36 protein-coding genes (1 of these 36 running past the window's edge) are annotated in these 57671 nt (G+C 53.8%); 7 read left to right on the forward strand and 29 right to left on the reverse strand.

Features of this window, described 5'->3' with window-relative positions; translation table 11 throughout:
- Positions 1–493: 493 nt before the first annotated feature.
- On the forward strand, positions 494–1825 hold the full coding sequence (locus ACFPQ4_RS18440) for an ABC transporter substrate-binding protein (protein WP_378113364.1): 1332 nt from the start codon (positions 494–496) through the stop codon (positions 1823–1825).
- 157 nt (positions 1826–1982) lie between these two features.
- Here the strand turns inward: ACFPQ4_RS18440 and ACFPQ4_RS18445 are convergent, their stop codons facing one another.
- From ACFPQ4_RS18445 to ACFPQ4_RS18495, 11 genes are all read right to left on the reverse strand, one after another.
- Positions 1983–3596 (reverse strand): response regulator transcription factor, encoded by a 1614-nt coding sequence (locus tag ACFPQ4_RS18445; protein WP_378113365.1) that lies wholly within the window; start codon positions 3594–3596, stop codon positions 1983–1985.
- Positions 3597–3609: 13 nt separating this feature from the next.
- On the reverse strand, positions 3610–5361 hold the full coding sequence (locus ACFPQ4_RS18450; RefSeq protein ID WP_378113366.1) for a sensor histidine kinase: 1752 nt from the start codon (positions 5359–5361) through the stop codon (positions 3610–3612).
- A gap of 27 nt (positions 5362–5388) precedes the next feature.
- Positions 5389–6969: an ABC transporter substrate-binding protein gene (locus ACFPQ4_RS18455; RefSeq protein ID WP_378113367.1), complete on the reverse strand. Its 1581-nt coding sequence runs from the start codon at positions 6967–6969 to the stop codon at positions 5389–5391.
- 186 nt (positions 6970–7155) lie between these two features.
- A complete protein-coding gene (locus ACFPQ4_RS18460; protein ID WP_378113368.1) occupies positions 7156–7863 on the reverse strand; it encodes a YceI family protein in 708 nt (235 codons plus the stop codon).
- Positions 7864–8017: 154 nt separating this feature from the next.
- Positions 8018–10135, reverse strand: coding sequence for a glycosyl hydrolase family 28-related protein (locus ACFPQ4_RS18465; RefSeq protein WP_378113369.1), 2118 nt, complete (start codon positions 10133–10135; stop codon positions 8018–8020).
- 56 nt (positions 10136–10191) lie between these two features.
- Positions 10192–13374, reverse strand: a complete 3183-nt coding sequence (locus tag ACFPQ4_RS18470; RefSeq protein ID WP_378113370.1) for a CARDB domain-containing protein — start codon at positions 13372–13374, stop codon at positions 10192–10194.
- Positions 13375–13753: 379 nt separating this feature from the next.
- Complete coding sequence (locus ACFPQ4_RS18475) at positions 13754–20059, reverse strand: S-layer homology domain-containing protein (RefSeq protein ID WP_378113371.1); 6306 nt, start codon at positions 20057–20059, stop codon at positions 13754–13756.
- Between the two features lie 44 nt (positions 20060–20103).
- Entirely contained in the window at positions 20104–22398 is a 2295-nt protein-coding gene (locus ACFPQ4_RS18480; RefSeq protein WP_417288282.1) for a glycoside hydrolase family 31 protein, read from the reverse strand.
- A gap of 86 nt (positions 22399–22484) precedes the next feature.
- Positions 22485–23327 carry a sugar ABC transporter permease gene (locus tag ACFPQ4_RS18485; RefSeq protein ID WP_378113373.1) on the reverse strand — a complete coding sequence of 281 codons (843 nt, stop codon included), beginning with the start codon at positions 23325–23327 and terminating at the stop codon, positions 22485–22487.
- 1 nt (position 23328) lies between these two features.
- Entirely contained in the window at positions 23329–24636 is a 1308-nt protein-coding gene (locus tag ACFPQ4_RS18490; protein WP_378113374.1) for a carbohydrate ABC transporter permease, read from the reverse strand.
- Between the two features lie 88 nt (positions 24637–24724).
- Entirely contained in the window at positions 24725–26038 is a 1314-nt protein-coding gene (locus tag ACFPQ4_RS18495; protein WP_378113375.1) for an extracellular solute-binding protein, read from the reverse strand.
- Positions 26039–26432: 394 nt separating this feature from the next.
- On the opposite strand from ACFPQ4_RS18495, the gene ACFPQ4_RS18500 reads away from it, so the two are divergent.
- Positions 26433–26711 (forward strand): hypothetical protein, encoded by a 279-nt coding sequence (locus tag ACFPQ4_RS18500; RefSeq protein WP_378113376.1) that lies wholly within the window; start codon positions 26433–26435, stop codon positions 26709–26711.
- Between the two features lie 347 nt (positions 26712–27058).
- Here ACFPQ4_RS18500 and ACFPQ4_RS18505 read toward each other — a convergent pair whose 3' ends face one another.
- From ACFPQ4_RS18505 to ACFPQ4_RS18515, 3 genes are all read right to left on the reverse strand, one after another.
- The gene (locus ACFPQ4_RS18505) at positions 27059–27682 is read right to left on the reverse strand and encodes a hypothetical protein (protein ID WP_378113377.1); all 624 of its coding nucleotides are present in this window, start codon (positions 27680–27682) and stop codon (positions 27059–27061) included.
- Positions 27683–27982: 300 nt separating this feature from the next.
- Complete coding sequence (locus ACFPQ4_RS18510; protein ID WP_378113378.1) at positions 27983–28195, reverse strand: MBL fold metallo-hydrolase; 213 nt, start codon at positions 28193–28195, stop codon at positions 27983–27985.
- A gap of 90 nt (positions 28196–28285) precedes the next feature.
- Complete coding sequence (locus tag ACFPQ4_RS18515; RefSeq protein WP_378113379.1) at positions 28286–29116, reverse strand: AraC family transcriptional regulator; 831 nt, start codon at positions 29114–29116, stop codon at positions 28286–28288.
- A 127-nt stretch (positions 29117–29243) separates the two neighbouring features.
- Between ACFPQ4_RS18515 and ACFPQ4_RS18520 the strand changes: the two genes are divergently transcribed.
- The gene (locus tag ACFPQ4_RS18520) at positions 29244–30008 is read left to right on the forward strand and encodes a hydroxypyruvate isomerase family protein (protein ID WP_378113380.1); all 765 of its coding nucleotides are present in this window, start codon (positions 29244–29246) and stop codon (positions 30006–30008) included.
- A 60-nt stretch (positions 30009–30068) separates the two neighbouring features.
- On the opposite strand, the gene ACFPQ4_RS18525 is transcribed toward ACFPQ4_RS18520, so the two are convergent.
- The 8 genes from ACFPQ4_RS18525 to ACFPQ4_RS18560 form a co-directional block, all read right to left on the reverse strand.
- Positions 30069–30977 carry an Rpn family recombination-promoting nuclease/putative transposase gene (locus ACFPQ4_RS18525; RefSeq protein ID WP_378113381.1) on the reverse strand — a complete coding sequence of 303 codons (909 nt, stop codon included), beginning with the start codon at positions 30975–30977 and terminating at the stop codon, positions 30069–30071.
- A gap of 158 nt (positions 30978–31135) precedes the next feature.
- Positions 31136–32770, reverse strand: a complete 1635-nt coding sequence (locus ACFPQ4_RS18530) for a sigma-70 family RNA polymerase sigma factor (protein ID WP_378113382.1) — start codon at positions 32768–32770, stop codon at positions 31136–31138.
- A gap of 84 nt (positions 32771–32854) precedes the next feature.
- Complete coding sequence (locus ACFPQ4_RS18535; protein WP_378113383.1) at positions 32855–33367, reverse strand: SRPBCC domain-containing protein; 513 nt, start codon at positions 33365–33367, stop codon at positions 32855–32857.
- A 155-nt stretch (positions 33368–33522) separates the two neighbouring features.
- The gene (locus ACFPQ4_RS18540; RefSeq protein ID WP_378113384.1) at positions 33523–34035 is read right to left on the reverse strand and encodes a gamma carbonic anhydrase family protein; all 513 of its coding nucleotides are present in this window, start codon (positions 34033–34035) and stop codon (positions 33523–33525) included.
- Between the two features lie 68 nt (positions 34036–34103).
- A complete protein-coding gene (locus ACFPQ4_RS18545) occupies positions 34104–34628 on the reverse strand; it encodes a DoxX family protein (RefSeq protein WP_378113385.1) in 525 nt (174 codons plus the stop codon).
- 169 nt (positions 34629–34797) lie between these two features.
- On the reverse strand, positions 34798–35919 hold the full coding sequence (locus tag ACFPQ4_RS18550) for a PAS domain-containing sensor histidine kinase (protein WP_378113387.1): 1122 nt from the start codon (positions 35917–35919) through the stop codon (positions 34798–34800).
- Positions 35912–36565, reverse strand: coding sequence for a response regulator transcription factor (locus ACFPQ4_RS18555; protein WP_378113388.1), 654 nt, complete (start codon positions 36563–36565; stop codon positions 35912–35914). Before ACFPQ4_RS18555 ends, ACFPQ4_RS18550 begins: the two co-directional genes overlap by 8 nt.
- Before the next feature lie 78 nt (positions 36566–36643).
- Positions 36644–37093 (reverse strand): GAF domain-containing protein, encoded by a 450-nt coding sequence (locus ACFPQ4_RS18560; protein ID WP_378113389.1) that lies wholly within the window; start codon positions 37091–37093, stop codon positions 36644–36646.
- A gap of 244 nt (positions 37094–37337) precedes the next feature.
- On the opposite strand from ACFPQ4_RS18560, the gene ACFPQ4_RS18565 reads away from it, so the two are divergent.
- The 4 genes from ACFPQ4_RS18565 to ACFPQ4_RS18580 all read left to right on the forward strand — a co-directional run bounded on the left by ACFPQ4_RS18565 (position 37338) and on the right by ACFPQ4_RS18580 (position 42194).
- On the forward strand, positions 37338–38090 hold the full coding sequence (locus ACFPQ4_RS18565) for a Crp/Fnr family transcriptional regulator (RefSeq protein WP_378113391.1): 753 nt from the start codon (positions 37338–37340) through the stop codon (positions 38088–38090).
- Positions 38091–38222: 132 nt separating this feature from the next.
- Complete coding sequence (locus ACFPQ4_RS18570) at positions 38223–39839, forward strand: spore germination protein (RefSeq protein WP_378113392.1); 1617 nt, start codon at positions 38223–38225, stop codon at positions 39837–39839.
- Positions 39836–41056 (forward strand): Ger(x)C family spore germination protein, encoded by a 1221-nt coding sequence (locus ACFPQ4_RS18575; RefSeq protein ID WP_378113393.1) that lies wholly within the window; start codon positions 39836–39838, stop codon positions 41054–41056. The genes ACFPQ4_RS18570 and ACFPQ4_RS18575 overlap by 4 nt, the downstream gene beginning before the upstream one ends.
- Positions 41057–41075: 19 nt before the next feature.
- Positions 41076–42194 (forward strand): GerAB/ArcD/ProY family transporter, encoded by a 1119-nt coding sequence (locus ACFPQ4_RS18580; RefSeq protein ID WP_378113394.1) that lies wholly within the window; start codon positions 41076–41078, stop codon positions 42192–42194.
- A gap of 3 nt (positions 42195–42197) precedes the next feature.
- Here ACFPQ4_RS18580 and ACFPQ4_RS18585 read toward each other — a convergent pair whose 3' ends face one another.
- From ACFPQ4_RS18585 to ACFPQ4_RS18615, 7 genes are all read right to left on the reverse strand, one after another.
- Positions 42198–42428 carry a YczF family membrane protein gene (locus ACFPQ4_RS18585; protein ID WP_378113395.1) on the reverse strand — a complete coding sequence of 77 codons (231 nt, stop codon included), beginning with the start codon at positions 42426–42428 and terminating at the stop codon, positions 42198–42200.
- A 130-nt stretch (positions 42429–42558) separates the two neighbouring features.
- Positions 42559–43623, reverse strand: a complete 1065-nt coding sequence (locus tag ACFPQ4_RS18590; protein ID WP_378113396.1) for a peptidylprolyl isomerase — start codon at positions 43621–43623, stop codon at positions 42559–42561.
- Between the two features lie 69 nt (positions 43624–43692).
- Positions 43693–48750, reverse strand: coding sequence for an S-layer homology domain-containing protein (locus tag ACFPQ4_RS18595; RefSeq protein ID WP_378113397.1), 5058 nt, complete (start codon positions 48748–48750; stop codon positions 43693–43695).
- Positions 48751–49107: 357 nt separating this feature from the next.
- A complete protein-coding gene (locus ACFPQ4_RS18600; protein ID WP_378113398.1) occupies positions 49108–51984 on the reverse strand; it encodes a family 78 glycoside hydrolase catalytic domain in 2877 nt (958 codons plus the stop codon).
- Between the two features lie 43 nt (positions 51985–52027).
- A complete protein-coding gene (locus tag ACFPQ4_RS18605) occupies positions 52028–55093 on the reverse strand; it encodes a glycoside hydrolase family 2 TIM barrel-domain containing protein (protein WP_378113399.1) in 3066 nt (1021 codons plus the stop codon).
- A gap of 50 nt (positions 55094–55143) precedes the next feature.
- Positions 55144–56052, reverse strand: coding sequence for a phytanoyl-CoA dioxygenase family protein (locus tag ACFPQ4_RS18610; RefSeq protein WP_378113400.1), 909 nt, complete (start codon positions 56050–56052; stop codon positions 55144–55146).
- Positions 56053–56153: 101 nt separating this feature from the next.
- Positions 56154–57671, reverse strand: partial view of an ABC transporter substrate-binding protein gene (locus ACFPQ4_RS18615; RefSeq protein WP_378113401.1) — the 3' portion only. 57 nt of this gene lie beyond the right edge of the window; only the last 1518 of its 1575 coding nucleotides appear in the window; its start codon lies off the right edge, out of view — the gene reads right to left on this strand; the stop codon is at positions 56154–56156.

The raw sequence follows: 57671 nt of genomic DNA on the forward strand, positions 1-57671 counted from the left end.
CTTCACTCTTTGAATAATATCGAAAACCTAAGAATAAGGGCGTAAAGAGGAGCAAAGTGTTTCTCCGTAGAGGGAGTTTAGGAAATTAAAAATAGTGGAAATTATTTTGCGGAATGCAATAATGCTTCGAGCATTTCCCTGACGCGGTCCAGCGGGACTGGGTTTGCACCTGATCGGACATGTCTAGTGCAGTGACGCTACTATGTATCCGATCGCCCTAAAATGTTTTATAATGCCATATTTAACTATGTGAAGCAAACATGATATCTTACCGTTAACACAGATGGGATACAACAACAAGGAGAATTAGGGTTCCTTGGGTTGCCTCCCATTTTTTTAATGTAATTTACCTAGCGACGATGAAAGGGTATGGATAAAGATCAGAAGAATTCACGATATAGTGCGAAGGGGGAACTTATGAGTTCGAATATGGCAGGGGTCTTCCTACTTATTAGTGCTTGGTGTATGACTTAATGAAAGCGAGGATAACCAAATGAAGAAGCCCCTCTTGGTGCTGATCACAGGCGCATTAATGCTCTTATTCTTAACCACATCCTGTACAATGAAGAAGAAGCCGCAAGAGAAAGCGGTTATTCATTTTCCCATTACAACTGAATATGAAGTGAAAGAGACGAATCTTCAATCCATTAAAGATAATCTGGATCCGCGAGAAAAGCTGCTGATGGATATCGTGGAACACTTTAACTCGATTCAGGATGAGGTTGAGGTAAAAACCGATTTTATTACGGTAACTTCCGGCGGTTGGCCGGGCTCAGAGTTAGACCTGGACAGTTACAAGAACAAAGAGGGAACTCCTTTTGATATTTATAGATTTAATAGTTACGCCGCTTTTGATTTTGATGATGTTCTAAACAAAAATCCAGGAATCCTCTTGGATATGTCTAGTATGTATAACAGCTCTGCACATGCAACAATTGCTCAAACGATCCTGCAAGGTGGCATGCATGACGATAAGTTGCTCATGATTCCCGCAACAATCAATTTCAATACGATGACGTACAACAAACAAATCTTCGATGAATTAAACATTCCTTATCCTGACTCAGATTGGACATGGGAACAATTCAGTGAAATTGCCAGTCATATTCGTGCATCAGGGAGCTACCGTGGTTCCTTTTTGCCGTTCGAACCTATTGATTTGATAAGGCTGATATTAAATATTTCAGGAAATGATATTTTTGCATCAGATGGATCAACAGCAATTGGTTATCTGGACAGCGAGGCGGCTATTAAAGCCATTCGGTGGTTTAGGTTCTATCTAGTGGCGAATCCGCAGAGTACTCGCTATGAGGATTGGACGGAGTCCGATTCAACGGCATTTGAAGAAGGAAAAATGGGTATAGCATCTCATTATTCGAGAAATGAATCTAATAAATTGAAGACAGGCACTGTTCCGATGCCGCGAGTAGCCGGCCAGCCTAATACGATCCCGGTTTACATGACTGGTATGGGCATATCTAGTCAAAGCCTTCAGCCACAAGCGGCTTGGAAATTTATAGAATACTTATTGTTATCCGTTAATAAGGACTCTCTTAATTATGCATACGGACTATTGCCTGCAAGTGAACCGCTTGCACAAGAGATGGGTAAGACTGAAGAGGACATGACGAATTTATATGGCTTCGTGGCAAATGGTGCATGTCGGGTAAAACCATATTGGCTCGAACGGGTTTGGAACAACCAGCTGAAAGCACAGTTAGATGAGATCATGAGCGCCGACGACAGTGAAGTCCCTGATCTGATGCATAAGCTTGCTGAAGCAGTAGATAAAGAGTTGAAACGCCAACAGTCGAGCCAGCAATAGCAGAATAAAACCGAGAAGCTTCCCGCGTATCAACCAGGGCAGCCACGCCTCTCGGTTTGCAGTTCCGCGATGTAATTACTATCAATCCAGCGCGCCGTACAGGACGGCCCGAACTAGTGAAGTCTCTATCTGCTAATCATCCGCTCTTCGCCACAATCTACGCCCGCTTCCGATACGACTTGCGGTAATCGTGCGGCGTAACCCCGTGCACCTTGCGGAACAAGCGCGCGAAGTACGAGAAGTTGCCGTAGTGAAGACCGTCGGCGATCTCGCTGATGCTCCGGTCGGTAGATGCGAGCAGGTCGGCGGCTTTGCGCATTTTTTCCTGCAAAATATAATCGGTCAGCACCATGCCCGTCTCTTTGCGGAACAGTCTCGACAAGTAGGCAGGATTCACGAAAGCGACGGAAGCGAGCTGCTCGCGGGTCAAGTCCTCGTTCAGATGCTCTCCGATGTAGCCCGTAACCTTCTGCACGACGGCGCTCGTCGTAACCGGCTTCGCGAACAACGCGCTCGCGGCGTCGGCGACGCAGCGTACCCACACTTTAAAATGCGAGATGGACCTCGTCGCCGTCTCGATGCTAGGGCAAGTCCGTCCCTCGTAGAGCAGATGAGCTTGAAGGCCCTTACGGTGCATGGCGTAATAGATAACTTGCAACAGCGCGTGGTAGGAAGCGGTTAACGTCTCTACCGTCGCCTGGCCATTGCCCAGCCGCACCATCAACGCCTCAAGCTCTTCATCGAGCTCCGCCGACTGACCTTGCTCTATTAATTCGGCAAGCTCCAACATCGAATCGGTCATCGGCATCGTAACCGGTAGGACATCGTCTTCCGATGCGCGGCACGCCACCACGACGTTGGACTGGCTCACGTTGCGATACTCGGCATCGAGCAGCGCGAGATAGCTGGCCAGAACGTCCGTAATCGCGGTCGGCTCGCCGACGTAGCAAGATAACTGGCAGAAGAAATACTGCCGGCACGCGTCAAGGTACTCCCTGCAACGAGCCAAGATTAGCGCTTGCTCGGTGTCCGTCTCTCCTCTATACATGACGACTAGCGTATTGCCGCGGTGGTCTTGAATGACTTCGCCTGGAACGCTGCTTGCGAGCAACACCTCGCTCGCCGCTTTGCGAAGGGCGAATTCCATGACCAGTTCGTCTCTCTCGTTCAGCGGCTTCTCCCATTTTTCCACGCTGATCAGAATGAGGCTTATGCGCGACACTTCCGACATCCGAATGTCGTAGGTAGCGAGCGCCTGCTCGATCGCTTTCGCGTTCGGGGGAATCCGGCATTCGAGGACGTCTTGCCAGAACCGCTCGACGAGCAGCGGCTTGCGGCTATTCCATAGCTCCACGAATTTGCCGTATTGCTCGTCGGTTTCGCTCACTCTCCGCTTCTCGTTCACTTTCTCGATCGCGGTCGACAGCACTTGCTCGAGCTCCGTGTACACGACCGGTTTCAGCAAATAATCGAAGCCGCCCAGATGCATCGCCCGCTGCGCGTAGGTGAACTCGGAATGGCAAGTCAGCACGATCATTTCCGGATCCATGTCCCGTTCCTTGATCCAGGCCATCAGATCGAGCCCGCTCGTCTCCGGCATCTCGATGTCGCAAATGATGATATCGATGTCCTGTTCGCCCAACACCTGTTGCGCCATCGGCGCATGGTACGCCTCGTACACCTCGTCGATGCCGACCACGTCCCAGCGGACGCCGGAACGAAGCCCTTTGACCGCGTATATTTCGTCGTCCACGATAAGCACCCGAATCATGAGAAGCCCTCCTTTAGCTCGCTTTGCTCCGCGGCAGCTGTAACGTAATGTGCGTTCCTTGCGGATCGGCGTCTTCGAACGTCATGCGCACCGTAGACTTAAAATACAGCCGGCATCGACGAACGACGTTCCATAACCCCAAGCTTCCGTTGCCCGGCTCCAGCTCATGGACTTTCAGCGCGAGAGCGTCCTTCTGTTCCGGATCGATTCCTTTGCCGTTATCGGACACCTCGATGAGCAATTCGCCCTCCGGATCGTTCGGCGCGGGCGCGATCTTTACCTTAATGCTGAACGGCGTGCCCGTACGGATCGAGAAGCCGTGTACCATCGCATTCTCCACGATCGGCTGGATAATGAGCGGCGGAACCTCGGTTAGTTCGACTAAAGGATCGACTTCGAACTCGAAAGCGAGCGTCTCCGGGAACCGGTATTTTTGAATCGACAAGTAATGGTAGATGTGCTCGACTTCTTCCTTGATCGTAATCGTGGACACCTGCGTGCGAGTCGTGTACCGGAAGTACCGGACGAGATGCAGCGACATGTTCTGGATCACTTCATAGTCTTTGATCTGCGCGAGCTGATAGACGATGTTAAGCGAGTTCATGAAAAAATGCGGGTGAATCTGAGCCTGCAAATGCTTCAGCTCCGCGCGCTGCGTCCGGATTTGCTCCTCGTAAATATCGATTTTCAAATGCTCGATCTGCTGCGCCATTCCGTTGAACGTTTCCTTGAGCGAGATGAACTCGACCAGCTTGTTGTCGGCCATCCGCACGCTGAGGTCGCCGGAACGGATTTTGCGCATCCCTTTGATGAGCTGATGAATCGGCTTTACGATCGAATTTTGCAGGAACAGCAAGTACAGGACGAGCATAATCGCCGCCAGCATCGGAATGAGATACGTCAAGTTACGGAAGAAAGGCAATCCCTCCAACAAAGTCCGCTCGGGCAAAAGGAGCAATAGATCCATATCCGCCATGCGCGAGCGCTTCGCTACGAGAAGATAAGGTTTATCTAGCTTTACGATGTTGTAAGCCGAATTTCCGTTGTCGAGGTACTGCGTAAAATCTACCTTTTCAAGCGCATTGCCGATCGAGTCGCCTACGCCGGATATCGGATTTCCGTCTCCGGACATGAGCAACGCTTCCCCTTTGCCGCCGTCATTGCCGAATTGCCCGAGCTTTCGCATCGGCTCCATGAGCCGGTTCAGATCGACCCATGCGCCGATATAAGAATCGTAATTCGTATCGACGATGCGCAGCAGCGCGTATTCGCCGTTGAGCTCTACCAGGCTCCACTTGGAGTTGCGGGCTTGAGCGGGGTCCTTCAGCATTTGCATCAGCTTATCCTGAATCAACTGCTTGCGATCGTACGACACGGATTGCTGCGGGGCAACGAATAGCTCCTCGTACTTCGAGCTATAAGCGAACAGCATATCGGCCGCGTCGTAGTAATTCGTATTGAGATCGAGCTCGTTCACCGTTTGCGTAGTGGACAAGTAATATTCCCAGCTATTCTTATCGTATTGGCTGAGCGAGATGAGGCTTTGGTCTTGCTCCGCCGTTTTGTACAAAAAATTCTCGATTTCGCCGAGCACCTGGTCCATGTCGTTCATATAGATCGTCAGCATGTTCCGGTTGGACTGCGCCACCTGCGAGTGCACGACCCGGGTCGCGTACAGGTTGTTCCAGAGCAGCACGATGACGAGGGGGACGGTCAACAGACCGAACCCGAGTATGAGTCTGGATCGCATGCTTGCTTGCCTCATCCGGTTCGCCTCCCTGTTATCGTACGATTAGGAACGGTTTGCTTGTTCCGCGAGCCATGCGTTCAGTTGCCGTTGTTTCTCCGCGATGACTTTGTCCGCTCCGGCCGCCTTCATTTTATCCAAGTACATCGGAACGATTTTCTCCGGATCCTGCGCCCCGGTGTTCAAGGCCGGCATGAATTGCTTCTCTACTAAGATCGAAGCCGCGATCTCCGTCTTCACCTTCTCCGGGTTGAACACGAAGCCGAGCGCCTTCGACTTGTCTGCCTGTTCGTTAAAAGCGCGGTATTGGTCCCATAGCTTCGGATTCTCGTTCGACCATAAGTAGGAATTAAGCTGATTGCCGAACATCCAAGGTTGGTTGAGATTGTAGCCGACCGTCTTCGCGTCGATGCCTTCTGGATAGTCGATGACGTTGTCGCCCGTCTTCCGGTAATGCACGCCTTCGATGCCCCAATCTAGCAGGTTGAGCAAATACGGGTCGGTGTATAGGAGATTAAGTAGCATCATCGCCTTCTCCGGATGCTTGGCGTTGCGGGTTATCGCGAACATCGCGCTCGTCGTATCGGCGGTCGTCGTATAAGGCTTCATAAGCTCCACGCTGACCATGGGGTACCCTGTGTCCCGCGAAGCCTGTATTTCGAAGCCCGGCTTGAGCGAATCGGCATAGGCGAACGCCTTGCCCGCCTTCACCGCGTCGTATTCGTTATCTTTCGTCGTTGTAGCGTCCGCGTTCAAATAGCCCGCTCGGTTCCACTCGTACAGCGTCTTGGCGTATTGCATGAATTCCGGCGTTTCCGCCATGTTCACGATCTGGGTCGACCCGCCGTTCCGATATAGGACGCCCGGCCCTTCGCCGAGCATATCGAACAAACCGTACTGCATCATGAACGTAAGCGGGCTTCTGTCTGCTCTAGCCTGCAGCGGCGTAATGCCCGGCTCCTGCTCCTTGATCTTCTGGAAAATAGGGCCGAAATCGCTCAGCGTCTTCACCTGCGACAGATCGATGTTCAGGCTGTCCACGAGATCTTTACGGACGACGAGCCCTTTGCTCGAAGCGAACTCCTTGTTCGTCACGATGCCGTAAATGTTGCCGTCCACCTTGCTCGCTTGCAGGATCGAAGGGTCGAGGATCTTGCGGATCCCTTTGCCGTATTGCTCCAGCAATTGATCCAGCGGCAAATAACGGCCTTTGGCCACTTCGTCGCCGAACCGCATCCATCCGGCGGTGAACATGATGTCGATCTGCTCGCCAGACGCGAACATAAGCCCCGTCTTATCCCACCAGGAGCTTAAATCTATCGTCTTGATATCTACCGTCGCGTTAATTTTCGTTAATAGGTAGCGATTGATTTCCTGCTCTACGAGGCCGAGGTCTCTCGGCACGTTGCCCGCCGGGAACACCATCACCAGCTGATCGGCATTGGCCGGTTGATCGGCTATCGGCATTGTTGGAGGCTGCGTTGCCGCTTCGGTCGTCTCGCTCGGTTGCTGCGCAGGCGTATTCGATTTAAACCAACCTGCGGATACGGAAATCCACGCCATTGCGGCGATAACGATGATAGCGAGAGTTATTGTAACCGCTTTCCAGTTTGACTTGATGAGCATGCGGATGCACCCTCCTGCGGGAAGTTCGATTCCTAATCATACAACGATTCTAGCAATCAGACTACTCCGATTGTAACCTCGAATGATAACATTGTGACATTACGCAAAGAAAACCCCGTCAGTCGATCTGACGGGGTTGGGTAAGCTATAGCCTGTTTAATCGCCGTTCCGGAATCGTCGTCAATTCTAGCTAAGAACAAGCTGAAAACTGATCTTCACGTTGTTCTCAGTATTCAATACTAACAAGTGGGGATTTCTCATGCCGAAATCGCCGAAGGTGACGACGGTTTGGCCGCTTAATTTAAGTTGGCCGTTCTCGTATTTCGTTTTGCAATCGAACTGGACGTTTTTCGTTATCCCTTTAACCGTTAACGCCCCATTCATTTTAAAAGTCAATGCTTCGCCTGCCGCCCGGTCGTCCGGCCATTGTTCGATCGAGCTCAACTCGAAAGTCGCATTCGGATAAGCCGAGACATTCAAGTAGGAGGAACCCCTAATATCGTTATCGCGTGACCCGTTGCCGGAATCGAGCGATGTCACGTCGATTGTCGCATGCGCCTTCATCCGACTCGGCTCTTGCAAATGAAAGTCCCATGACCCTTCGATTTTGCTTAAAGAAAAGGCAACCGCTTCTATAGAGGTTTTAACGCTAAAATAGACTTGTGACCCTTCAGCGATGTTCCATTGTTTGTCCAAGAGCGATGCATCCCACCCGGAGCCTCCGGCCGGGGACGCCGCGGCGGTATCGACGGCATCCTCTTGAATGACTTCTATGATTCGGATGTGATTGCCCGCGTAATAGTCGTACATCCAATAGCCGACTGCGGCAACGATCAATATTCCGAAGGATGAAAACAACAACCATAAGTTCCGTTTTCTCCATTTGATATTCATCGGTCAGTCCCCCCTCTATCGCAACTACAATTGCAATCATTTGTATTTTATACCTGATTTTGAGCATGAACAATGTGCGTAAATAAGATAGATGTAGTCAATAACACGTAAAAAGCCCGTCAGTCGAACTGACGGGCCCCGCTTGCTTATTCCGTTACCATCCGCTGTTGCCCTCGCCTTTGACGATCGTATACTGACCGCCCGAATTGTTAACTCCTCCCGACGCCGCGCCCGATATGGTGACACCTTCAAAGTTGCCAGTACCGCTCACATGGTCGAAGTTAAGGCCGTAAGCACCCGCACCGTTAATGACGACATTGTGGAACGCGACGCCCGTGATCGTTTTATCCAAACTAAGCTTAACCGCGTCGTAGGTGCTATCGAGAATCTGCATGTCCGAGACGATGATCGGCTCCGTGATCGGATGATTATCCGCGTAAATCCATAGTGCGCCGAAGGTCGTATTCCAATTACGCTCCAGCCCTCCCGTGCGGATCAACGTATTGCGCCGCACCTCGGTCGTTCCGCTGATCGGCAGCGTGCCTCCGAAGTCTCGGGTGCTAATCGTTATGCCTGCCGAGGCTGTAACCGTGTCGGCTGCGATGTTGTCCAGTACTTTGTTGTTTGTCCCGCCGTAAAGAGCAAACCCATTCGCCAGCACCGGGATTTGCGCCGTGTTGTAGCGGAACGTATTGTTCTCGTCCGCCATCCCGGCCGACCACATCGCGAAAGCATCGTCACCTGTATTTCGCACGTTGAAGTGGGAGATCGTCGTATTTTTTACACCGGCATGGAAGTTGACGCCGTCCGCCCATGTATCGTGTATGCGTCCGCCCACCATGTACAAGCCGTCGGTACCCGCGTTAAGCCAAATGCCGACCTTCATATGCTCTACCCATACGTTCTGGATGAGCGAGCCCGGTCCGAAGTTGCCCACGAAGGCGGGATCGTCGCCGCTATCGTAGCGGTAGACCGAATCGCCCGCGACTGTAAGATCCGTAACTCGCACGTTACTGTCCCTACCGAAAAAGCCCCCTTTGCCGTTCGTGCCCTGAAGCGTCGTCCGCCACATGCCCGCTCCGCGCACATGAACGTTGCCGACGATCAGGTGATCACTTAGCAGGAAAGTGCCCTCGGGAATCCAGACGCCGGCTTTGCCTTTTAATACAGCGCCCGAGATAGCGTCCTGGATAGCCCCTGTATCGTCCCCGTCGTCATTGGCCACTGCGCCGAAATCGGTGACGCTCACGAAATTGTCCGGCATCGCATACGCATCGTCTACCTGCTCCAGGTCGATGAGGTCGATCGTATAATTAGCCGCGTCGTCTCCGGCGTCTTTTTGCAGCTTCACGGTCGCTCCCGCGGGAATGTCGGAGACGAGGAACCGGCTCTCGTCGTAGAAGTGATGCCCCTCTCCGGTAGACGGATCATCGTTATACGGATACGTTCCGTATGTCCATGCATAGCGGGACGTTAGAGGGAGCTCCTGCGCCTTCGTCCCGTTTACGTACAAGCTCAGCGTCTTCTGGTCGCCCCCGCCTTCGGCTGCGTCCGGCATGCTGTAGCGAATGACGATCGAGTTAGCTGTCTGCGGCGCCGTCCATTCCACGTAGTGCCCGGTATTCGTCAGCTTGACCGCTTGGCGGCCGGACGATTCCGATTGCACAGTCAAATATTCGCGGCTCGGGGCAAGTACCTCGGCATTCGTCTTACCGTCCTCGGCTTCGAGTTCTTGGTAGGAAACCGTTGCGCCGCGGTCTGCCAGCGGCAGCCCTCCGACGATCGAGAGACTATCCAGATTCACGCCTCCGCTGTTGCCGCTATCGTACTGATAGCTGATCGTGTTCAACCCTTTGCGCAGCGTTAGCGATTCGGCCTTCTTCTTCCACTTCTCCGTGCCCCCCGTATCTGGGAGCGTAGCAGGGATAGCGAATACGCCGTTCACGTACACATTAAGCGTCTTATCGCTCCCCGTATCGTTCGCATAGTTCAACATGACATCAACGTTCCCGGTTGATGGCATATTGACGGTAAAAACGACTCTATCGCCTTCCGCTGCAAAATTGTTCAAATACGAAGATGCGCTCGCCACCCCGCCGGAATAAAATTGATCCTCGGCTTCGTAGACGGTACCCCCGTCGGGCGGCGCCGAGGCCGGTGAAGTTGGCTTGCCGATGAGCACTATCGCAACGATGATCGCGAGTAATGCCCCCCCGCCTATGGCGGCGTATTTGCGCGCGCTTCTTTTATTTCGGAGTATTTGCCAAATCATCAGCGATTGCCTCCCCAAGAATGTAGCAGTCCATTCACGCTAGTCCCATTCGGGGATTACCAATTGTTGCCCGAACCGGTTACCGTAAAGCTCGGCGAATCATTTTTGAAAGCTCCGGAAGGCGCAACATTGACCGTATTGTTGTTGAACGCGGCCGCGCCGTTGGCGGAGCCTCTAATATAGACGCCATAAGTTCCTGAATTGTTAATCGTATTCGAAGTGAAGTTCATGACTGCGCTGGAGCTAGGTTCTTCAATGAATACGCCTGAATACGTGCTGCTATCAACGATATTACTGCTCACGTTTACGGTGAGCCCCTGTGCCAAGCCATTATTGTTCACCCAATATCCCCAGATCGCTCCAATTTGGTAGCCATAGTCGTGATGGTAGGAGCCCGCTCGTACAAGCTTGTTATTCGTGATGGTCAGCGTGCCCGTAAATGCGGTAGGTCCATGGTTAGTTCCAAACTGAATACCAGAACCGTTATCGACAACGTCAAGGATGAGGTTATTGCTCACCGTATTGTTTTTGCCGCCGTATATTCCGATACCGTTGGCAAGGTTCGGGATTTGCACCGTATTATATCGGAACGTACTGCCTTCAACCGTTCCCGTACCGCCATTCAACGATTTGGACCACATGGCCATGCCGTCGTCGCCATTGTTACGGAAGTTGCTTTGCTCGACAATGGTATTCAGCGCGCCGCCGTTGATGTTGATTCCGTCCGCCCATGTATCCCTTACTCTCAACTTGGATACGAGCGCGTTGGCCGTTCCCTCGTTCAACCATAGACCTACTTTCGTGTGCTCGATCCATAGGTTCATGATAGTCGAATTGAGCGCATTTCCTTCAATGCCGGCAATACCCGATGCATTGGAGCGATAGGTTTCCTCGGCCTTGATCGTAAAGTCGGAAAGTGTAACGTTACCACCTTGCAAGAATATTCCGGCATACGCGCCATGAAGGGTAGAGCGCCACATTCCCGCGCCTTTGACAGAAACTCCGCTTGGCAGTCTGATTTTCGTTGTGCCTCTCGTTCCTGTTATAAAGTCGAAGGTTCCTTCAGGGATCCATACCCCCTTGATCGTAGTACCATTCACAGCAGCAATTGCCGAAGTCATGGCTGTTGTGTCGTCTACTCCATCATTTGCGACAGCTCCGTAATTCGCAATCGATACATAATCTGATGGCTTGGCAATGGCCGCAGGCACTGCTTCTGTTTCTATTAAGTCGATCAGTACATACGTTGACCCGGAAGGATTGTAATCGTTCGCATCCCATTGCAGCTTTATTTTCGTACCGGCTGCAACCTGCTGACCCAGAAGCACGCGAGTTTCATCAAAGTATCTGTGATGATTGCTGCCCGGCGTATTAGACCACTGCATTTCAGCGCCGTCTGAGCCATATTGCCCGTATTGGTGCTCATACCTGTTGGTCAATGAAATATCGGTATTATGGACATTGTCCACATACACGCTTACATTTTGATAGATATCCGACCCGGTTGCGCTATCCGGCATAGAGTATCTCACGACGATACCTTGTGCAGGGTTATTAAGCGTCAATTCAACGGATTGTCCTTGCGCTAATCGTACGGCCTTTCTTCCTGATGCTTCCGATTCGGCAGTCGTCCAGGTTGTACTTGGACCTGTGATCGATCCGCCTACGATCGTTAAGCTCTCCGCTTCGTAGCTGTCATAAGGTACTGTAGCGCCATAATTTTGGACTGCTCCGATCGTAAGACTCTCGCTGTAGGAGTTGTTCGTCTCATTTAATTCACTGATAATCGCCGTCTCGTCGACAACGGCGTTCACCGTGTGAATTCCGTTTACGGCTGTCCATGATCCGGAGTTTTGAGTAAGCGTAACGGAAGCGCCTGCCGCGATGGAAGTGGTGTAATTGATGACTGAGCTTACCTTAGTGCCGTTTACATAGAACGAAACGTTACATGCCGTTCCCGCTGCGGTAGCCGCAGTTCCCTGATTCTTAACGACTGCGCTGAAAGTTACGGCGTTACCTGCTGCAGGAGCGGCCGGTAACCATGCAATATCCGTCACGACCAGGTCAGGCTTGCTAGGCACGTTTACAATAATGCTTTCATCGAGCGTGTTATTGTTCTCGTTCGATTCCGTTACTCTGTTGATATCGTCAACAAATGCCCTTACGGTTTGCGTACCGGCTGCGGCAGTCCACGTAGCTTTGGCGTTTGGTCCGCCAGTTGCCGTAACCGTAACGGAGCTACCCGCTGCTATGGACGAGGTGTAATTGTCGCTCCAGTTGACCGTTGTACCGTTAATGGAGAAAAGCACGCCATGGACCGTACCTGCAGGACTCGCAGCGGTTCCCTGGTTCTTGATAACAGCGCTGAAAGTGACTTCATTGCCTGTCAGAGGAGCCGCGGGCGACCACGAAACATCCGTTACGATTAAGTCGGGCGTGCCGGCCCCGGCTCCGGGCGTTATCGTTTTGTCAAACGTGTTGTTTGACTCATTGGATTCCGCAATCCTGTTCACGTCATCCACATAAGCTCTCACCGTATGCGTACCGGATGCGGCAGTCCATGAAGCTTTGGAGCTTGGACCTCCGGTTGCCGTTACTGTTACGGATGAGCCTGCAGCTATGGAAGAGGTATAGTTGTCGCTCCAGCTCACGGACGTGCCGTCAATGGAAAATAAAACGCCTTTGATCGCACCGGCGGATACAGCTGCCGTTCCCTGGTTCTTTACGACCGCGCTGAATGTGACTTCATTTCCCGTCTGAGGGGACGCGGGCGACCACGTAACATCGGTTACGACTAAATCGGGAGTTCCCGAGCTGGCGGCAACGGTTATGCTCTGATCGAGCGTATTGTTGCTTTCATTGGATTCGGCAATCCGGTTCACGTCATCCACATACGCCCTAACGGTATGGGTACCGGATGCAGCAGTCCATGTAGCTTTGGAGTTCGGCCCTCCGGTAGCGGTTACCGTTACGGATGCACCCGCCGCTATGGCCGACGTATAATTATCGCTCCAACTTACGGAAGTGCCGTCAATGGAAAATAATACGCCTTTGACCGCACCAGCCGAGATTGGATCTGCACCCTGATTTTTTATCGTTGCGCTAAAAGTCACTTCATTGCCGGTAACAGGACTTGCGGGCGACCAAGAGATGTTCGTTACGATTAAATCAGGCCCCCCTGCCGCTTGTGCCGGATTCGGAGAGATTGCCAATTGCGAAATTAGGAGCGCAAAAATCATCAGAACTATAAAAACCTTATTTTTACCTGGATTTCTAAGCGCATGTAACATAAAATACCTCCATTTAAATTTATTTTCTCTTACCCTTCGGTTCCTCTTCGATGTAATAAGGAAGAGTAAATCGATTGAGTCACCTCCTATACCAAGTAAAAATGTTAGTCGTTCCGTAAATGCGAGCGCTTCCAATGGTTTAAGAGAAAACGCACATCTGATGCGGAATCGTCAAGTGCGGGGCATACTTCTCTGCTCGTCTCCTGGATCCGATCGAATGTGCGATTAAAGGCGTTCTTTAAATTCTGCCGCGGCCATCCGCTTACCGAATAGCTGCTCGGCAAGCGGACGCCTGGCACAAATGGCGTTAAACAATCACATAACGAGGCTAGTTCATGAGGCCCGTTGTTTGTAGAAGTCTCTTCAGCACGACAGCCGCTTCCGCGCGCGTCGTCGCCGCGTCAGGCGCGAACGTGTTCGCCGCGCGTCCTTGCATGATGCCGCTGCCCGCGACTTGCGCGACGGAGGCTTGCGCCCACTCGCCGATCTGCGCATAGTCTTGGCTGAACAACGTCTGTAAGTTTGCTGCACTTGGTGCGGCGGTGTCTTTGTCTACGAGCTTCTTTGCCCTGGACAGCATGACTGCCATCTCCGCTCTCGTAATGTTCCGATCCGGACGGAAGGTGCCGTCCGACAAGCCCGTTACGATGCCGAACCGAGCGGCCGTCGCGACCGAAGCCGCATACCAGGCGTCCGATTTGACGTCGGAGAACGTTGCCTTGCCGCCAAGCGACGTATCCAGCCCGAGCGCTCTGACAAGCATCGACGCGAATTCCGCTCGGCTAATGCTGCGATCAGGGGCATACTTATCCGGCGAATCTCCGTTCACCAGCTGCTTGTTCGCCATGAGCGCGATATCGCTTTGCGCCCAGTGCCCTGCGATATCCGCGAACGTGCGGTTCGTCTCGGCGACCGCGTACAAGCTGTTCGTCGTGCTGTTCACCGTAACGACCGTTTTGCCGTCCTTCGCTGCGAACAAGGCTGGAACCGTTCTAAACTGGCCAGTCTTCGGATCGTATACGACGACGGAAGCATGGTTTGCGACTAAGGCGCCATCCACCGCAAAAGTACGAGTAACGAACTGACCGCCGAAGGAATGAATCGTCGTCGATTGTCCGCCGATGGAGACGGTTAGCTCGAACGAGATCGGCGTTCCTTCGATAGAGAAGCCCGCGGCTTTCGCTTTATCGCGCAGCTCCTTCGTTACGTCGTCCGCAACCGGGGACAACGCAACGGTCAATGTACCTTCTCCCGCTAAACCGAGCGATTCGTTCGCCGCTGCCAGTACTTCAAGAATGTTCGCCGGCAACGAGTAGCTCAAATCTCCGGATTGCAGGACGATCGTAGCGCCAGGCACTTTGCCTCCCGCTTCGCGTAGCGCCGTGAACGAGAACGTCGCTTGGCTAACTCCCCCTTCGGCAGTTAGTTGAATGACGACATCCTTATCGCCTGCGGTCGACAACGCTCCGCGCAGCTGCGCATCGTCGTTAACGTTCGTAATTACTGGAACGCCGCTACCCTGAGAATTGCCGCGTCCCGCCTCGCTATCGATGTCGCTAACGAAATCCGCATCGTTCGATACCGGCTGCGGATCGACCGTCCGAAGCTCGAACGCCGAACCGACCGCATTGAATACGGGACCTACCTTCGTATGGCGTACGATGACGTTGTCCAGATCCACGGACCCCTTCACACTGGCGTTTACGTGAATGCCCCAGGTGCCGGTGCCGTCGATTACGTAATTTTGAACGAGAACTTTATGGCTCGTATTCGCGATCGCGTATGGACCGTTAATGTACAACCCTTGATACGTGCTGTCTAGCGCAGTGTTGTTCCGGATGACGATATCCGCGTCGATCGGCTTATCGCCCGTGAATACCCAGATCGCGCCGAAGTCCTGTCCCCAGTTCGGTTCTCTGCCTCCCGTGCGGATAAGCGTATTCCGCTCCACCGTCGTCGTGCCCGCGAACGCGACCGGATCGAATCGAGTCGACACCGCGATGCCCGCGCCGAAACCTACCGTATCGGACAATACGTTATCCTGTACTTTGTTGTCCCGTCCTCCGAAAATAGCAACGTTGTCCGCGAGCCAAGGCAGTTGAACGGTGTTGAAACGTACCGTGTTGCCCTTCGTGCCGCTATCCGCGTCCGTTACGCCGTTCATCTTCTGCGACCAAAGGGCGATACTGTCGTCCCCGGAGTTGCGGATGTGCGTCTGCTCGATCATCGAATTAGCCGTGCCGGTCGAGAAGTTGATGCCGTCCGCATACGTATCCCGGATGCGAACGCCGCCGACATAGAGGCCGTTCGTGCTTATGCCTGCGTCGCTGCGCATCGACCAAATGCCCGCCTTGGCGTGCTCGATCCATACGTTTTGGATGACGGAATCCATGCCGAACGTTCCGTCGAAGCCCGCTTCGCGCAGCTCGTCATGCCGAGCCGTAACGCCTACGTCGAGCAACAGATCGTACACCTTAATCTGGCTGCCGTCCGCGAGGAATCCCGCGCCGTTCAACGTCGTATGCCACATACCCGCGCCTCTAATCGTCACGTGATCCACATGAAGCGGAGCGGTCAGTTCGAATCGTCCCGCCGGTACCCATAGACCAGCGCCGGAAGCTTTGGCCGCCGCGATTGCCGCGACGAAGGCGGTCGTGTCATCACCCGCATCGTTCGCTACCGCGCCGTAATCCGTTACGGACAAGTAACCGCTAGGCTTGCCGTAGGCAGCGTCTGCTTGCTCAAGCTCTACGAAATCGACGACATAATAGGAAGCCGTGTCGTCGCTATCCTTCTGCAAGCGAATCGTCGCTCCGGCAGGCACGTCGCCGATCAGGAGGTGCGTCTCGTCGTAGAACCGGTGCGCATCTCCGTCCGCAGGGTCGTTTGACCAAGGATATTTGCCGTATACCCAGCTATACTTGCTCGTCAAATTCACTTTGCCGCGTTTAACGCCGTCGACGTACAAGCTCAGCGTCGCGTCCGTGCCTCCGCCAGATGCCGCGTCCGGAATGATATAGCGCAGATTCAGGGCATTCGAAGCTTTCGTCGTCGTGAACGATACGTATTGTCCCGTCGCGTCCAGCGTTACTGCCTTCCGACCGGAAGCTTCGGAAGCGAACGTCTTGAATTCGCGGTCCGGCCCGATCACGGTGCCGTTCGTAGCGCTTTGCTCCGCCTCGTAAGTCGTAAATGGAAGCGTCGCGCCGCGGTAATCTTTGTTAATCGATCCGCGTACCGTAATCGCATCGATATCGAGTCCGCTGCCTACATTACCCGTATCCGCCTGCAAGGCGATCGTGTTCATTCCGCTACGCAGCGGCAAGCTGATCGTAGCGTCCGCCCACGCCGTTCCGGTACCGGAGAACGTCGCAGCGCTCGGCTGCTTCAAGCCGTTAACGTAGATGCTAAGATTGCGAGCATCGCTCCCCGCAGTCCGATAGCGAACGACCACGTCGTAGCTGCTTGCTTGCTCCGCGTTAACCGCGAACTTTGCACCCGCTCCGACGGCGCCAAAGCCTGACGCAACACCTTGGCTAGTCAGCGAGGAGGCGCCGCCGTACACGAACGCTTTCTCGCCTTCGTAACGCGCATCGCACAGCACTTTCTCCAATTGCATCCGCGTTCCCGTCGCGCTCTCCAACAACCCGCCGCTCTCGGCGTTGCTAAGTGTTACGTAACCGGCATCCGACGTAACGCTCCATTGCGAGTCAAGCGCGCTACCGTCTTCGCTGATCGCGGCAGCGTCACCCGCGAGCGTCAAATAATGTCCCGTCGCGCGGTTCGCGAACCGTTTATGCCCGTTATAGTCTTGCGGTAGCCATTGGGCGCTTAGATCCCCCGCAGTTGCCGACTCAAAAGCAGCAACTCCGCCTTCGTGCTCAACCAATACGTTAGCCGTATCACCGTCGTGAATCCGAACGTAGTTCAGCTCTTCTTGAACCGGAGTCACTGCATTAGCCGGTCCGTCTACAGGCGGAACGACTTCCGCGTCCGCCGATGCCGCCTCGAACACCCATTGCACGCCGCGGCTCTCGATGGAACGGAGCTCGTATTGCGCGTAGCCTTGGCCGTCCTCGGTATGCACGTAGGCATCCTCGTAACCGTCCGCTTCGCTGCGGATAAGGTAGACGCCCTCGGCAGGTCCGTCCTCGATCGTCCACTGCGTACGCGTGTCGTCCGAGGTCGGCGAAGCCGTCGTCTCCAAGTAGCTCCGCAAATGCTCGATCGACATGACGTTGCCTGTCGCGCGATTTTCGAGCTGTTGAACGCCGTCTACGTTGCGAATGATCCATTGCGAAGCCGCGTCGTTTACGGCAGGCGTACCGTACAAGACGACGTTATTGCCGTTCTCGTACAAATATTTTCCGGTCGCACGGTTCGAAATCCGAATATAGCCCGAAGGCAACACCGGAGCAACTTCTGGCGCCGCTTCCACGATCCACTGGGCGCTGCCCCAATCCGCCGGAATACCGCTCGCTTGGGCGAAGCCCTTCTGATCTTCCGCGTGCAGCAGCCAATCCGACTTCCAGACGTTACGGAACACTTTCTTATCCGATCCCGCTACGTTCTCGACCTTCCATTGCACGCTTGCCCACGTCGGATCGATGTCCAAGCTTTCAACCGGATCTGCGAAGCTCGCGACATGCTCGACGGTCATCCGATGACCGGTCGCCCGGTTGACGATAAGCGTGCCCTGCGTTCCCGGCACGAGCGACCAATGAGAAGTCACGTCCTCCGGCGCCGGATTCCCGTACACCACTTTGCCCACGGATGGGCCCGACGTCGGTTCGTACAAGTAAGTGCCTAGGTAGCTGTTTTTCAAACGCACATACGTCGGAGCCGCGGCTTGCGCCGTTACGAACTCCCATTTCGGGCTTCCCCATTCCCGAGGAACGACACCGTATTGCGCGTGCTTCAGCTTGTTCTCAACGTTAATGTAGTTGCCTGCATCGTCGCCGGCGCTGCGAATTTCCTTGTAGCCTTGGAAATCCTCGATGACCCAGTCGCCCGTAGCCGATCCGTCCGCCAAAGCCGATGCTTTGAGCGCATCGCGCGCACCGCCTACGCCGTCCAAGTTGATGTAATGGCCGGTTGCGCGATTTTTGATACGCTTGACGGAACCGACCGTCTCGATCAGCCACTCCCCGCTCTGATCGCCCGCTGCTACATTACCGTATTTCACGACGCCATCCGACTCGTACAAATACAGCTGAAGCCAATTGTTCTTGATTTTGATGTATGGGTTGACCGGTTCCACCGGACCTGTCACCGGCGCGGCCGGAGCCGCCAGCTTCCACTGCGCGCTGCCCCACGTCTTCTGCGCCCAATTGTTACCCTGCGCGAATCCGTCTTGGTGTTGCACATTCAGGTAGCTGTCGTTATGTCCTGGGCTTGCGCTTTGCAGCGTGACAAAGCCGTCCACCGGATTACCGTCGCCATCCTTGGCCGATTCTACTTTCCACGTCGCATCCGCGCCCGGCGTAGCGACGGTTACTAGCGGCGAAGCGCCTACGTAATCGTTGCTAGATACGTATCTTCCGGTTGCTAGATTCCGCAGTCTAGTACCCGCGGCGGAATCCTCGACGATCCAGTGCGAGGCTTTGTCCTGCCAGTCCGACTGGCCGTAGCTCACCTGAGCGTTATTTTCGTACAAATAATTGCCTTTCCAGCTGTCCATAATCCGTTGCGGATTCGAATCCGCGGCCGTCTCCAGCTTCCATACCGCGCTGCCCCATGGCTTTTGCGCCCAGTCGTTGCTTTGCGCGAAGCCGTCTTGGATTTGCGCGTTCACGATCCAGTTCGGATGGTCGACGTTAATAATGTTGATCCCGTCGGCTCCGTCCGGCGCGGCCGCGATATCCCACAGATCGGATGTCCAGCCTGCCTCGATCGCGGAGCTGTCCAGAGGCTTCGTGATCTCCGCCGCCGTAATGCTTTGAGCATTGATATAGTGACCGGTAGCCCGGTTGCGGAACGTCTTGTGACCGTCCTTATCCTCGACGAACCATTGTGAAGACGTATCGTTCAGCGCCGGCGTACCGTACTTCACTTTTCCGCCGTCCTCGTACAAATACGTGCCTTTCCATGGGAGCACGATGCGCACCGGTTCGACCGTCTCGGCCGCTTCCAGCTTCCACGTTGCGCTGCCCCACGGCTTTTGCGCCCAATCGTTGCTTTGGACGAAGCCGTCCAGCAGCTGCACGTTCAGGATCCAGTTCGGATGATCGGCGCGAATGAAATTGATCTCGCCCGGCTTGCCGTCCACGTCCGCGATGTCCCACTGATCGGACGTCCAGCCGCTCTCGATATCGGAGCTCTCGAGCGGCTTCGTGATTTCCGCCGCCGTCACGTTCTGCCCGTTCAAGTAATGGCCGGTCGCGCGGTTTTTCAGCCGCTTATGACCGTCGCCCGTCGTCTCGATCGCCCATTGTGCCGACGCGTCGTTGATCGCGGTAAAGCCGTAACGCACTTTGCCGTCAGCGCCTTCGTACAAATAGAAGCCTTTCCACGTGTTTTGAATCCGGTAATACGCGTCTCCGGATGCAGGCACGCTATCCGCGCTAGCATATAACGGGGGAATCAGAAGCAACATCGTCAAGCATAATGCAAGTAATCTTTGCAGGACTTTCATTGACTCGACCTCCTTCAAAGTTTTGCATTGCCAAAAGCCTACTTTCAGCCGTGCACGACGACTCTGCGTTCGCCCCATCCCGGCTCGTATCCACCATGTACGACGTTTGATCGCACCTCGACTTCACCCGAACCCAAGCGCGTTGCGGTGAGCTTCTCCTCGTACCACGCGCCTTCGCCATGTGCGAAAGTAACGCCGTCGTCCTCGTACACAGTACCTTCCGCCGATCCGTCGGCAGACAAGTATACATGCAGCTCCAGCGCTTCCACCGGCTGCTCCGTATTCATCCGAGCCGTCGCGAGCGGCAACACCGTACCCGCGCGAACGAAGATAGGTAACGTATCCAGCGGAGCATCTACAATCACATGCGCGCCACCCGCAACCTTCTCGTCCGTCCAATAGTTAACCCAATCGCCCGCAGGCAAGTACACAAGTCTCTTCAACACGTTCGGCCGTACGACAGGTGCGACGAGCACCTGAGAACCGAGCATGTACTGATCGCTGACTCCATAACACGAAGCGTCTTCCGGGAATTCCATGAACAGCGGGCGCATGACGGGCACGCCCGTCCGGCTCGCTTCCGCGAACAGCGTGTACAAGTACAGCAGCCAACGGTAGCGAAGCTGAATGTACTTGCGCGCCACGTCCTCGACTTCACTGCCGAACACCCAGGGCTCCTGACGGATCGCTTTCATCTCGCTATGGTTGCGGAAGTACGGCATAAGCGCACCGACCTGCGTCCAACGCGCGAGCAGTTCGCCGTTCGAATCGTGCGCGAAGCCGCCCACGTCCGCGCCACACAGCGGCACGCCGGACAAGCCGAGATTCAGGCACATCGGCACGCTCATCTCGAGATGCTCCCAGAAGCTGCGGTTGTCGCCCGTCCAGACGGCCGCGTATCGCTGAATACCGGAGAAGCCGGCCCGCGTGAGCACGAACGGACGGCGTCCAGCCATCTGCCGCGCCATTCCTTCGTACGTCGCCTTCGACATGAAGAACCCGTACTGGTTGTGAAGCTCGCGGTGCGTCGCCGGTTGGCTGTCGTTCTTGTGCAGCACGTCGAGATCCATCGTCTTCGAATCGTTGAACACCGAAGGCTCGTTCATATCGTTCCAGATGCCCTCGATGCCTTTGTCCGCATAGAACGCATGCAAGTCGCCCCACCACTCGCGAACCGGGCCGTCAGTGAAGTCGGGGAACGCGCTTTTCTCCGGCCACACTTGACCATAGAACAAGCTGCCGTCCGCGAAGCCGCAAAAGCGGCTTCCCGCCGCTCCTTCTCGGAACACAGGATACTCCGGGTCGGCTTTCACGCCCGGATCGACGATCGGGATGATTCGGATTCCCGACTCTCGTAGCTCTTTAATCAAACCTGCCGGATCGGGGAACCGGCTCTTATCGAACGTGAACACGCGATAGCCGTTCATGTAGTGAATGTCCAGGTATACCGCGTCGAGCGGAATGCCTTTCTCCTTGAACGCGCGCACCAGCTCGCGCACTTCGCCGTCCGTCTCGTAGCTGTAGCGCGATTGATGATAGCCGAGCGCCCACTTCGGCGGAATCGGCGCGCGTCCCGTCAGCGCCGTATACTGGCTAACCACGTCCTTCGCAGACGGCCCCGCGAAAACGAAAGTATCCAATTGCCCGCCGTCCGCGTGCATCCGGTACTCGGAATCCCCGCTCAAATCGAACGACGTCTTGAACGTGTTGAACAGGAAAGTGCCGAACGCGCGGCCACCCCGCAGCGTTAGGAAGAAAGGAATCGAGACGTACAGCTCGCTCGTCTCCGGGTTATGCGGCGCGTACACGTCGGTGTTCCACATCGACAGCTTCTCGCCGCGCTTATCGAGGAAACCCGCCTTCTCGCCGAAGCCGTAGAAGCGGTCTTCCGGCAGCATCGTCCGATACGCGGCGACTTCGCCCTTCGAGCCGAACATCATGCCGCGCTCGCCTTCTCCAGCAAGCCATTCGCCGGTCACCGCATCATAGTAAGAGACGCGCAATGGCGCCTTCCTAACCACTACCCGCAAAGCAGCCGTCGTCAATTCCACCGCGTCATCCCGCTCTGCCACTTCAACCGCTACCGCCTCCGGCTTCCCGACAAGCACATGCTTGTCGCGGCTAAGCTCCGGCGCGCCGCCGCCAACGCCCATGGCGACTCGCACGACGCGATTGCCATAGAACAGAACCGATACGACGCCGCCCGTACAAGTAAAACGAAACTCGCCGCCCGCCAGCCGCGCAAAAGCCTTCACCGACCCGATGTCGGTGAAGCCTTCCGCGGCAATGCCCTTCGTATATTGATCCGGGTGTATTGCCAAGCTGTTATCCAAGTTCATTGCCTCCGTCTTTTCGCCTTTTATGTGCTGTCCGTAACCTTCCGTAGCTTGCTGTATCTTTCCGATGCTTGCCGTGTTTTCGTCGTTTACCCTTTGGTAGCTCCATCCGCCAAACCGGAGATGAGGAACCGTTGCAGAATGAGGAACACCGTCGCGATCGGAATCGCGATCATCATCGTGCCCGCCGCGAATAACGTGAAGTTATTCGCGAACTTGTCGTTAATGAGGTTGTACAGCCCGAGCGCCAGCGTGAAATTTTCCGGATCGCGGAAAATAATCCGAGGCGTCAAGAAGTCGAAGAACGGCGCCATGAACGTGAACAAGGCGACGACCGCGATGATCGGCCGGGCGAGCGGCAGCAGAATGCGGAAGAAAATCGTCATGTAACCGGCGCCGTCCATTTTCGCCGACTCGTCCAGGTCGCGCGGAATCGTGTCTAAGTACCCTTTGACCAGGAACACGTTCATCGGCAGCCCGCCGAACACGTAGAGCAGAATAAGTCCCGTGAACGTATCCAGCAAGTTGACGAGATTGAGAAGCAAGTAGATCGCCACCATCCCCATGAGCACCGGGAACATCTGAAGCAACAGGAACAGGTAGATCGTATTTTTGCGGCCGACGAACCGGAACCGCGAGAAAATGTAAGCGAGAATCGAGACGAGCGCGACCGAGAATACGCAGATGGCCGTTGCGACGATCAGCGTGTTTTTGTACCAAAGCACGTAATCGCTGTTCGGATCGGTGAACAGGGTCTTGTAATGCTCGAGGGACCAGTTGTCAGGAAACATTTTCAGGCTGAACATGCTCGTGCCCGGATTGAGCGAGATGCTGAACGCCCAGAGCAGCGGGTACAGGATAATGACGAACATGAACAGGATGACGATATAGATGCCCGATACTTCGAGAGCGGACTTCAACGAGTGCTTCATATCAGTACATGCCCTCCTCTCGGAACGAACGGGTTTTGCGGAATTGATAGAGTGCGAAGGCAGCGACGACGATGCCCATGATGATGGAGATCGCGGCGGCCATCTTGTAGTTGTTTTCCTTGAACGTCAGGCTGTACACCCACGAGATGAGAATGTCCGTGGCGCCTGAATTCTGTCCCGGCACCGGCGGACCGCCCTTGTTGAACAGATAGATTAGATTGAAGTTGTTGAAGTTACCCGAATATTGCATGATCAGCAGCGGTGCGGTCGCGTACATGACGTGCGGCAGCGTAATATAGCGGAATTTCGCCCACCGGCTGCCTCCGTCCACGTCTGCCGCCTCGTACCAGTCCTTCGAAGTGCTCTGCAGCACGCCGGTGAACAGCGTGTATACGTAAGGAAACCCGAGCCACACCTGGATGCCGATAATGGCGACTCGCGCCCAGAACGGGTCCGACAACCACGGAATCAAGACACCGAAGTGGGAAAAAATATCGCGGTTGATCGTCCCGAAGTTATCGTTGAACATCGCCGCGAACACGAGAATCGTCATGAACGACGGAACCGCCCACGGCAGGATGAACACGGTGCGGATCAGCTTCTTGCCCTTGACGCGCTTGTCGTTGACCATGACGGCGAGAAACAGGGCGACCACGATCTGCAGCGTCGTGGCGACGAGCGTCCAGACGATCGTCCAGCCGAGCACGGAGAGCAAGCTTTTCGTCCACACCGCCTCGGTGAACAGTTCTTTGAAGTTCGCGAAACCGACCCAGTCGAGCAAGTGCGCGGGCGGCGAATTGTACAGGTTGTAGTTCGTAAACGCCATCGAGATCATGAATAACAGCGGGAAAATGACGACAAGCGCCATCATGATGAAGCTAGGCACGACGACGAAATAAGGGAAGCCGTGCTCGTAGCTGTCATGGAACGCTTGCTTCATGGAAGGCTTGCGAAAGCCCTCTTGCCGTTTTTTCGCGTCTTTGTAGGCGTCCAGCAGGTTAAGCGTATATAGACCGAGAAGGATGATCGTCGTAATCAGGGAGAGAATACCCGCCACTAGCATCGTGCGGGAGTCGTCTTCGTCCGGCGTGTCGCCGAGCGTTAGGAGACCCGCGATGCCATGCGCCAGAGGAACGGTCAGGGAGAAGATGATGCTCAGGCCGAAGATCAACAGGATCGCGCCTTTGATCCAGCGGCGGTTGTACAGTTGTCCCAAGCCCGGGACGATCGATAGCAGTAAAGCCGTCTTCGGGTTGAATCGGTTATTAGCGGCGGCTGCCGGTTGTAAGGTCGCGTTGCTCGTCTGCATGTGTGTTTCACCTTCCGTCGCTGTGCAGGTAAGGAAAAAGGGACTGCCAAGAGCCCCTTTTTCGCTTCAACCCGCTGTAGCGGTATCGTTATTTGGCGCCAGCCATCTTCATCTTGTCGTTAACTGCCGTTACCGCGTCGTCCAAGGACTTCTGAACGTCTTTGCCTTCCGTGATGAACTTCAGCGCGTTCGCCATAGGATCCCATACGTGGTCGAGCTCAGGTACGGTAGGGAACGGGAAGCCGTATTGGATTTGTCCGGAGAAGCCAGCTACGATCGGGTCACCCGTCAAAATCGGGTTGTTCAGGACGTTTTTGACCGGCGGCACTTCGCCCGTCTTCTGGAAGTACTCGAGCGAGTTCTCTTCGTTCGTGAGGAACGCCGCGAAGTCGGACGCCCACTCGGGGCTCTTGGAGAACTTGGACAGCATCCAGCCTTTGACGCCGATGAAGGACGTCGGGTGCGAGCCGTCTTCGAGCGTCGGGATCGGAGCTACCGCAAGGTCGTCGCCGAGCGCTTTCTTGTAGTCCGTAACCGCCCACGGGCCGTTGATGACCGCGCCGACTTTGCCTTGCGTGAACAGGCCGCCGACGATATCGCCGTTGATTCCTTTCGGCAGGTAGCCTTTGTTGAACCAGCTCTGAATGAGAGTTGCGCCTTTAACGGTGCCTTCTTTGTTGAGGCCGATATCGTTGATGTCGTATTTGCCGCCGTTGTCTTTGAAAATGTAGCCGCCGCTGCCGCCGAGGAAGCCCCATGCGAAGTAGAAGTTGGCCGCTTCGAACAGGAAGCCGTACTGTTGCTTCTTCGCGTCCGTCTGTTCCGCCATGATTTTCTCGAGGTCGGCGATCGTCGCCGGAGCCGTAGGCACGAGCTTCTTGTTGTAGAATAGCGCGTACGTTTCGATTACGGCCGGGATGCCGTACAGGACGCCGTCTTGGCTAAGCGCTTGGAGCGCTTCTGGCGTGTAGGCCTCTTTAACCGTGTCCGTCGTCTTTATTTCCTGCACAATGCCTTTGACCACGAGGGCGCCGATACCCGGTTGGTAGAACAAATCCGGGCCTTTGCCGGCAGGACCGTCGAGCGCGAGCACGTCAGGCTGGTCGTTCATCGCGACCGGCTTGATGTTGATCTTGATGCCGGTTTGCTCGGTGTACTTCTTCGCCGCGGCTTCGATGATCGCAAGCTTGTCTGCGTTGTCGTCCGGCCAGATCGTCAGCTCGGCTGGTTTCGCTGGTCCTTCAGGGGTAGCGGATGCGGATTCGCTAGGCGTTTCGGATGCCGCTTGGGAGCTTGCCGGAGTCGTTGCCGACGGGCTGTTTGCCGCGTCTTTGTCGTTGTTGTTGCTACCGCATGCTGCGAGCGTCGATGCTAGGATCAGCAGGCTGCTGATTGTAGCCATAGTCTTCTTTCTCATGTACATGGATGATAGAACTCCCTTCTCTATTAACCCGTTAGTATTGTCGCCCCTCGGCTCTTTGCCGTGGTTCTTGAGTCTAATTGTAGGGCCGGGAGCGGCATGCCCTCCACCAACCTCGTGACCTGAAAGGCTAAGATTGTGACTTTGTGAGTTGGCGGGCGCGTGCGGTTGGGTGAGAGTGCTTCGGGGGAGTTAGGGCAAGGTGGGGGGAAAATGGGCGGGCGAAGGTGGGTGGGCGTTCGGTGGAATGGTGGTGCGGGGGGAGTGAGTATTGGAGTGGGAAAGGTTCAGCGGTCCGAGAGACCGTTGGTTCGGCGGATAGGCGGGATAGGGACGGTTCAACGGTCTGGGAGACCGTTGGTTCGGCGGATTTGCGGTGTGGCGGCGATTCAACGGTCCGAGAGACCGTTGGTTCGGCGGATTGGAGGCATTGCGACGGTTCAACGGTCTCGGAGACCGTTGGTTCGGCGGATTTGCGGCATTGCGACGGTTCAGCGGTCTGAGAGACCGTTGGTTCGGCGGATTGGTGGCATTGCGACGGTTCAGCGGTCTGAGAGACCGTTGGTTCGGCGGATTGGTGGCATTGCGACGGTTCAGCGGTCTGAGAGACCGTTGGTTCGGCGGATTGGCGGTATGCGACGGTTCAGCAGTCTGAGAAGCCGTTGGTTCGGCGATTTGATGGTGTTGACTCCTGCAACCTCGTCCCACGATGCTACACCGACGCAACAACACACTTTACTCCTGCAACCTCGTCTCACGATGCTACACCGACGCAACAACACACTTTACTCCTGCAACCTCGTCTCACGATGCTACAGCGGCGCAACAACACACTTTACTCCCGCAACCTTGTCCCACGATGCTACATCGACGCAACAACTCACTTTACTCCTGCACCCTCGCCCCACGATGCTACAGCGGCGCACAAAAAAACCGAGAGAGGCGCTTCAACGAAGCGCGCTGTTCTCGGTTTCTCTAATTCACACTATTATCACACAAATGTTAGTTCATTCCATGCTCTTCCCGAATGCGGTACAAGCCTTGAATCAGCAACTCGGATGGCTCGCGATTAAGCAAATAATGCGCCATCAGCACATGCAGCGGGAACGCGCATACGTTGTTGCCGTCCGAAATCGCGGGGAAGCCCGTTTCGAATACCGGTCCGTGCTCGTCGTGCCAATCGAGGCCCGCGTGCACTTCCTCCGGCGCGAATTCTTCTTTGACCGCCGCGATGCAAGCCGGAACGAGCGCTTTATCGATGATCGCCTTCGCCTCGTCTTCGGTTTGCGGAGGATGCGGAAGCAACCGTCCGCCTTTAACTTTCATCAATTCGTAGAAGAACGATGCCAACCATTCGGAAGGATCGCCTCCGCCCTGGAACTTAGCGATCAGCTCGCGGAGGAAAAATCCGCACGCGTAACTATCTCCCGATTCATCTTTCGTTCGAAATACGAAGATCGGTCCATACACTTCGTGCATCATCACTTGCCCATCGACTTCGTCGAAGCGCATTCTTAAGGCGACGAGGCCGTTATGTTGGACGGCGTTGACTAATTCTTTCATTTTCTCGTCTGGGATGGCCGTAGAATTGCCATTGTCGGGAACGTTCTTCGTATCGTTCGTCATTGTTAATCACCCGCCTAATTCTAACATTCCAGCCTTGTCGGAGTCTACTTCGCATATGTACAAGTTCCGATGCCAATATTTCCTTTGCGTTTATCGACGGGGCTACTTCGCCCGGAACTTGCGCGAACCTTCCTTCAGGATCGGCTTGCCGTGCCCGAAGCACGCGACTTCGAAATTGAGCTCTCCGAGCCGCTGCTACGACCGAGTCCCTTCGTCCAAATTTTCGTACCCGATGCTTACGTTCAGTCCCATCACGTTCGCGGTGGCGTCCGCGGCAATTAACACGCCTCCGTTCGCCTTCTAATACAGCGCCATTTGACCCAGACAATGACCAGGGATCGAGATCGCAGTCCAGCCTTCCGCGAACTCGAGCGGTTCATTATCCTTCAAATAACCGTCCACCGCGACTTGTTCGACCGCCCCTGCGCCGTTACCGATAAAAATACGGAATAAGAGCTTGTTCATGATGCCCGGGGAAGCCGTTAACCGTCGTTGCTTCTGGCCTTCGGACACGACTTCACTGTAACTCCCCCTCCTAAAATGGATAATTACAATGAGATCTATGCGATTCGCCGACAATTAACGCTAATTCGACTGATGCGCTTATTCCCCGTACTGCAACCGGAACTGCACCGGCGTCATCCCGGTCAGCTTGCGGAACGTATGAACGAAATGGCTATCGTCCTGGAATCCTACGTCGCCCGCGATCGCCTTCACCGTGCGATGTCGATCCGCGACGAGCAATTCCTTAGACTTCTGGATGCGGAACTGTACCAAATACTGATACGGGCTCATTCCCCAGCTCTGGCGAAAAAGAGTGTTCAAATACTGAGAACTGACGCCGAGCGCCTCCGCCATTTGCGCAAGCCCGAGCCCCGAATCGCCGTATGTCTCCTCTATTAGCATATAGATCGGCGTCAACCGTTCATGCCCTTTGGATAACGATTGTTGACCGCTTATTTGGCCGAACCGTTTGAGCTGCGCGAGGAATGCATACACTTCTTGCGACCCGTTAATACCGGCGAAATCGAAGCTGTAGCGGCATTTGTCGCTATAATGTTCATGAATCCGCGCGAGCTCGCAATCCGAAGCCCAACTGATGAGCTGCATGTGCTGAAGGTCCAACGATGCAGTAATCGGATTAGCGAGCGCACCGTCGAACGTCAAATACCATATCGACCAGATCGGCGATTCCGCGCGGTAACTATGCGGGACGCCCGGCTTGAGCAAAATGCCTTGATTCGGTTGCATCCTGACCGTCTGCCCGTTAGCGGTAAATTCGCCTACGCCTTTCACCGTATGAAGCCAATGAAAGGTCGGAAAGCCTTCCTCCCGGTTAATGACGACCTGATGCTCGTCGTACCCGACGCTGGTCAGATGAAGCGGTAACCGCTTGTCCCCTTCCGTCGTCACGAAGTGTCTGCCGTATTGCATGGACCGATGCGCCCCTTGTTTCATTTTGCGATATGCGAGATGGCTTTTATTATATACCAATCCCATTCCGTCTGGATTACAATCAATCCGAAAGTTGCGTAAAATCACACGGAGCGGGCGGTTGACGATGAAAATTTCCTTATGCATAGGCGCCTACGCGGGCAAAGACGAAATCTATCACCTTGAAAAGATTAAGGAGCACGGCTTCCACGGCCTCGAGTATTACGCTTGGTGGGATTTGCGGGATCTTAACCGCGTCGCGAAAGAACAAGAGCGAATCGGCGTTGGCTTTAGCGCGACTTGCACGAAATTTATCAGCTTGGTGGACGAGTCCCTCCGAGACGCTTATATGACGGGCATTCGGGAGACGATCGAGGCGTGTAAAAGGCTTGGCGTCCGCTCGGTCATCTCGCAAACCGGCAACGAGATCGACGGCGTATCGCGCGAAGTACAGCGGCAGACGATGGTCGAGACGCTGAAGCGTTGCGCCCCGCTGTTCGAGGAAGCCGGTATCGTCCTGGAAGTCGAGCCGCTCAACGGACTCGTCGATCATCGCGGACATTTCCTACAACGCTCGGACGAGTCGGTCTCCGTAATCGACCAGGTCGGCAGCCCGAATGTGAAGCTCGTCTTCGACGTCTACCATCAGCAGGTAACCGAAGGCAACGTCATCCGCAACGCGGTCGGTTACGCCGACCGGATCAACCATTACCATATCGCGGACAATCCCGGACGCAATCAGCCTGGGACGGGCGAGCTGAATTATCTTAACATCCTGCGCGCGATCAAAGGCACCGGCTACGACGGTTACGTCGGCCTCGAGTGCGGGTACACGATCGACACGGACACGGCGCTCGAGCAGTTCAAGGCGGATGTGCTGGCGAAAATATAACAATAAAAAAAGCGGAGTTCCGATTGGTTCTCCGCTTCGTTGTAAGATGGATTGGATTGTTTATGATTGACGCAGCTTCATGATCTCTTCGATCGACACGCCGAGGATGTCCGCCACTTCTTCAGGCTTTGCTCCCTTATCCAGCATGCGGAGCGCGATGACGCGTCTCTCTGCCTCGCGGCCCTTTTCCATGCCTTGTTCCATGCCCTCTTCAATTCCCCAACGCTTCCACGCAGGCATCAATTCCATTAAGATCTCCCCTTTATCGGATTCGTGGTTTAGCCACTCTCGCAGGATCGATTCGTCCTCTTCCTTGCTCGGTTCGAAATATAAGTCCGCGACGGACATGATGAGCGCCATTCGCGCATCGTCCAACCGTCCCCGCAAACGCAATAGCATCCGTAAGTATGCGATTCGCAACTCTCTTTTATCTTTCTTATTATATCCCATTTTGGCTAGCAACGCAGCGGCGATCGGATTGTCGGAAGCGACGAACTTACGCCAGTCCTGCTTACGGAGAGATACGCTCAAATACTGATAACGGACAATGTTGGTCCCGGCAATCGACATTTCAAAATGATCCGGCCCTGCCCATCCGTCGTCCGTCGTGAACACCGCGATCGGAATAATTAAACTATGCGCTTTGCGATGTCGTTCGAACAACCGACTAAAGTAGATGAACATGCGCTCCGCAAAATCTTCCTGCCGATACGATTGCGGTTCCAGATGAACGAGCACGAACGCGTCCGTCTCCCGATAACGCGTTTCGATTAACAGGTCCAGGGTGCGCGCTTCCTCCCCGACGATATCGACGAGCAGCTCTTGCATGAGCAACCGCGTCTGACTATGGTCGAGCAGCTTGTCCAATTCCGGAAAAAACAGAGCGATGAATTCGGCGAAAAACGTCTGAAGCAGTTTTTTGAACGCTTCGTCGTGGGGAATCGCTGTAGAAGAGTCTTCTCTATGCATAGGCATGCCTCCTCTCTTCTTTTTTGAACGCAAAAACGCCGCCCACCCCAGTTAGGGGTAAGCGGCGCGTGCTACGCGTCCGAATCTTGCTTATATCCTTACGATAGCGAAAGCGGTCCGACCTGTCAACGAGAACAACTCATGTTCAACTACGAATATTACCCCAATTGCCACATCAGCGTCGTCAGTCGGATCTTTTCCTGTTCCGCCGGAAGAGGCAGCAGTCCGCATCGCTCCAAATAATCGAGTACAGCGAAGATCAGCGTCAAGCCGTCGACCGAAGCTTTGTACATAATCTCCTTATCGGAGATGAACGACGGGGCATGCTTACGGGCAATAACCGCCGTATCCTCGTAAATCCGATCCAGCTCTTCCTTAAACCCGATCTTATCAAACGCACGATCCAATACCCGATGCAACTCGCCCAATTGATCCGCGCCGAAGAACGGCACGAGACATTCGAGCTTTCCGTCATTTACAGCGACGAATCCTTTTGCCGCCAATCGGCTGATCAGTAGCTTGTCGTGTTCGTTATGCGCTTCGCCGCTGTCGATCAGCTCGATGATTCTAGCCATGTCCGCAACGTCAGGCGCGTTGAAATCCCTCCACGTCATACCCGACCAATAAGACTCGATTTGCAGCGAACCGTACATCTCGCTATCACGTGTCTTAATACCGTTGGATCCGTATTTCCGAACAATCTCGCGATCAGGCAAGTCTCGAATGTACGCCTCGTCATCGTAGAGTATCGAAGCGTTCACGATATATTTACCGCCGTCCGGCTTCTCGTCCGGCGCATATCGCTCATAGTACGATTCATCCTTCACCTGATAGTATTGTTTCCAAATCGCATACGGCAGCAACGCCCAGAGCAAGAACGCTTCGTTTGATCGCGAACCATGAAAACCGATTCGGCGAATCTCTTCTAAGTTGTCCGCCACACAATCGAATATCGGCCTCGCTAGCGTCTCCGCCTTGAGTTTGAAATAGCCAGTCTCGTCCGCCAAGCTCCGCATCGTCTCAATAATAAAGTTCGTCTGGTATTTGCCCTTGCTTTTCTGCTTGACCAAGTCCGACCGTTCCAGCTTCCGCAGTTCGTCCTCGATAAACGCGCTCGCAGTACCCAACTGACGGGCGATCTCTTCGACCGTTAGCGGCTTCTCGTAAATGGCGATGCAAATGTTCGACGCTAGCAATGATGTAAAATAGCTATTCGGCTCATTGTTCGGACCCGGCGATCCGCTATGACCGACGTTCATCCGAATCGGCTTGAAGCTTAGGTGTTCGGCGGTTTCCATGCTTATGGCCTCCTTCAGCTTTTTACGAACTTCGAAGAGATGCCACTTCACCGTACCCGCGGCTATGTTCAACCTATCGGCGATCCGCTCCACACTATTCCGCTCATAGTAGTATTGAATCGTGATGTCCCGATGCAAGCGTGATAAATACGCGACCTCGCGGCGCAATCGGACGAGCAAATCGTCCGATTCGTCTTCGTACGCCCCAATGTCAAGTACCCGTTCTGACGGGATTTCGTCCAAGTCGGCAAGGCGCCAATGTCGCTTCTCTTTAGCTAAATAATTGCTCCACGTATAGCGGCAGATCGTGCGGACCCATGCGTCCATGTTGTCCACCTGCTTGCCACTCTGAAGCGACCGATGCAATGCCAGCATGATGTCTTGGGTTAAATCCTGCGCATTCTGATCGTGAGCGGTTCTAGATAACGCGAAGCCGAAAATTTGCCTTGAGTAGCGCCGCAGCAGTTCATCGTCCGACGGGGTACGGTGTGTCATGCTCTGGCTCCTTTGATGTTCGTATACCTTATAAGTAGCCGATAATGACGATCGGTTGGCTGAATTTGGTTTTTCGTATACGTTTTATTGCTGCGCTTCCGCCAACAAAAGGTCTAACTTCAAGAACGCGTTCGTCATGCCTTCGGCCATACCCGCCTCGACCGTGAACTTCAAATCTTCGGCTTTGTCGAAGTGCACTTGTACGATCATTTTCGTCTTGCCGTCTTCCTGCTCAAACAGCTTCATCGTATTCAATTGCTCCGGAATGACATCGTTCGGAACCGCGTCCGCATCCGAGAACAAGCTCGTGTAGACGAGCCTCTCCGGCTTCACGATTTCGCGGTAATCGCTTCTCACCCAATGCTCCTCGCCCTCGGCCGAACGCATGCAATAATGCCACAATCCCCCCGGACGCAGATCGATCTTGCACACCGGAATCGTGTATTCGTACGGCGCCCACCAGCGTGAGACATGCTCCGGTTCGGTCACGGCTTTCCATACCAACTCGCGCGGCGCATTGAAAATCCGGTCTATTATGAGATCCAATTCGCCTATTTCGGTATTTACGCTGTTATTACTGCTAGTTCCCATCGTCATGACGGACAACCTCCTCTAATCGATGATTTTAATATACTCATTCAGGTATATTCCTGTCAAGGAATATTTAAAGCACAAAAAACCTCGAACAGTTAAGCACTAACCATTCGAGGTTCCCTCTACTCGTCGCATCTTATTCATCGAAACGAATACGACTAGATCCCAGCTTCCCGGTAAAGCTCCGCCCTACGTTCGTATCCCTGCGCGGTGTTCGCCAACCTCTCGACTTCCGCGTCCGATAACATCCGCGCGACCTTTGCCGGCGAACCCAGCGCAAGCGCTCGAGGCGGAATGCTCGCGCCTTCCGGCACTAGTGCTCCCGCGGCGACCAAGGCATATTCGCCGATCTCGGCTCGGTTCATAACGATCGCGCCCATGCCGATCAACGCACCTTTGCCTATCGTGCATCCGTGAAGAATCGCCCGATGACCGACGGTTACATCGTCCGCTACGCGAAGCGGCACTCCTTCGTCTATATGGCAGATCGTCCCGTCCTGAATGTTTACGCCGGCGCCGATATCGATCGTATCCGAATCTCCTCGTAGCACGCAATTGAACCAGACGGAGGAACGTTTCCCGATCGTAACTTGTCCTATAATGTGCGCGCCTGGCGCAACATACGCCGAAGGATCTACCCTCGGCGTATGTCCGTTTAAAGGATATTGCATATTGGACCGACCTCCTGAACCTAACCGTTACTTTCCTCTATTTTATCATAAGTCGTCGGTTAAGCCGGTCATTGAGCGGTCAGCTTCCCCTTTCCATCTCGATGCCCAACCCTCGCCCAGCCTTTGCGAAGCAGCGGCTTCAAGTAATAGTCGATTCCGAAGCGTCCGGCATTGGCTCCAGCGACGAAGACGATCATGCCGAGCATCAGCAGCCAGGGGTTCGTGCTTACGGTGCCCGCGAACAGGAACAGGAAGTTGAGCATCATGCCGAAGAACGCGGCAGCGAGCGTAAGTCCGCCCAGGATGAGCCCGACGCCGATCAGAAATTCGCCGACCGGGATCAATACGTTGATAATCTTAACGTTCGGCAAGGCGACGTGATGAAGAAAGTAAGTGTAGTTAGGAAACTGCGCTTCGTTCGTCGCCCTGTCGATGACCGGCTTAGCGACCGCGCCATTGAGGAAACCTCCGGCATCGAACCCGCCCGTCAGCTTGTGCCATCCCGCGTCCAACCATTGCCAGCCGACGTATATCCTTATCAAAGTTATCGCTACGGCCGCCCATACGTTTGCTCTCCAAGCTTTCATGACCATAATGGCCATCTCCCTTCGGGAATCGGTTATCTTTTCCTTACGCCTTCAGTATGAAGCCAACCGAAGCTCCTGAATGTGAAGATGATCACACGTTAACGAAAAAGGCGCATCCTACGCAAAAGAGGACCCGTCGCAACTGCCCGACGGGTCCTCGTGATTACAAGCTATTCTATTCCGTTCTTCCCGAAGGCACTTTCAGCACGATTGTCGTGCCCTGACCCGGCGAGGAGACGATGCGCAGCTCGCCGCCGACCGCCCTCGCGCGCTCCTCCATGCTGAACAAGCCGACTCCCCGTCCCGCTTCCGCCTGGGCGAAGCCTTTGCCGCCGTCCGCTATCGTGACCTCGATCGTGTCGCCCAAACTGCGGAGCCTCACGGCGGCTTCCGATACGCCGGCGTATTTGCCCGCGTTCGTCAATGCCTCTTGAGCGATCCGGTAAATCGTCGTCTCGGCGAGCAGGCTCGGCCGCTTGCGCAGCTCGTTATCGAAGCGCACCTTAATGCCGTAATGCCGCTCGAAGTTGTCGATATACGTGCGAAGCGCCGGCACGATCCCGAGATCGTCCAGCACGGACGGCCGCAGCTCCCAGGCGAGTCCGCGCACTTCGGCCATTAATTGCGACACCTCGCGGCCGAGCTGCTCCAACCCCGCATCCTTGCCTTCGGAGAGCATGCGGTCCAGCGATATTTTCAGAGAAAACAAGCTTTGTCCGATCCCGTCGTGCAAGTCCCGCGAAAACCGCCTGCGCTCTTCCTCTTGGATGTGCATCATCTGCGTCATCATCGACTGAAGCTGCGCTTCCGTCTCCTTCAGCCGGGTAACCTCGTGGCGGATAGCCAAATATTGATACGGGCGCCCCTCGCCGTCCACGAACGGCACGATCGTCGTATCTACCCAATAATACCCGCCGTTCTTCGCTCGATTTCTAATCTCACCGCGCCACACGCGTCCCGAAGAGATCGTAGCCCATAGCTCGCTCATGAACGTTTTGTCGTGATGAGCCGAGTTGACGACGCGATGGTCGTGTCCGATCAGCTCTTCGCGCGAGTAGCCGGATATTTCGCAAAACTTATCGTTCACGTATTGGATCTTTCCCTTGCGATCCGTAACGGCGACGATCGATGCTTCGTCGAGCGCGAATTTGACGTCGGCGAGCTGCTTAAGCGAACGTTGCAACAGCTCCCTGAACGCCGGATCGGGAATTTGCAGCTCCAACTGCGAGACTAACGTTTCTACGTATTCCGCGATATTGTCGGAAGGGTACCGCCCGCTTAAGTCTCGCTCACTCAAAGTTCAACAGCCCCTTCTTCATCGCGAATTTGACGAGATCCGGTCTTGTCTTCAAGTCCAGCTTCTCCATCAGATTGCTCTTATGCGTCTCCACCGTCTTGACGCTGATGACGAGCTGCTCGGCGATTTCCTTGTTCGCGTAGCCTTGCGCGACCTTCGCCAAAATTTCCTTCTCGCGCTCCGACAACGACTCGTAAGTGCCGGTATGCTCCCCGCGCTTCATTCGCTCCATATAATCGCCCATCAGCCGTTTCGTCGCGGTCGGGTACAAGTAAGCATCGCCGGCCGCGATATGCCGAATCGCCGTCAGCAGTTCTTCATGCGGCGCGCTTTTCAATATATAACCCGATGCTCCCGCATGAATAGCCCGGAACAAATAGCCTTCATCGTCGTGCATCGTCAAGATCAGCACGGCCGTGTCGGGCAACTGTCGCTTAAGCTCCGCCGTCGCCGTTAATCCGTCCTTGCCGTGCGGCATGCTTAAATCCATGAGCACGACGTCGGGACGCAGCTCCGTCGCTTTCGCGATCGCTTCGTCTCCGTCGGCCGCTTCGCCTATGACCTCGAAGCCATGCTTGCCGTTCAGCAGCAAATGCAAGCCCGATCTGACGACCGCGTGGTCGTCTACTACCAATATACGAATCATGCTTCGCGCCTCCTCGCCGAGTGCCTATTCCTATGTTCCTATTCTATCATACGCCCGTGCGGACCGACCTGACCTTGATCAATCTAGCCGCTCCCCCATCCATCCCGCGATCCGTTCCGCTGCATCCACGACGAGCTTGCGTTCCTCCGTCCGATAGATTCGCCTCTGGCGATCGCCGGCGAGCAGCACGCCGACGACTTCCCGCTTTACAATGACCGGCACCGCGTATGCCGAACGCAGCCCTTCCGCGAGCATAATCGGATACTCGTGCAATCGGCGAGTCGCCAGCAGGTCCGTTAACTGCAAGGACATCGGTCTCCCGACCTTGACGACGGTACCGGACAACCCGCTCCCGACGCGCTCCGCGATCGCCGCGTACCGTTCATTCTCGTTGCCGGACGCCAGTTCCCACTGCAACGCGCGCATTTCGCCCATGAGTACGCCGAAACAGCAACAATCGCAAGCGATCGCAGCGCCGAGCTCGTCAAGCTCTTCCAATATCGCCTGTTCCGAATCCCTATTCTTCATTCTATCCGCACCTTTCCAGACCGCGCACCGCATCCACCTTCAGTGTAACGGAACGTCGGTCCGAACGTAGTCGGGGAACTCCCTGATTTTCGGGTCGGGGAATGCACTGAATCGCGCTGCGGTTGTGAGATATCTCACAGAAAAATAAGGGAATTCCTCCTCCATAATCAGGAAGCTCCCCGATAACGCAACGGCGACGCCGATTGTACAATTAACGCATAAGCACACGAAGGAGTTGGCGAATATGGCAACGGCGGCTGCGCTAGCGATTTTTCCGGCCACTAGAACGACAACGAACAAGAAAGGCATCGCGAGCTTCCTGACGGAAGCGCAATTCGCGCTTATGGAAGCTCTAATGACGCCCAAACGCGCAAAAGCAGGCAGCTGCTTGTTCTGGGAAGGGGAACCGACCGGCAAGCTGATCTATATCAGAGCGGGTAAAGTCGTGCTGCGGAAGACGACGGAGGACGGCAAAAGCTTGATCCTGTCGATCTTGCAAGCCGGCGATCTGATCGGGGAAATGGGCGGCGCCATAGATACCGTGCACGGTTATAGCGCGGAGGTCATGGACAACGCCGAGCTCGGCATCCTAACGTGGAAAGATCTCGAAGCATTGCTTGCCGCGCACGGCGACATAGCCGTCCCTTTTATGAACTGGATGGCGCTTAACCGTCGCGTATCCGAGTCGAAGCTTCGCGACCTGCTGCTGTTCGGCAAGCCTGGCGCGCTTGCCTCGACGCTCATCCGCCTGGCCAACTCGTACGGAATAGCCTGCGCTGACGGAATTCGCATCAGCCTGAAGCTGACGAATACGGAGCTGGCCGAGTTTATCGGAACGACCCGCGAAAGCGTCAATCGCATGCTTAACGCCATGAAGGACGAAGGCACGATCGACATGCAGCCCGGGCGCATCGTCATCCGTAACCTTAGCGCTCTCCGGCAGCTTGCCGGTTGCCCCGACTGCCCCGCTTGCCCTAAGGAAGTGTGCAGCATTTGATAGCCCTCCACGACCAAACCAATTTAGCGGCACCTCAAGTCGGATAGGTAAAAAAAGGGATGAATGGTGCATACTAAGCGAAACCACTTGAGCTTCGCGCGCATGAGCGCTTGCGAGAAGGGAGAGCAACGTATGCGGAAGATCGGCGAACCGTCCGACCGCAAAAGCAAAGCCAAAGGAACCGCAACCCGAAATTCGTCATCGAAACGGCTCGACTCGCGCCTTGACGCCAACCTTGATCGAATCCACGAGGAGCTAGGAACAAGCCCCGATCTCGTCGTTCGCAGGTTTAATTTGCGCCTCACGAAACCACTGGCGGTCGCCGCTTTTTACCTGGACACCGTATCGGATAAGGAATTGGTCGACAACTTCATCTTCCGTTCCCTTATGTCTCCGGATTTACCGGAACCGCCACCCGGTGTCGATTCACCGGAAGCCGCATTTCGTTACGTGTGCGACAACGCGCTTGCGGTAGGACAAATCGAAGCGATCGCCGACTGGACAGCCATGACGCTCGAGGTGCTGATGGGTAAGACGGTCTTGCTTGTGGAGGGCTGGGACGAATGCATTGTCGGCAATACGATGGGCGGGGACAAGCGGGCCGTGTCCGAAGCGAGTACCCAGGTCGTCATCCGCGGTCCAAAGGATAGCTTCTCGGAGTCGATCGCGACGAACATCGGTCTCGTGCGCAGAAGAATCCGCAGCCCCGACTTCGGATTCGAATCGATCAAGATCGGTTCGGTAACGCAGACGACCGTTGCCATGATGTACATCAAGAAAATCGCCAAGCCGTCTATCGTCGACGAGGTCCGTAAGCGGTTAGCCAAAATCGATACGGACGCGATCTTAGAGTCGGGTTATATCGAGGAATTCATCGAGGACAATTGGCTGTCTCCGTTTCCGACGATTTATAATACCGAACGGCCGGACGTCGTCGCCGCCAATCTGATCGAAGGTCGAGTCGCGATCATCGTCGACGGAACGCCTTTCGCGCTAGTCGTGCCGACCGTTCTATCTCAATTTTTCACGGCAGCCGAGGATTATTACCAGCGTTACGACATAGGTAGTTTCGTCCGCTTGCTCAGGTACGTCGCCTTCATTATCGCGCTATTCGGGCCGGCCGCCTATATCGCATTGACGACGTTCCATCAAGAGATGCTGCCGACGCCTCTTCTCATTAACTTGTCGGGAGCCCGCGAGGGCGTCCCGTTTCCCGCTCTCGTCGAAGCTTTCGCGATGGAAACCAGCTTCGAAATTTTGCGGGAAGCCGGCATTCGCATGCCGCGCGCGGTCGGTCAAGCCGTCTCGATCGTGGGAGCGCTCGTGCTCGGCGAGGCGGCGGTGCAAGCGGGAATCGTATCTCCGATCATGGTCATCGTCGTCTCGATAACCGCGATCGCCAACTTCTCGATGCCGTCTTATAACCTTGCGATTACCGCCCGTATGCTAAGATTTTTGTTCATGCTTGCGGCGGGCTTTCTCGGCTTCTACGGCATCATGCTCGGGATGATCATGATGGTCGCGCACATGAACTCGCTACGATCGTTCGGCGTAGCGTTCTTGTCGCCGACCGTTCCTTTCAGGTACAAACAGATGAAAGACGTATTCGTTCGGTTTCCGCATTGGAGCAAAAGATACCGGCCCGGCGATGTCGCCGAGTCCACCGAACGAATGCCGCCCGGTCAAGGCCCGCACGTTGCATCCGGCGAATTAAACCCATCAGGCGAGAAGGGATCCGAACAGCCATGAAGGCACGGGTGCTCCGACTAGCAAAGCTCGCGCTCGTCACCGGCATATCGCTGGCATCCCTGCTAGCCGTCTCCGGATGTTGGAATAGCCGTGAACTGAACAAGCTGGCTATCGTCACCGCGATGGCCATCGATCGTGTGCCGGACTCTAATAACTACGAATTGGCATTCCAAGTCGTCATGCCCGGAGCGCTGTCTCACACGGGTACCGGAGGCAACGACTCCCCCTTTTCCATCTACGGGATTCGAGCGCCTACGATGTTCGAAGGCATTCGCAAAGCTTCGAAACAAGTCCCCCGGCAATTGTTCTTTTCGCATGTGCAGGTCGTCGTGCTAGGAGAGAGACTGGCTAAGGAAGGCATCGAAGAAGTATTCGATTTTTTCGAGCGTTCGCACGAGGTTCGGTTAACGTCCATGCTGCTCGTCGCAAGGGGAACACCGCCGGACAAGCTGATAAGCACTTACGTTCCGTTGGAACGGCTTCAAGCGAGCGCATTGCTAGGGGAAGGCACGCTTTCCGCCAAGGTATGGTCCGAGACGGCCGTCATCGAGATCGACGAAGTGATCCGGAGACTTATCAACACAGGCGCGGAACCGATCATTAGCGGTTTGAAGCTTATCGGGAACGATAAAACGGCCACGCAGAAAAAAAGCACGGAGCAATCTCAACTGCCTTATCATCTCGAAATCTCCGACATTGCCATGTTCCGAGAAGGGAAGCTGGCAGACTGGCTGGAAAACGAGAGCGCGAGGGGGCTAATGTTTGTCGGAAACCATATCGGAAGCACGATCATGAATTTGGAGTGCGGAGGCAAACCCGACGGCGTGGCGCTCGAAATCCTTAAGAGCAGGACATCGAACAAAGTGTATATGAAGGACGGGCAACTTAAGGTTGACGTCGTCGTCTCCGCCGAAAGCAACGTTGGAGAAGTAAAATGCGGTATTGCGATCGAGAAGCTCGACACCCTGCAGCAGTTGGAACGGGAATGGTCGGATGCGGTCAAATCGGAGATCCATCGCGCGGTCAAGCAAGCCCAAGCGATCAAAGCGGACGTCTTCGGCTTCGGAATGTCGTTGCAGAGACACCATCCGAAGCAATGGAACGCCGTCAAAGACGACTGGGGCTCGGTATTCGCGAAAGCGGAAGTAAACGTAACTTTCAGGGGCATTATTCGGAGAACGGGCATGCGCGGCAAGTCGTTATTGGAAAAGTCGTGACCCAAAGGGAGTGATCGGTATGAAGTACCCGGCGGAGAGGGTGGGACCGTTGCCTTGGTTTTCGTGGTTCGTGCTGTTCGAGCTGGGCTCGGCGGTCGTGATTCCGATCGGAATGGACGCGAAGCAAGGCGCATGGATCGTAATCCTTTTGGGCTGTATCATCGGCATTGTCTTGATGGGTGCCGTCTACGGGTCCCTGTATCGGATGTATCCCGACATCCCTCTCACCGGTTATGCCCGTAAAATATTAGGGGCCGTGCCCGGTTGGGCCGTAGGCTTCGCCTATATGCTCTACTTCATCTACATCGCCGGACGCAATACGAGGGATTTCGGCGACTTGCTCGCCGCAGCTGCCTACGACGTAACGCCGATGTTCGTGATCGACGCTTTTTTGATTCTCGCCGTAGGTTATGTGATCCTCTTGGGACTCGAAGTTTTCGGGCGAACCGCATTCGTGTTTTTCCTGTTTACCGGCGGTATCTTCATGCTTATCGTAGTCTTGTTCGCCTTCTCGAACATGTCCGACGCCAGCCGGATGCTACCGATCCTCCCTGACGGTTGGTCGTCCGTATGGAAGGCGCTATACCCGACCAACGTGACTTTTCCTTTCGGAGAAATGATCGTTATCACGATGTTCCTGCCTCATGCGGACAAAAAAATCAAACCGGTCAGAATCGGTATATATGCGATGGCGCTAAGCGCATTGCTCCTATGCGTAGCCACTTTCGTCAACATATCCGTGCTCGGCATCGAGATCGCTTCCCGCGCGACATTCCCTCTGTTCACGTCGCTCAGCCGGCTGCGGCTGGCCGAATTCTTGCAACGGATGGACGGAATCGTCTTGCTGTTGCTCGTCATTACGAGTTTTTTCAAAATGGGTACGTTCATGTTCGCCGCGGTATTGGCAGGACGAGATCTATTCCGTACCGTCAACTACGCGACGCTTATTTTCCCCGTCGGCTTAGTCGTCCTCGTCTCGTCGATGATTATGGCGGGAAGCTTGACGGAACACTTGGAAGAGGGGCTAAAAGTCGTTCCGTATTATTTGCATCTTCCGTTCCAATTCGCGATTCCGATGGTGTTATTGCTGATCGGTTGGATTAGGAGCCGAGGCAGGAAGAGAACCGCCTCCGCTTGAATTTTACTTGCTCCCGAACAGGGAACCGATTGCCTTGCCGATCGGTTTGCGAACGAATAACACAATCAGGGCGAACAAGAGGATTCTCTCCGTAGCTCCCATCATTCTTAATACGAATGCCAAGTTCTGAAAGAGGTGAAGATTGCCCATACCCATCACGATATCGATCGCGAAATCGACGCCAAAGCTGCAGAGCAGAAGGAGCACGAATATCGAATAACGTTTCAAAGACAACCCGATCGCTTCCTTTACGCTTGATTGGCCCGCCGAAACGTAGTGTTCCCTAATCCTCGCCGTTCGAGCGAATATAGCCAATTCGGCAGCAGCGCCGTCAAAATAAGATTCACAACAAAGCTGTTCTAACCTAATATAGTTCAAGCTTTCTATATACTTTATTATATATAACTACGGTTGCATGCTTTACCAAATTATCAACATAAGAGTTATACTTTTTATCCTGTAATAATTGTTTTATAGATTCATTAACTTCATCCAGGTTATTAAATCCTTCATCTGTCTTTTCGATGGATTTAACCACATAATAAGCATTGTTGTACTCGAATACCTCGCTCACCTGTCCTATGGATAAGCCGATAGCTTGTTCGGTAAATTCATGAGTTGCGGGCATATAATCTTCGCGAATAGTCGTAGAATCAAAAATCTGTTCGCCGAATTGAACTTTTATTTCTGCATTGTTTCCATCCAGATCGGATAAATTTTTGAAATCATGTCCGTTAGCGAACTGTTTCCGTACTTCTTCGGCCATTTCCTCTGCAGCCTTCTTACTCTTATCATCTCCGGCCGTAAACGCGAAAGAAATTTTCTCAACCTTTACTTTGCCTGCTTTCTTGTACTTATTTTCCTTTATGGCATTATCGTAATATTGCTTGATCTCTTCCTCCGAAACGATAAGCCGTTCATCTGCTTTTCCCTTTAGCTTATGAACCAGATCCGAGAACAAAATCGAAAAATAAACAGCTTCCGTATACTGCTCTGGACCGTATATGACTTTCTTGTTTTCGATAGCCGTTTTCCGTCTTGCGTTCTCTTTCTTAAGATCTTTTAGAAATTGGGAATAGCTGATATCCTTAACCAGTCCCTTTTCTTTTCCCGCGATTTGCTGAACTTTTATAGCTACACACTCGTCCAAGGCAGCCTTTTTGAGCATTTCCGAAGGGATTTCGCCGTCAAAGCTGCTTGTCCAGAATCCTACCCCGGGTATTGCATTATATTTGTTCTTAAAATACGCCAATACTTCTGAACGATGCGCTATGAGTTTTGGCATTAACTCTTTCACGGTTATTGGTTCATCGTCTACAGTTGCTACAACGCCAGACCCCCCATCTTTATCCTTCATATAGCCTACTGTTACAAAAAACGTACAGGAAACCGCAATTGCCGCGATAAAGATCAACAAAGATTTGCCCATGCAAGATTCTTCCTTTCTTGAGATGGCCCTTTGAATACAAGGGCCATCTCTTGAATGAATGGCTCGATCTTATTGGCTCTGTAACATTTTCCAAATGACAACGGCTGCTTCTGCTCTGGTTGCCACGCCAAGAGGCGCGAACTTTCCATTTCCTACGCCGTTGATGATACCGGCATGATGGATGACTGCTACCGCATTTACGGCGTATGCCGCGATTTCGGACGTATCATTGAACGAAGCTACTTCTCCGTTTTCGTTTAAGTTAGCTTTGACCAATAATGCTGTGTTGTAAATCATGACTGCCATGTCCTGCCTGGAAATCTTATCGTTAATGCCGAAAGTGCCGTTCGTTTTGCCTTTAACGATACCCAGTCGTTGTGCCGAAGCAACCGAGCCGTAATACCATGTACCGTCCTTCACGTCGCTTAGTGAAGTTGTGGCGTTACGATCCGTTAAATCAAAGGCATTCATCAGCATCGTAATAAACTCTGCTCTTGTCAGCTGATTATCGGGTTTAAACTTATCTCCCCCAACGCCTTTGATAATGCCTCTTGCCGCCAATGCTTCTATGCTATCTTGTGCCCACGACACATTCGCAATATCGTTAAAGCTTACACCGTTATTAGCCACTGCATATTTACTGAAATGCGCGGTGCTGAATACGACTTGAGAGGTTGCAGCATCGAATTTGCCGTTCTTAACGATTTCCAGCTTGCCATCGTCATTAATGTAATAAATGATGATTTGTTCCGGGTCTTCTGCGGGTTTCAATGCGTAATTCAACTTAACCGTCACGGCTTGATTTCCGAACTGGCTGATTTTGTTCCCGTCGACGCTGAGGGTGAAGTCGTATATCGGATAGCTTCCGATAGCCGCTTTCGCTTCATCCGAAAGGGAAGAGGAATCGGCCTTCGAAACGGTAAGTTGGACATTCCCGAAAGTTCCGTCTTTATTTTTCAATAGATCCGTTGCAATCGAGACCACGGCAATTCCAGTATTAATATTCAACTGCTTGATGTTATGGTCGAGCGCGGTTTTAATAGAATCGCCGGTAAGATTAACGGTTACCTCTTGGGCTGATTCCGCTCCTTGAACGTTAATTTCTACGATAGAGTCTTTCGCGTCGGGTATGGCTGCATTGAATTCATTTGCCTTCACATCGACAACGGCTTTCCCGTTAGCGTCAGGGATGGCTTCAACCTTCAAAAGCCCGGGTTGCGCGATCGGCGACTTCGGTGGCGTTGTTGGCGTCGGCGGCGTGGTTGACGTGGTTGGAGTCGTTCCATCGAGCACGCTGATTTGGACAACGCTGGACACGGTGCTTGTTCCATCGTTTACGTTAAACGCAACACTATATGTGCCTGCTTGCGAATCTGTAGGCTTCCAGCTGAATATACGGGATGAAGCATTAAACTCGGCGCCAGCAGGCAGATTTTCCGCACTGTAGGTCAACTGATTTCCGTTCTTATCCGTTGCGTGAATGGTAAAGAATAACGCGTTACCTTCGCGTACCGTCTTATCCCTCATCTTATAAAATACGGGTATAAAGTTCGCGTTAGGATCGATTACTTCGATGAGAGTGAACGGAGCGTTCACGCCCCACCATGGGCCCGACCCGTTCTCGAAATCGGCGTTCGATAAGCTATTCGACCCGCCGGACGTTCCTAAGAAGACGTCATCTATAAACATCGTACCAGGCGTATCCGTAGTCTTGATCATAACGTGCATGACTTCGTTAGATCCGGTATTGAACGCGCCGCTGCTTACTTCGCTCCAAACGCCGGTTGCGGTTACGTTTGTCTCGCCTAACGTAGACCAATCCGCATTGGCATAGACAATCATTACGCTTCCGCTTCCTTTAATCCATGCCTTAAATTCCGCATCGGTATTCGGCGTAACCGCTATATCGCTGTATCCCATAGACTTCCAGGCGCTAGCGGCTGAATTATGATCAACCTTTATCGCTTTGGTCCCGCTGTGCACATTCGGTGTTGCTTTGGGCACAAGAGAGAAAGGAGGGTTCACGTTCCACCAAGGACCCGACCCGTTTTCAAAATCAGGGTTCGAAATGCCGTTTATCCCGCCGGATGTTCCTAAGGAAACGTCATCTATAAACATCGTACTGAAAGCATCCGTCGTTTTAATCATTACGTGCATGACTTCGTTAGATCCGGTATTGAACGCGCCGCTGCTTACTTCGGTCCATTCGCCGGTTGCCGTTACGATTGTCTCGCCTAAAGTAGACCAGTCGGCATTGTCTAATACGAATGCTACGCTTCCGCTACCTTTGATCCAGGCCTTAAACTCCACGTCGGTGTTCGGCGTAACGGGAATATCGCTGTATCCCATAGACTTCCAGGCACTGTCGGATGAATGATTATCGACTTTAATCGCATAATCGCCGCTGTGCGCTTCGTTAACGACCGTCGGTTCCGGTGTCGTCGTCGGCTCATCAGGTTCAACTGCATCGTTATCCAAGCTTGTCATATGGAAATAATCAAAATCAGCTATTACGTTCGTTCCGTTACAGTTATACAGACCGATCCGTTTATCGCCGGGGAAGTAAACCGTATAGCTGCCTATTTCGGTATAAGTAACGCCATCTTGCGAATAGTACCCTGTATAAGTAGCGCCTGTCTTCTTCAGCCTCAAGTAATAGTCGGCATTGGTTATATCCGCATCGTCTATATTGGTGTAAGTACCGCTGTTCCATACTCCGTCTTGCTTGTACCCAAACTGGAATTTCAGTCTGTCGTCATGTACTCGGTTAAGTTTAATGTGGTTTGAACCATCGATATAGACCAACAGCCCTGTCTGCTCCCAATTCGCTGTCGGAATCGCGGATACTTTGGTCTCGATCGTAAAGTCGCCTTTAGGCGCCCATTGGAGCAATACGTTTTTAGTAGAATCGACGTCCCCGCCGCTGCTCGTTATTTTCATATTCCCCGGATTCGTAGACAGACTCCATTTAGATGAATCCTCTCCGACCCAGCTCCACCTTGCATTCAAATCGGCGCTGTCGAAATCATCGTTAACCTGTTCGATCGTTGTCGGAAGCACTACTGGCGTCGGTGTCGGGTCTGTTGGATCTTCAGGTTCAGCCGTATGATAAAGAGAAAATACGTTGCCGAACGTCCACGGTCTAGCCCCGTATTCAAAGCTGCCGTTGTCCAACACATTCGCACCGTTCGCGACTCCTAGATAAGCGTCGTCGAAGTACGCCGTCCCGGCTATTCCTCCTGTCTCTTTTAAAGCATAAACCAGCGAAGTGGAATTTCCGCTATTAACAAGCAGCCGGATTTCGGTCCATTCGCTCGTAGCTTCGAAGGACGCCTCATTAATAGCCGCACTTCCATTTCCAGCCGATAACGTATATCGGCCCGTGCCTTTTACCCAAACCTTTGCCTCGTAATTCGTATTCCGTTGAATACCCGAGACGGTTTGCGTAATTTCATTGTTCGAAGCCGCAGCCGTAGCATTAGCTTTCAGGGACCATCTACCGGCGTGAATGTCCGGATCTACCGAATCGGGAATCGCTAATGGTTGCAGCGTTGGAGTAACCTTCGCCGCTTTGGGACTTCCAAACTCGTGTACGCCAATATCGGGAGCGCCATTATACAAGGTGTTGCCCCAGAAATCTCTGCCGCCGTTATCCGCGATTACGGTTCCCGCGTTAATATACGGAGAATCCGAACTCAACTTGAAAACGTCGGCACCCTCAATGCCGTCCTTAGGCACCGTCGGTATTGGTCCGGCAAATTTGGGATCGGACGTTACGGCATGCAGGTCTGCTGCCGGTGCATGATTTTCGGTTCCGAAGTAGCCATTATAGTCGAAAATGTTTTTGGAATCGGATGGATAGGTCGAAGCCGCATTGGCGTAAAAAATATTGTTCTGGTAATAAACGTTGCCTGTTTCATTACCGATAGACTTTAAGCGGATGCCTTCATTGTCGATGGTGTTGTAAAACACGTTGTTATAAATGTAAGATCCCGTTGAACCCGCGTGATTGATGGCCATCGTTGAATTATCGTTGACGTTAAATGTATGGTCGTTGAAACTAACGTTGTATCTCACGATAGAGCCTTTGAATTTTTCCTGAGAATTGCCCATGACCAGCAAGAAGCCGCCTGCGTTGTCATGGCTGTAGTTGTATTGGAAGGTAGCGTGGTCGATTGTCGCAATGTCCGCGTCAAAAGCTTGCGAATCCCCGTCGTTATTGTTTTGCAACGGGTCATGATTCGTGTAGGCGACTTCGTTATTTTGGAATACCGCGTCCTTGCTCAACCATTCCCACATGGCAACGGTATATCCGAACCCTTCGAAACCGCCGCCCTGATCGTAGGACGTATTATATTCGATCAATGGAGCGTCGCACAGGCCGACGACGATGTCTCCGTTTCCGTTTCTTTCGAAATAGTTATTCCTAATTACTACATTCGTGAAAAGAGTGCTGTTTTTTACCGCTTCGTCTCCATCGCTTTGAATGCCATGGCTCTCATTATCGTAGATATGGCTATCCGCTATTAGAAAGTCATCATAAGATGAATTGCTTTTATAAGCATTAAATCCTATAGCCCCTGACCAATAACGTAAGCTGCCCGCGTAGTTACCTTTAACGTTATGGATATCTAGATTCTCGAAGTGCAAGCTTCTTAACGTCCTGCCTGTATCGTTAGACACGAAAATACCGTAGCGGTGATCATTTTCAGGCGCGTCGTTCGTTATTTCAAGGTTTTTGACCGTGACGTATTCCACGTTGTTCAAATAAATGGTTTTCGGAACTCCTCCGCCCGCAATAATCGGTTTCGGACCATCGCCGTATTTGTCGTATGTAATGCGGTCTGCGCCGTAACCGGAGTCGTCAATCGTAAGTTGGCCGTTCCAACTGCCCCCCGCTTTGAACAAAATCTGATCTCCCGGCACGAAATCCGCGCTATTTACCTTATTCAAAGTTTGCCAGGCGTTAGCCGGACTCGTTCCGCTATTACTATCGTTTCCATTAACCGAATCCACATAGTAAGAATGTAGAGAAGATGCGCTGGCTGCTATTGGATTAATGCTTATTAAAGACGCAACGATAGCAAGTATGCACAATAAAGCCATTCCCTTTTTTAACCGAATCATTGAATGTTCTCTCCTTATAGTAAAGATGCCATCCTTTTGTAAAGCCTAAAATTCGCAACACAAACAAAGGAGTTCGCCAATAAGCTCACGCACCGATCGGCGAAACCTTTATACCCTTCATTATTCTGATTTGTTGTTCGATTCGTTTACTCGCAAATGGATGATAACGCTTTCACTCAGGGGGAACCAAATGCGCCGTTGCATCGACGCACGTCTTCGTTGCCCTCCTCCCTTAGTCACTAATGAACTGATAGGTGTCTTTGGATTCCGCGTAATCTTCCTTAATCATAATTTTCGGGACCTAGCCTGAATACGAATTCATGTGATGCAATTGACGTTTTTATTACATGTTGCTGCTTAAGCAAAACCGATGCCGTGCAGGCGTCTTTCGATATGCCCTTCGACGCCTTCGGGGAACCGCGCGTCCACGCGAATATCGTCCGGCGCCTCGATACGCAGCTTCATCTTCTGGCCCTCGAGTCGCCAGCTTACTTCTATATAATCGCCTTGCGGCAGCGGCACGCGCCCGCTAGCCCAAGTCAAATCGCATGGCCGGGGCTCGACGACGATCGCCTTCCAGCCTGGCTCCGCTTGCCTGACGCCCAGTATGCTTTCTCCCAGAAAATAACCCGGAGCCGCCGACCACGCATGACAATGGCTGCGAGTAAGCCTATTCGGGTTCGACCGGTTTTCCTCGAAGTTCGGATACGTCTCCCAGCAAGTCGTAGCCCCATGCTCGATCATGCGGCCATAGTTGAAACGAATATCGTCCAGCATTTGGCCGTAGCGTCCCGCTTCGCGCAGCGTCTCGTAATAAAAGAACGACATGAACGGACTGCCGATTTGTACGAAATCCGCCGGCGGCGCCACGAGATAACCTTCGATGATCCGCTTGCGTTCCCCGTCCGCGACTCCGCACAAGTAGGCGGAAACCTGCGTCTGCATGCTGAATACGGACGATCGGCGTCCGTCCGAGTGTACGCAGTCCAAGTAAGCTTGGCGCGTATCGTCCCATAGTTGCGCATTGATAGCTTCGAACAGACGGTCCACAGCCGCGGAGAACGGCTTTCCGGCTTCCGCACGTCCGGCGGACTCCGCCAAACGAACGGCTTGGCGCAGAGCTTTAACGAGAAATAGATTCTGATGGGTAACGATGCCGTCGTCCGGCTGGTCGATCGGCGCCCAATCGAGCAGGTTCCAGCCTCTCATATTCAATAAGCCCAGCGTATCGACGTGCTGCAAATAGTGGATAAGCGTATGGCGAACCGATGGCCAAATTTGTTCCGCGAACGTTGTATCCCCGGTATGATGGACATACTCTTCGCACGCGATAACCCAGAAGAACGTCCAGTTCGGAATGACGCTGCTCCACGCGCTCGGCACTTGATCGACGAACAGCGGCGTCATGTCGCCGGATCCGGGAACGAGCTTCAGGCAGCGTTTCACGATATCCGTCGCTCCGTATACGTAATAATTGACCAATGCCTCGTTCCGGCTGTCTCCGACCCAGAACACTTGCTCATAGGTCGGGCAATCGACGAACGTATCCTCCATGCATAGCTTCGTCGTGTGCCGGCTGATTTCCCAAATCTCGTTCAATAGCGGATCCGAGCAGCGGAAGCTTCCGATCTCCGCGACGGGATACGTGCTTTGGTTGAAATAAACTTCATGAAGCTTAACCGGTGAACCGGCGTTTCTGAAGGTAAGAATAACGTAACGGCAACCGCGCCGAACCGGCGATTCGTAAGCTTGCCTGCCGGAGCGGCATATATAGCGAAACGTATTATCAAGCCCGTACGTGTGCTGCCGGTAATCTCCTTGCATGTACTCGATTCCGTAGGCGTCGATAATCGTTCCCGCGGGCGCTTCGACCTCGAACCCGACGAATCCCGTCCTCATCTTGCCCAGGTCGACGACCAGCTCGATATCGTCCGAAGACGTAGGAATGACGGCTGGCTCGGGAACGGGCAAGATCGCGTTGTTCATCGCGGCCGGAACCGCGAACCGCCTTGCCTTCGTCCGCCATACGTTCGCGCCGAATACGTCCTCTTCGGTGATTAAGCCGGGATCGACGGGGCGGATCCAAGCCGCATACGTCCGTAGTTGTTCCTCCGAAGCAACGGATCCGACCTCTAAAACCGCGGGATGTTCTTTGTCGAGAGAAACATTTTCCCGATGGTCGATCAGTTCGACCGTATCGAACGGACCTACGGTAATGAACGGAGTAGGTCCGTGTTCCGCTCCCAGAGGTGACCGAAGAGCGAATGCCGACTCGCCGTCCACGCCGATATGAAAGCTTCCGCCATGATCGACGGACGTTACGTCCGCCAACAGCAGATGATCTCCTTTGCTTAGCGGGAGGCGATAATATCTCTCCGGCTGTTCCCCCGTCCACTCGGCACATAGGTTGCCATCCACGTAGAAACGATCCGTTCGTACCCCGTTCGGAAAACCGACCGTGACCGCGCCATCGTCCGGCATATGCAGAACGGTTGCCAAATAACCGCTATAGCCGACGTGATTCGCATGATTCGCGCTGGCCGGGACCATCTGCGCCCTTAAATCGATAGCGGCCGAATAAACAGGCGTCTTAACGCCGGCCATCGAAACAATGCGGGAAGGATACTGCTTCTCTTCCGTCAGGAACGGAATATCGCGAGCGATCAGCTTCTTCCATGGACCTCCGCCTACCGGGCAGACGACTTCCGCGTTCGGCCATTCGCCGTCCTCGAATACCGGCGAAACCCACGTCTCCTCCCACAGCCTTGCGTCGTATACTTCAGCGAAAGCTTGCTGGCACGACATGCGCGGCGAGTTCGATCGTTGCGCGGCCAGCTTCGCCGTTCGCCAAGATCCATCAGTCGCGGCCAAGCAGGTTCCCCCGCTCTCCGCTTCCGCCGCAAGCCCGCCTCTGCCTCGCACGTAATAGAAATTGCCGAGCCCGAAATGGAGCACGAGCACCGCGATCGTATTTAATCGGCCCGGGAGCAGCAGATGACCGATCTTATGCGTGTCGTAAAATTGCTCGGACGGCCACGAACGAACGGGCCCTCGTCCGACCCTCGTTCCGTTCACGTAGAGAGCGTACCTCGAATCCGCCGTAATATGCAGTTCAGCGTCCGCCGCCGCATCCACAGGGCAATCGAACGTCTTGCGGAAGCATCGCCATTCATTGCGCGGACTTGCTTCCGCTCCCCCCCAAATCCACTCCGCTTGCCACTTCCGCTCCTTCATGCGGGAATCCTCCTTCGGATTTTCCAATCCCCCAACGCATCGCTTATTCGTCTTCGCCGAATACGGCCTTCAGGCTAAGCTCGAACTTAAATTCCCGTTCGTCGAGCCTATACGCCTGCAGCAGCTCCGGTCCGCAGGAATTCGAGCCAACTCCGCTCATCCCGTAATCCAGATTAACAACTGTTCGCCCTTCCGGCACTAGCTCGTGAATATGGTCTACCCGGGTTAACTGATGCGACGAATACGGGGAGGCGTTGAACGAGAACGGGTTTCGCCCTTCCACCCTCAACCCCATGCCGAGCGCGTTAGCGATCGTTACTTGTTCGGTTCCGAATCGCGAACCGCTCTCCTGAGGTCGGACATAGGGCTCCGCCAACTCTCCGACTTTGAGCCGGAATAAACCTTTGCGGACGCTAGCCCGCTTATCGGCATAGCTCTCATGCGGGCCATAGCCCGTATATTCGACCTCGTCCATGTTTCCCGGAAGCTCTAGCTGCAGCCCGAACCGAGGGAGAAAGACCAACCCTTCGCGAACTTTGACGTCCGCGGACAGCCGGATTGCGCCGCTAGCATCAAATCGCCAATTCGCTGTTCCGTTCAAGATCGGAGATCGGGAATATCCTCCTAAGGAAAAACGCACGCGAACGACAACGACTCCAGGTTCATCTTGCGTCCATGAGCAGTCGTACACTTTCATCGCCGTACGATCGAAGCCTTCTTCGAGCCATTGGGCCTTCACGTTCCGGTCATTGTCCGTCGGCGCGCGCCAGACGGCGAAGCTTGCCGGGGCATCCAGCATCTTAACGCCGTTGCGGACGATTCCGGCCGGCATGCCCAGAGAAAGATCGAAGCGATGCACGAAGTCCAAGCCCTCCAGCACGAGCTCGTTGCCGGAGACGACGGCGTCAAGCTCGGTCACCGGAGCGCTCATACCCTCTTGCAGCTGAGATCCCGAAGTCGCCGGCACGGGTTCGGCGGTTAGCCACTCGAATTGCGCGAACGCCAGCTCATGGCCGGCATTCGCCCATGGCTGTTCCTCCGCCAGGCGGCACGATAACGTAAGCAGCGCACGGCCGCTTTGCAGAACGAAAGGCTGGGCAGAACCAATAGGGAGCTTAATTTGGGTCTCCTCTTGAGGCAATGCATCCAGACGACGATAGTTGCCTTGAAGGACGATTCGTTCTCCGTCTTCGAGCTTCCAATGAATCATTACGCAGGACAGATCGATGAAATCATACAAGTTGCGCACGATTAGCAGTCCTTCGCGGACATCGAGCGCTTCGATCCGGATCGGCGCTATAACCTGCTTCAGTTCAAGCAGCCCCGGGTGGGGAACGCGTTCCGCGCTAACGAGCCCATCCATGCAGAAGTTGGCATCGTTCGGCCGATCGCCGAAGTCGCCCCCGTACGCATAGTAGATTTGCCCCTCCGGCGTCCTTGTTCTGATCCCATGGTCGGCCCATTCCCAGACGCAGCCGCCCATCAGCTTCGGATAGCGATAGATAACGTCCCAGTAATCCCGCAAATCGCCCGGTCCGTTCCCCATCGCATGGCTATACTCGCACAGAAAATACGGTTTGGCGCGACTTTCATTTTGCGCGATCTCTTCGATCTCTTGAGGGGATACGTACATCCCGCTGTCTATATCGAGACAGTCGGTACTCGGTTCGCCTTTCTTAAGAGCCGCGGACGCGCCTTCGTAGTGCACGAGACGAGAACCGTCCCTAACCCTCGTCCACTCCGCCATCGATATATGATTGGCGCCGTATCCGGATTCGTTGCCCATGGACCAGAGGATCACGCAAGGATGGTTTTTATCCCGCTCGACCATGCGCCGCGCCCGTTCGACGAACGCTTCACGCCATGCCGCGTTCGCCGACAGTCCGTCGAGCGCTCCTTCGGTCCAGTTGCCCGCCGCTCCCATGCCGTGACATTCCAGATCGGCTTCGTCGATGACGTAAAAGCCGTACTTATCGCACAAGTCAAGAAATCGCGGATCATTCGGATAGTGTGCCGTTCGAATCGTATTAATGTTATGCTGCTTCATCAGCTTAAGATCGCGGATCATATGGCTGACGGGTATCGTCTGTCCCAGCACGGGATGGGAATCATGCCGATTGACGCCCTTAAGCTTAACTGCCCGTCCGTTGATCGTGAACGCGCCGCCCCGGATCGCTACCGTTCGGAAGCCGGCAGAAAACCGCAGAACCTCCCGGCCGCATCGGACGACGACTCCGTATAAATACGGCTCTTCCGCGTTCCATTTCCTCGGTCTTTCGATTTCGAGCTTCAGCGAAGTCATCCCTTCGGTCAGCGTAACGGTCCCTGAACTTAAGACGTTACCGCCTTCGTCCTCCAGCTCCGCGGTCACCGTCGTCGAGCCCTCTCCCGACAGCTCCACCGTGACCTCACCACTGCCTCCGTCGGACGATAAAACAGGCTTAACGAAGACGTCCCTTACATGCTCTTGTTCCCGCGAGAGCAAGTAGACGTCGCGGAAAATGCCGGAATAACGCCATGCGTCCTGATCCTCGATATAAGAGCCGTCGCACCACTTCAGCACCATTACGGCCATGCGATTCAAACCCGGCCGAACATGCTCGTTCAGTCGAAACTCGGACGGCATCCGGCTTCCTTGGCTGTAGCCCGCGAACTTGCCGTTGATCCATAAGTAGAAGCATGAATTCACGCCTTCGAATATAAGGTAAAGCGGGCGGTCAACCCACTCATCCGTTAGCTTGAAGTCTCTCGCGTACAATCCGGCGGGATTGTCGTCGGACACGAAAGGCGGGTCGCACGGAATCGGATAATTCACGTTCGTGTAGTGCATTTGGTCATAGCCGTTCGTCTGCCAGCAAGAGGGTACGATCAGATCGTCCCAATCGCCGACATCCACGTCCGAGGCATAGAAACCGTCCACCACTTGCCGCACGCTCGGGTAATAACGATACTTCCAGCTTCCGTTCAAGGAATGGAAAAACGGCGATCTCCCTCTTTTGCCGCTTTTGGCGGTAACCGCGTCGGCATAAGGAATATAAGTGCTTCGGGCAGGCTCTCGGTTAACTTGAAGGATGGCCGGGTCTTCCCAGTATTTGTTTATTGGAAACATATGCGATTAACCCCCGTTAGCTCGTCAATGTGCGCGGACTCGAATTCCCCTCAATGGCCTAACGCATCGCGGATGCTTAACTCCAGCGGAGAATATTCGTCTTTATTGCTTCTATCCAGATTCATGCGTTCCGTCAGCGGCGTTGTTTTATTGCACATGAAACGCGGAACGCCGCTATGGTTTTGGGATGCGGCATGATACAGAAACGGATGACACAGGATAATATCGCCCGGGGATGCCGTCGTTTCAACGACGCGCAGTCGAAATCCGTTCTCGTCCGTATGCCACGTATTCATAAACTTTTGAACTCTATACTCGTTAAATTCTTCCGTCGAATTAATCAACCCCGTTAATTCCGCCAAGTAGGAATGCTGCCTGTTCAAGCTGTCGATCGCGGCCTGCGATTCCAAGCCTTCCGGATGCTGCGACAAGAAGCGCGCAACCAGCTTGTGCGAGCCTTCGACCACTAACGTGCCGCCGCCCTTCGCGCCTACTTCGGAGAAAATGCAAAGACATAACAAGCCCTGATCCGGGCTATCCACGAAATGCCGGAAATGAATGCCGTCCCAATGCCATCCCTCTTGGGGAACGTTCCATTCCTTATCGGCTCCAAGCGAGAAATTAACCGGCCACCAGCCCCACGTCGACTTGACGTCGTCTATGCCGTACACGCCTCGGTCCGTCCATCTGCCCGGCCCGATCAAGTCTTCGATCGCATCCGCCATGCGCGCGGTATTGCACCTATCGAACTCCGGACTGCGATATGCTTCTTGCATATAAATCATCGGTACGTTCCATGTTGACGGATCCTCTTGATCGACCCCTCTGTCGCGAAGCTTATTCCACAGGAATTGCTGGCAAGCGAGCGCCGTTTCCCGCGGAAAGGCGCTCTCTACCTTCACCCAGCCCAATTCCTTGAATTGTTCGATTTGCTCGGGGCTTAGAACCTTGGCTACCATATGATCTCTCCTTATCGACATTCGCTTTAGTTTAGCTCGCCTTCTAGCTAAAACTATGGCTAACACTCCGAGGAGCGTTAGCCATAGTTCATGCTATTCGATTACTTCTTCGCTTTAACCCACTCGTCCAACTGTCTTTGCTTCTCGGCGATAATTTTGTCCGCGCCGATCGATTTCAACTTATTGAGATACTTCGGCAAATATTCGTTCGGATCTACCGTACCCGAGAACAACGACGGTTCGAATTCTTTCTTAGCGTTGTTGAACGCCGCGATTTCGTTTTTCACCGGCTCCGGATTAAAGATGAATCCAAGAACGCTGGAAGACTCGGCAGCCTCGTTGAACTTCTTGAAGTTGTCCCACTTTTGCGGGTTTTCGTTCGCCCAGAGATAGTCGTTGAACTGGTTGCCGAACATCCATGCACCGTTCAGTACATAACCCGACGTATTCGCGTCAACGCCTGCAGGGAAGTCGATCGTATTCTCGCCCGTCTTGACGAAGTGCTTGCCTTCGATTCCGAACGCGAGCAGGTTAACTAAGTATTTGTCTGTATAAAGCAGGTTGAGGAACATCATCGCACGGGCCGGATCTTTGGAAGTTCTGGAGATCGACGTCATCGAGCCGGTCGTATCCCCTGTCCGGATGATCGGTTTCGTCAATTCCACTTGCACCCACGGAGCGCCGTTAGCGAGACTATCTTCCGCGTCTTTACCGGGCTTAAGCTGTTGCACGTAAGAGAATGCTTTGCCGGCTTTCAGCGCTCCGGAAATGTCTGCCGTCGTTGCCGCGTCTTTATTGACGAAGCCTGCCAAAAACCACTTGCGAGCTAAATCCAACTCTTCTTTAACTTGCGCGCTCTCAAAGGTATTGACGACTTTAAAGTCGTTTGCTCCCCTTACGACGTAACCGGGACTGTTATCGCCCAAATCCTCGAAGTTCATAGGGCTGGCAATCCAATCGACGCTCGTGTCTTTATTCAAGTACAGAGGCGTGACGCCGGGTTCTTTGTCTTTGATCATTTGATAGATCGGCTCAAGGTCCTGCAGCGTTTTAATTTGCGTGATGTCGATCTGGTATTTGTCGACCAGATCTTTGCGGAGCATAACGCCGGCTTGGCTGGCAAGCTCTTTGTTAATCGGAATGCCGTAGTTTTTGCCGTTAACCTTAGAGCCTTCCAGCAATACCGGATTGATGACCTGTTTAAGATCCGGCGCATATTGATCGATAAGATCGGTCAGATCGATAATGTTGCCTTGTTGAATTTTCGTGCCGAAGTTATCCCAGTTCATCGCCTGCAGCAAGTCGAACGGCTCGCTCGAAGCGAACTTCAAGTTTACTTTATCCTGCCAGCTACCCCATTCGATTACATTCAGCTCGAAGGATGCATTGATTTTATCCTTCAAATATTTGCTGATTTCCGCGTTCACTAGGTCTAAATCTTTCGGTACGGATCCAGCCGGTACGACCATCTTGATCGTATACGGCTCTAGCTCGGCAACGGGCGTACTGGAAGGCGCCGTCGTCTCGTCTTGCTGCGCCGCGCTGGATGCAGGTGCCGGAGTTGCGTTGCCTGAACTTGCGTTTCCGCCATTGTTGTTATTGCCGCAAGCCGCTAATAC

This window comes from Cohnella yongneupensis, from assembly GCF_042655785.1.
Taxonomy (GTDB): Bacteria; Bacillota; Bacilli; order Paenibacillales; family Paenibacillaceae; genus Cohnella; species Cohnella yongneupensis.

What these genes read in the sequence shown, in the direction of transcription:
- ACFPQ4_RS18440 (WP_378113364.1), top strand. Translation starts at nt 494, where the DNA reads ATGAAGAAGCCCCTCTTGGTGCTGATCACAGGCGCATTAATGCTCTTA.
- ACFPQ4_RS18445 (WP_378113365.1), bottom strand. Translation starts at nt 3,596, where the DNA reads ATGATTCGGGTGCTTATCGTGGACGACGAAATATACGCGGTCAAAGGG.
- ACFPQ4_RS18450 (WP_378113366.1), bottom strand. Translation starts at nt 5,361, where the DNA reads ATGAGGCAAGCAAGCATGCGATCCAGACTCATACTCGGGTTCGGTCTG.
- ACFPQ4_RS18455 (WP_378113367.1), bottom strand. Translation starts at nt 6,969, where the DNA reads ATGCTCATCAAGTCAAACTGGAAAGCGGTTACAATAACTCTCGCTATC.
- ACFPQ4_RS18460 (WP_378113368.1), bottom strand. Translation starts at nt 7,863, where the DNA reads ATGAATATCAAATGGAGAAAACGGAACTTATGGTTGTTGTTTTCATCC.
- ACFPQ4_RS18465 (WP_378113369.1), bottom strand. Translation starts at nt 10,135, where the DNA reads ATGATTTGGCAAATACTCCGAAATAAAAGAAGCGCGCGCAAATACGCC.
- ACFPQ4_RS18470 (WP_378113370.1), bottom strand. Translation starts at nt 13,374, where the DNA reads ATGATTTTTGCGCTCCTAATTTCGCAATTGGCAATCTCTCCGAATCCG.
- ACFPQ4_RS18475 (WP_378113371.1), bottom strand. Translation starts at nt 20,059, where the DNA reads ATGAAAGTCCTGCAAAGATTACTTGCATTATGCTTGACGATGTTGCTT.
- ACFPQ4_RS18480 (WP_417288282.1), bottom strand. Translation starts at nt 22,398, where the DNA reads ATGAACTTGGATAACAGCTTGGCAATACACCCGGATCAATATACGAAG.
- ACFPQ4_RS18485 (WP_378113373.1), bottom strand. Translation starts at nt 23,327, where the DNA reads ATGAAGCACTCGTTGAAGTCCGCTCTCGAAGTATCGGGCATCTATATC.
- ACFPQ4_RS18490 (WP_378113374.1), bottom strand. Translation starts at nt 24,636, where the DNA reads ATGCAGACGAGCAACGCGACCTTACAACCGGCAGCCGCCGCTAATAAC.
- ACFPQ4_RS18495 (WP_378113375.1), bottom strand. Translation starts at nt 26,038, where the DNA reads ATGGCTACAATCAGCAGCCTGCTGATCCTAGCATCGACGCTCGCAGCA.
- ACFPQ4_RS18505 (WP_378113377.1), bottom strand. Translation starts at nt 27,682, where the DNA reads ATGACGAACGATACGAAGAACGTTCCCGACAATGGCAATTCTACGGCC.
- ACFPQ4_RS18515 (WP_378113379.1), bottom strand. Translation starts at nt 29,116, where the DNA reads ATGCAATACGGCAGACACTTCGTGACGACGGAAGGGGACAAGCGGTTA.
- ACFPQ4_RS18520 (WP_378113380.1), top strand. Translation starts at nt 29,244, where the DNA reads ATGAAAATTTCCTTATGCATAGGCGCCTACGCGGGCAAAGACGAAATC.
- ACFPQ4_RS18525 (WP_378113381.1), bottom strand. Translation starts at nt 30,977, where the DNA reads ATGCATAGAGAAGACTCTTCTACAGCGATTCCCCACGACGAAGCGTTC.
- ACFPQ4_RS18530 (WP_378113382.1), bottom strand. Translation starts at nt 32,770, where the DNA reads ATGACACACCGTACCCCGTCGGACGATGAACTGCTGCGGCGCTACTCA.
- ACFPQ4_RS18535 (WP_378113383.1), bottom strand. Translation starts at nt 33,367, where the DNA reads ATGACGATGGGAACTAGCAGTAATAACAGCGTAAATACCGAAATAGGC.
- ACFPQ4_RS18540 (WP_378113384.1), bottom strand. Translation starts at nt 34,035, where the DNA reads ATGCAATATCCTTTAAACGGACATACGCCGAGGGTAGATCCTTCGGCG.
- ACFPQ4_RS18545 (WP_378113385.1), bottom strand. Translation starts at nt 34,628, where the DNA reads ATGGTCATGAAAGCTTGGAGAGCAAACGTATGGGCGGCCGTAGCGATA.
- ACFPQ4_RS18555 (WP_378113388.1), bottom strand. Translation starts at nt 36,565, where the DNA reads ATGATTCGTATATTGGTAGTAGACGACCACGCGGTCGTCAGATCGGGC.
- ACFPQ4_RS18560 (WP_378113389.1), bottom strand. Translation starts at nt 37,093, where the DNA reads ATGAAGAATAGGGATTCGGAACAGGCGATATTGGAAGAGCTTGACGAG.
- ACFPQ4_RS18565 (WP_378113391.1), top strand. Translation starts at nt 37,338, where the DNA reads ATGGCAACGGCGGCTGCGCTAGCGATTTTTCCGGCCACTAGAACGACA.
- ACFPQ4_RS18570 (WP_378113392.1), top strand. Translation starts at nt 38,223, where the DNA reads ATGCGGAAGATCGGCGAACCGTCCGACCGCAAAAGCAAAGCCAAAGGA.
- ACFPQ4_RS18575 (WP_378113393.1), top strand. Translation starts at nt 39,836, where the DNA reads ATGAAGGCACGGGTGCTCCGACTAGCAAAGCTCGCGCTCGTCACCGGC.
- ACFPQ4_RS18580 (WP_378113394.1), top strand. Translation starts at nt 41,076, where the DNA reads ATGAAGTACCCGGCGGAGAGGGTGGGACCGTTGCCTTGGTTTTCGTGG.
- ACFPQ4_RS18590 (WP_378113396.1), bottom strand. Translation starts at nt 43,623, where the DNA reads ATGGGCAAATCTTTGTTGATCTTTATCGCGGCAATTGCGGTTTCCTGT.
- ACFPQ4_RS18595 (WP_378113397.1), bottom strand. Translation starts at nt 48,750, where the DNA reads ATGATTCGGTTAAAAAAGGGAATGGCTTTATTGTGCATACTTGCTATC.
- ACFPQ4_RS18600 (WP_378113398.1), bottom strand. Translation starts at nt 51,984, where the DNA reads ATGAAGGAGCGGAAGTGGCAAGCGGAGTGGATTTGGGGGGGAGCGGAA.
- ACFPQ4_RS18605 (WP_378113399.1), bottom strand. Translation starts at nt 55,093, where the DNA reads ATGTTTCCAATAAACAAATACTGGGAAGACCCGGCCATCCTTCAAGTT.
- ACFPQ4_RS18610 (WP_378113400.1), bottom strand. Translation starts at nt 56,052, where the DNA reads ATGGTAGCCAAGGTTCTAAGCCCCGAGCAAATCGAACAATTCAAGGAA.